The organism is Endozoicomonas atrinae (genome assembly GCF_001647025.1).
Classification (GTDB): domain Bacteria; phylum Pseudomonadota; class Gammaproteobacteria; order Pseudomonadales; family Endozoicomonadaceae; genus Endozoicomonas; species Endozoicomonas atrinae.
In genome coordinates this window covers 1-50311 of sequence record NZ_LUKQ02000008.1, presented here as the reverse complement: position 1 = coordinate 50311, position 50311 = coordinate 1, and the positions used below count along the sequence as shown (strand labels likewise).

Annotated in this window: 40 protein-coding genes, 3 tRNA genes and 1 pseudogene; 25 read left to right on the top strand and 19 right to left on the bottom strand. The window is 48.5% G+C overall.

Going from position 1 to position 50311, the window contains the following annotated elements:
• Positions 1 to 190 (top strand): annotated as a pseudogene (locus AK963_RS35040) (IS630 family transposase); the annotation flags it as partial.
• Between the two features lie 9 nt (positions 191 to 199).
• Here AK963_RS35040 and AK963_RS02430 read toward each other — a convergent pair.
• Both AK963_RS02430 and AK963_RS02425 read right to left on the bottom strand, forming a co-directional pair.
• Positions 200 to 3538, bottom strand: a complete 3339-nt coding sequence (locus AK963_RS02430; RefSeq protein ID WP_139117206.1) for a PilC/PilY family type IV pilus protein — start codon at positions 3536 to 3538, stop codon at positions 200 to 202.
• Positions 3539 to 3566: 28 nt separating this feature from the next.
• A complete protein-coding gene (locus AK963_RS02425; RefSeq protein ID WP_066013819.1) occupies positions 3567 to 3881 on the bottom strand; it encodes a hypothetical protein in 315 nt (104 codons plus the stop codon).
• Positions 3882 to 4483: 602 nt separating this feature from the next.
• On the opposite strand from AK963_RS02425, the gene AK963_RS02420 reads away from it, so the two are divergent.
• The 3 genes from AK963_RS02420 to dcuC all read left to right on the top strand — a co-directional run bounded on the left by AK963_RS02420 (position 4484) and on the right by dcuC (position 8429).
• Complete coding sequence (locus AK963_RS02420) at positions 4484 to 5698, top strand: Zn-dependent hydrolase (protein ID WP_066013817.1); 1215 nt, start codon at positions 4484 to 4486, stop codon at positions 5696 to 5698.
• Between the two features lie 62 nt (positions 5699 to 5760).
• Positions 5761 to 7071 (top strand): amidohydrolase, encoded by a 1311-nt coding sequence (locus AK963_RS02415; protein ID WP_066013815.1) that lies wholly within the window; start codon positions 5761 to 5763, stop codon positions 7069 to 7071.
• Between the two features lie 98 nt (positions 7072 to 7169).
• Positions 7170 to 8429 carry a C4-dicarboxylate transporter DcuC gene (gene dcuC / locus AK963_RS02410; RefSeq protein ID WP_066013813.1) on the top strand — a complete coding sequence of 420 codons (1260 nt, stop codon included), beginning with the start codon at positions 7170 to 7172 and terminating at the stop codon, positions 8427 to 8429.
• A gap of 80 nt (positions 8430 to 8509) precedes the next feature.
• On the opposite strand, the gene AK963_RS02405 is transcribed toward dcuC, so the two are convergent.
• The 8 genes from AK963_RS02405 to ffh form a co-directional block, all read right to left on the bottom strand.
• Positions 8510 to 9295 carry a DsbC family protein gene (locus tag AK963_RS02405; protein ID WP_083232404.1) on the bottom strand — a complete coding sequence of 262 codons (786 nt, stop codon included), beginning with the start codon at positions 9293 to 9295 and terminating at the stop codon, positions 8510 to 8512.
• A gap of 222 nt (positions 9296 to 9517) precedes the next feature.
• Positions 9518 to 10426 carry a site-specific tyrosine recombinase XerD gene (gene xerD, locus AK963_RS02400; RefSeq protein ID WP_066013836.1) on the bottom strand — a complete coding sequence of 303 codons (909 nt, stop codon included), beginning with the start codon at positions 10424 to 10426 and terminating at the stop codon, positions 9518 to 9520.
• A gap of 77 nt (positions 10427 to 10503) precedes the next feature.
• On the bottom strand, positions 10504 to 11352 hold the full coding sequence (locus tag AK963_RS02395; RefSeq protein WP_066013811.1) for a magnesium transporter: 849 nt from the start codon (positions 11350 to 11352) through the stop codon (positions 10504 to 10506).
• A 511-nt stretch (positions 11353 to 11863) separates the two neighbouring features.
• On the bottom strand, positions 11864 to 12217 hold the full coding sequence (gene rplS, locus AK963_RS02390; protein WP_066013809.1) for a 50S ribosomal protein L19: 354 nt from the start codon (positions 12215 to 12217) through the stop codon (positions 11864 to 11866).
• Between the two features lie 15 nt (positions 12218 to 12232).
• Entirely contained in the window at positions 12233 to 12994 is a 762-nt protein-coding gene (trmD, locus tag AK963_RS02385) for a tRNA (guanosine(37)-N1)-methyltransferase TrmD (protein ID WP_066013834.1), read from the bottom strand.
• Between the two features lie 66 nt (positions 12995 to 13060).
• Entirely contained in the window at positions 13061 to 13612 is a 552-nt protein-coding gene (gene rimM, locus AK963_RS02380; protein WP_238593622.1) for a ribosome maturation factor RimM, read from the bottom strand.
• Positions 13613 to 13625: 13 nt separating this feature from the next.
• Entirely contained in the window at positions 13626 to 13874 is a 249-nt protein-coding gene (rpsP, locus tag AK963_RS02375) for a 30S ribosomal protein S16 (RefSeq protein WP_066013807.1), read from the bottom strand.
• Positions 13875 to 14257: 383 nt separating this feature from the next.
• Positions 14258 to 15673: a signal recognition particle protein gene (gene ffh / locus AK963_RS02370; protein ID WP_066013805.1), complete on the bottom strand. Its 1416-nt coding sequence runs from the start codon at positions 15671 to 15673 to the stop codon at positions 14258 to 14260.
• 222 nt (positions 15674 to 15895) lie between these two features.
• Between ffh and AK963_RS02365 the strand changes: the two genes are divergently transcribed.
• From AK963_RS02365 to AK963_RS02355, 3 genes are all read left to right on the top strand, one after another.
• Positions 15896 to 16696 carry a cytochrome C assembly family protein gene (locus AK963_RS02365; protein ID WP_066013802.1) on the top strand — a complete coding sequence of 267 codons (801 nt, stop codon included), beginning with the start codon at positions 15896 to 15898 and terminating at the stop codon, positions 16694 to 16696.
• Positions 16697 to 16789: 93 nt separating this feature from the next.
• Positions 16790 to 18046 carry an HlyC/CorC family transporter gene (locus AK963_RS02360; RefSeq protein WP_066013800.1) on the top strand — a complete coding sequence of 419 codons (1257 nt, stop codon included), beginning with the start codon at positions 16790 to 16792 and terminating at the stop codon, positions 18044 to 18046.
• A gap of 273 nt (positions 18047 to 18319) precedes the next feature.
• Positions 18320 to 18895 (top strand): chalcone isomerase family protein, encoded by a 576-nt coding sequence (locus AK963_RS02355; protein ID WP_066013798.1) that lies wholly within the window; start codon positions 18320 to 18322, stop codon positions 18893 to 18895.
• Between the two features lie 27 nt (positions 18896 to 18922).
• On the opposite strand, the gene AK963_RS02350 is transcribed toward AK963_RS02355, so the two are convergent.
• Complete coding sequence (locus AK963_RS02350; protein ID WP_083232403.1) at positions 18923 to 19531, bottom strand: CoA pyrophosphatase; 609 nt, start codon at positions 19529 to 19531, stop codon at positions 18923 to 18925.
• Positions 19532 to 19814: 283 nt separating this feature from the next.
• On the opposite strand from AK963_RS02350, the gene AK963_RS02345 reads away from it, so the two are divergent.
• Positions 19815 to 20375, top strand: a complete 561-nt coding sequence (locus tag AK963_RS02345; protein WP_066013796.1) for an NUDIX hydrolase — start codon at positions 19815 to 19817, stop codon at positions 20373 to 20375.
• Here the strand turns inward: AK963_RS02345 and AK963_RS02340 are convergent.
• Positions 20350 to 20742, bottom strand: a complete 393-nt coding sequence (locus tag AK963_RS02340) for a YqfO family protein (RefSeq protein ID WP_238593621.1) — start codon at positions 20740 to 20742, stop codon at positions 20350 to 20352. The genes AK963_RS02345 and AK963_RS02340 overlap by 26 nt on opposite strands.
• Positions 20743 to 20744: 2 nt before the next feature.
• Positions 20745 to 21908, bottom strand: a complete 1164-nt coding sequence (locus AK963_RS02335; RefSeq protein WP_066013794.1) for a 1-acyl-sn-glycerol-3-phosphate acyltransferase — start codon at positions 21906 to 21908, stop codon at positions 20745 to 20747.
• A 350-nt stretch (positions 21909 to 22258) separates the two neighbouring features.
• Between AK963_RS02335 and AK963_RS02330 the strand changes: the two genes are divergently transcribed.
• From AK963_RS02330 to AK963_RS02315, 4 genes are all read left to right on the top strand, one after another.
• Positions 22259 to 22843, top strand: a complete 585-nt coding sequence (locus AK963_RS02330; protein WP_139117204.1) for a tetratricopeptide repeat protein — start codon at positions 22259 to 22261, stop codon at positions 22841 to 22843.
• Positions 22840 to 23079, top strand: a complete 240-nt coding sequence (locus tag AK963_RS02325) for a putative signal transducing protein (RefSeq protein WP_066013789.1) — start codon at positions 22840 to 22842, stop codon at positions 23077 to 23079. The genes AK963_RS02330 and AK963_RS02325 overlap by 4 nt, the downstream gene beginning before the upstream one ends.
• A gap of 3 nt (positions 23080 to 23082) precedes the next feature.
• Positions 23083 to 23688, top strand: coding sequence for an SOS response-associated peptidase (locus AK963_RS02320; RefSeq protein WP_066013787.1), 606 nt, complete (start codon positions 23083 to 23085; stop codon positions 23686 to 23688).
• An 82-nt stretch (positions 23689 to 23770) separates the two neighbouring features.
• A complete protein-coding gene (locus AK963_RS02315) occupies positions 23771 to 27070 on the top strand; it encodes an ATP-binding protein (RefSeq protein WP_139117203.1) in 3300 nt (1099 codons plus the stop codon).
• Positions 27071 to 27607: 537 nt separating this feature from the next.
• Here the strand turns inward: AK963_RS02315 and AK963_RS02310 are convergent.
• The 3 genes from AK963_RS02310 to AK963_RS02300 form a co-directional block, all read right to left on the bottom strand.
• Entirely contained in the window at positions 27608 to 30193 is a 2586-nt protein-coding gene (locus tag AK963_RS02310) for a TRAP transporter permease (protein WP_139117202.1), read from the bottom strand.
• A 417-nt stretch (positions 30194 to 30610) separates the two neighbouring features.
• Positions 30611 to 31591, bottom strand: coding sequence for a TAXI family TRAP transporter solute-binding subunit (locus AK963_RS02305; protein WP_066013784.1), 981 nt, complete (start codon positions 31589 to 31591; stop codon positions 30611 to 30613).
• A gap of 348 nt (positions 31592 to 31939) precedes the next feature.
• Positions 31940 to 32434 carry a YchJ family protein gene (locus AK963_RS02300; protein WP_083232402.1) on the bottom strand — a complete coding sequence of 165 codons (495 nt, stop codon included), beginning with the start codon at positions 32432 to 32434 and terminating at the stop codon, positions 31940 to 31942.
• Positions 32435 to 32639: 205 nt separating this feature from the next.
• On the opposite strand from AK963_RS02300, the gene AK963_RS02295 reads away from it, so the two are divergent.
• The 6 genes from AK963_RS02295 to AK963_RS02270 all read left to right on the top strand — a co-directional run bounded on the left by AK963_RS02295 (position 32640) and on the right by AK963_RS02270 (position 40965).
• Positions 32640 to 33278: a hypothetical protein gene (locus AK963_RS02295; RefSeq protein WP_066013780.1), complete on the top strand. Its 639-nt coding sequence runs from the start codon at positions 32640 to 32642 to the stop codon at positions 33276 to 33278.
• A 78-nt stretch (positions 33279 to 33356) separates the two neighbouring features.
• Complete coding sequence (gene dinG / locus AK963_RS02290; protein ID WP_238593620.1) at positions 33357 to 35588, top strand: ATP-dependent DNA helicase DinG; 2232 nt, start codon at positions 33357 to 33359, stop codon at positions 35586 to 35588.
• Between the two features lie 30 nt (positions 35589 to 35618).
• On the top strand, positions 35619 to 36068 hold the full coding sequence (locus AK963_RS02285) for a GNAT family N-acetyltransferase (protein ID WP_066013778.1): 450 nt from the start codon (positions 35619 to 35621) through the stop codon (positions 36066 to 36068).
• A gap of 99 nt (positions 36069 to 36167) precedes the next feature.
• Positions 36168 to 36551 carry a hypothetical protein gene (locus AK963_RS02280; RefSeq protein WP_066013777.1) on the top strand — a complete coding sequence of 128 codons (384 nt, stop codon included), beginning with the start codon at positions 36168 to 36170 and terminating at the stop codon, positions 36549 to 36551.
• A gap of 291 nt (positions 36552 to 36842) precedes the next feature.
• Entirely contained in the window at positions 36843 to 38717 is a 1875-nt protein-coding gene (locus AK963_RS02275; protein ID WP_066013774.1) for a class I SAM-dependent methyltransferase, read from the top strand.
• 25 nt (positions 38718 to 38742) lie between these two features.
• A complete protein-coding gene (locus tag AK963_RS02270) occupies positions 38743 to 40965 on the top strand; it encodes a GMC family oxidoreductase N-terminal domain-containing protein (protein WP_066013773.1) in 2223 nt (740 codons plus the stop codon).
• Between the two features lie 20 nt (positions 40966 to 40985).
• Here AK963_RS02270 and AK963_RS02265 read toward each other — a convergent pair whose 3' ends face one another.
• Complete coding sequence (locus AK963_RS02265; protein WP_066013771.1) at positions 40986 to 41582, bottom strand: hypothetical protein; 597 nt, start codon at positions 41580 to 41582, stop codon at positions 40986 to 40988.
• A 103-nt stretch (positions 41583 to 41685) separates the two neighbouring features.
• Complete coding sequence (gene glk / locus AK963_RS02260; RefSeq protein WP_066013769.1) at positions 41686 to 42660, bottom strand: glucokinase; 975 nt, start codon at positions 42658 to 42660, stop codon at positions 41686 to 41688.
• Between the two features lie 510 nt (positions 42661 to 43170).
• Between glk and prfB the strand changes: the two genes are divergently transcribed.
• From prfB to AK963_RS02245, 3 genes are all read left to right on the top strand, one after another.
• A protein-coding gene (gene prfB, locus AK963_RS02255; RefSeq protein WP_139117200.1) for a peptide chain release factor 2 occupies positions 43171 to 44269 on the top strand; the annotation gives its coding sequence in 2 pieces (ribosomal slippage) (positions 43171 to 43245 and positions 43247 to 44269; 1098 coding nt in all).
• Positions 44270 to 44354: 85 nt separating this feature from the next.
• The gene (lysS, locus tag AK963_RS02250) at positions 44355 to 45875 is read left to right on the top strand and encodes a lysine--tRNA ligase (protein WP_066013765.1); all 1521 of its coding nucleotides are present in this window, start codon (positions 44355 to 44357) and stop codon (positions 45873 to 45875) included.
• A 465-nt stretch (positions 45876 to 46340) separates the two neighbouring features.
• Positions 46341 to 47063, top strand: a complete 723-nt coding sequence (locus AK963_RS02245; RefSeq protein ID WP_066013823.1) for a TetR/AcrR family transcriptional regulator — start codon at positions 46341 to 46343, stop codon at positions 47061 to 47063.
• Positions 47064 to 47458: 395 nt separating this feature from the next.
• Here the strand turns inward: AK963_RS02245 and AK963_RS02240 are convergent, their stop codons facing one another.
• Complete coding sequence (locus tag AK963_RS02240) at positions 47459 to 48367, bottom strand: Ppx/GppA phosphatase family protein (protein WP_175404416.1); 909 nt, start codon at positions 48365 to 48367, stop codon at positions 47459 to 47461.
• Between the two features lie 258 nt (positions 48368 to 48625).
• Between AK963_RS02240 and ung the strand changes: the two genes are divergently transcribed.
• From ung to AK963_RS02220, 4 genes are all read left to right on the top strand, one after another.
• Positions 48626 to 49312 (top strand): uracil-DNA glycosylase, encoded by a 687-nt coding sequence (gene ung, locus AK963_RS02235; RefSeq protein WP_066013760.1) that lies wholly within the window; start codon positions 48626 to 48628, stop codon positions 49310 to 49312.
• A 115-nt stretch (positions 49313 to 49427) separates the two neighbouring features.
• Positions 49428 to 49504: transfer RNA gene (locus AK963_RS02230), tRNA-Arg, on the top strand.
• Between the two features lie 595 nt (positions 49505 to 50099).
• Positions 50100 to 50176 (top strand) — tRNA-Arg (locus AK963_RS02225).
• Between the two features lie 9 nt (positions 50177 to 50185).
• Positions 50186 to 50278, top strand: a tRNA-Ser gene (locus AK963_RS02220).
• The last annotated feature ends 33 nt before the right edge of the window (positions 50279 to 50311 follow it).

Here is a 50311-nt window from a genome sequence, read left to right as displayed (position 1 = left end):
ACCATTCGCACCGGAGTTAAACAGCTCAGAAAGGCTATGGGAGTGGATGCGGGAGCATGACTTATCAAACAAAGCATTTTCAGGTTATGAAAATATTGTAGATTGTTGCTGTGAAGCTTGGAATAACCTTTGCAGCGAAGCTGGTCGACTGTTCAGTCTGTGCTCCCGTGATTGGGCAGTTATACAGTAGTTAGAAAATTCAATTGGTATAATTGACTCCAGGGTTTGGTAAACATTCATTGACGTTGGTTGTATTGAGTGCGAATGAATTAAAGAGAAGTATTCCGCTGAATATCTTGGGACGACTCAGTATTTTTTCTCCGGACTCTTCCAGTCTGATATACCAGCCATTGCTATTATTTAGATTATTAAGGGCAGCCTCTTTTTGTGTAGTGCTGCCCTGTTGAATTAAATTTGCGGTGGCATCGTATAAAGATGACTCAGTGATCACCGAGTTTCCTACATAAGTGTAATCAGCCGGAGGCTCGAAGATATGTGGGTCTCGTATAACATACATTCGATCATTGACCGAGGTATTCAATGGGCTGTGCCTTAATCCTGTCCCAATTGCAATGTTCAGGTAATCGAAAGTGCTGGAAATACTGACATCTGGTGTTTCAAAAAAGCGCCGGGCATCACCGGATGAGGTTCCGGAAATTCTTGCAATCACACCTCCTCTGGCAAAATTTCTGGAACCAGAGTTAGTCTGGTTGACGTCAAACCGGATGATCTGCCCTCCCATATCTACAGCATAGAAATAATCCGTAAATCCATCCTGATCAACATCGATTACCGCCAGGCCGGCAGGAATGCTGTATCGCATGTCCGACATATTCAGATTGGAATCATTATTGGAAGCACGCCACAGCAGGGCGCCCGTTTCAGCATCCACCATGAAAACAGCATTACCAATATTATTGTTTTGAATGGTACTCTGGTTATCTACCGCAACATCATAGCCACCACCAAAGAGCAGAACCTGGCGCTCCCCACCATTCCATTTGACCCTGGCCAGTTTGGGTTCTGACCAGGTTTGCCCCAGCCGTCCAAAATCACCATAGGGGTCAGATATATGGTTGTTATCCACATCGCCTCGGATGACCCACTTTAAAACCGGGCTGTTTCTTCGAGTGACATCCATAGCGTAAATATTATTGCCTCCACGACGCATGGAGAGGTAAAGATAAACATGTTCGCCAGACTCGGGGGAGCCATTATTGGACTGCAGGACGCGTCCATTACCATTGGCGTCGTTTGTCCAGACAGCGATAGGACCGTCCAGACCATAAAACTTTTTTGGGCGGGTGTCGTAATCCGGATCCAGTGAAATGCTGGCTGAAAAGGTTCCAGAATCATCATGCCTGATGACATCGTTAGTCGTAAACTCTAATGTACCGCTTGACTCGACGACGCCATCAAAGTAACTGCCAACAAAAAACGGTTCTCCTCCACCAATACGTGCCAGCACCGCTGCATTGGCGAACCGGGGATCCAGCCTGTTTCCGAAAGCTTCTACTTCAGGGTTTCCGTTGGGATACCCGATGCAGGGGCAGCCAAATTGAACCTGTCCGGTAACCGTTATCACCAGCCTGACAGGCCCCTGGATATTGATGCCTGTATTATTCCAGTTGAGGCGGGGGTTAATTGATCGGCTGTATGTTGGGGCTGAAGCTGGTACATCGTCATAATCAGGAAGTACATAGGTCACCTGAAGCCCTGAAAGGCCAAAATAACCCCTTTCTACGGTCATTCGATAATCATCCCATGACCCACCCCCATCGGTAATTTCGACGGTACGACCACCATTAACGACGCGAATCTGTGGCTGGGTTAGAGAGCCAATGGTTCCTCCCCCGTTATAAATCAGCTGATATTGGCCTGGCCGCACGGTTTTATTGACGGTGCCGATATTTTCTGGAAAGTTTCCTATTCCATCAATAATCATACTGTGAAATATGCCGGACTCTTCCGTTACACGAAAGGTTTCAGTCACTCTTTTACCATTATCAATTTTATCGATACCCCGGTAATGAGCGAGGTTGGTCAATAAATCTTTAGGGATAAAAGAGAGTTCCGTAGAACCATTATCCGCGTTAACACCGTATAGAAAACCACTGTTAGTGGTAAAAAAAATGGTTTTATCATTGCTAAAGTAGGAAATAACTTTGGGCTGAGCATGGATTGGGTCAGCAATGCTATGGCGATCATCGGTAGTGGAGCCATTGGTATTCTCATCATCCACATCCACCCCTCGAGCCCAGCGAAGCATATTTTGACGATCAGTACTATTGAGAACACCCAGCATGGACTGGGTAATGCCAGAATTACTCTCATGTAATTTATTGGTGAATGTCGTCAGATTCACATTGTTATCACCACTGATATTGGTGTAGGCAGGGGCTGACTGGCTGCGGTTCGCGGCCATTCCTCCCTGTTCAACGGACTTCCCATCCGCAGTGCTGCTCCAGAAGCTTCTCGCAGTGTCCTTGAAGAAACCGGTATCCGGATCAATGGCAAGCTGATTATTTGCATCGTAAATCTGGTTATCTTCCCCAAGGCGATAGCGCTTCAGGTTTCCTTTCCAGTTACTTCCTTCACCCGGCTTAAACATTACGTAATAGAGGTCTTCCGCCGTTTCCAGTGAGTTAAACGCACTGGTACTGGTGGCTGGTGCGGTAAATGATGATTCTTCAGCTCTTACTCTGGCCATAATATCCGCCAGAGCGTTATCAAGGTCTTCCGAGCCAGCGGCATCATAGTATTGACCACCGCCAAAACTGGCGGTCGTTCTTAGAATGCCTGGGGGAGCACTGCCAAAACCGGCAATGGTATAGGTTGTGGTATGCTGGTTACCAGTAATCCCCGGGCGAACATCCCGGTTACGCATGTACCAGGACATTTCATCCAGGCAGTCGCCACTCCAGCAATTTCGATCCAAACCCGCAGGCAGGGTGTGTCCGCTGACTAAATTTCTGACTGCCTGCTGAACATTACTGGTAGCCCAGCCTGCTCCATCGGTAAAAAGAATGACGTTACTTTTCTGGCACTGGTTCACAATCGGAGAACGATAATTGGAGCCTGAAAAAGCACCAGCTGTACTCTGGCCATTATCGAACTGTCGACTGAATCCCCCCAGGTATCGGTAAATTTCATAAAGCGAACCAACCAGGGGAGTACCTCCACTGGCTACGTAATTATTATTGACATTCAGTGCTGTCTGACGGCCTGTTTCCACATTTTGTGAGGGGAAGTCTATTTTTCCGCCTTCCCAGCTAAAACTGGCAAGAGCAATATTGATATTTTTCGCACTTAAAATAAAACGGCTTAAAGCAGCCTTTGCCACATCCATCCTGGTAACACTGAGGCCTCCTCCGGAATCAACCAGTACGCCCATACTGCCGGAAGTATCCATAATAAAAACAACGACTCCGCGCTGATTACTTGGCACTTCTTTAACAAATAAGTCGATGTCTGCCGAAAACACCTTACCAGCAAAGCCCAAGAATAGAGACAGACCCAGAATAGTGTGTAATCGCACTGGAGAAAAACTTTTTGAGTTAGACTATTTAAAAATTCGGCCAGATACGGAATGCCTGAACCGTTCCGGGTTTCCAGGTAATAACCACAGCCTTCCCTTCAAGGTTGCTCAGCTTCTCGGCCAGAGTAGAACCATCTGAATTCAGAACTCTGAGCTTATTATTAAAAATCAAGTTTTTAGGAGGGCATGTGCTGCATTCGTAAGCTATTAAAATACCGGAACTGTCGGTAGCAAACTGGACCTCCACTCTGGAAAATTCTGCGCCTTCTTCAAAAGGGGCAGACCATACAGCAGGGGCAAACCCAAACAGGACAAGATAAATCACAGGAACAAAGCGAAGCATATTTTTCCTCCATCTGGAGTGATTCAAATCCCCACACAGCCTGATAAGGCTCCCTCTGTACCTTGGAATAGTCTTCAGGCTATCCACTTCAAATGCCTCTTCGTTTAATTATCCAATACTTAGGGCCGTTATGGTTGAGCGCTATCAATAAGGAGAAGGGCAGTTATTATCTCGACATTTTGAAAGAAAACATGATTGAAAGAGGGAGAGCTAGGGGGCGCTCTCAATTAGACATGTGATCAACTGGTCTCATGGCTAATTGAAAACGCCCCTAGAGAGTGGTTCAGAACCTTAAACATCGGTGAATATATCTGCTTTAGCACTACGTTTATTCAGCGGGGTTAGCTGTTTCCTCTGATAGGTCTGGTCGAAGTGAAACCCTGTTTCTGCATGACCTCGCATTTCCTCGACCCATTGGTATTATGAATGAATGATCAGTAATTCATCTTACTAAAGGTCTTCCGCACAAGAGTTGTTCAAGCTTTCTCGCTTAATATCTATTTTGATCAGCAGTTGTCGTTAATTAACGTGGGTGCTTGATTGAAATCAAAACTTATCTCCAGACTCATGTCTAGTATGCGGATTTTGAGGGGTAAGTTAAGATGTCTACTACAAAAGCCGCCCTCCAGCATTTGTTCGATGAGCTTGCTGCCATTGGTCATACCAGCCATGGCATGAATCGCATCGCCTTCACACCACCTGAAAACCAGGCCTTCGAATTTATCAGCAAGATTCTTGATCAGCATGGCATAGCCCATCGCAGTGATGGCTTTGGCAACCTGATTGCCCGTATTCACGGAGAAAAAAACAGGCCGGCGGTTGCCACTGGCTCGCACCTTGACAGTGTACCTGACGGTGGTTGTTATGACGGTGCAGTGGGGGTGATTGCCGGGCTGTATGCGCTTATTGAACTGCAAAAGGAAGCACTGAACCATCCTCTTGAATTAATTATTTTCAGAGCAGAAGAGTCCAGTCGTTTTGGCCACAGTTGCATGGCCAGCAAGCTGATGACCGGGCAAGCTGACCTGAATAAATGGCGGGAGACGCGGGGGAGTGATGGCAAAAATATCTTTGATGCCCTGAGAGACAACGGATTTGACCCCGATCAGCTGGATCAGGTTCGAATAAACCCAGCAGATTATAAATCCTTCATAGAGTGTCATATTGAACAGGGCCGGGTGTTATTGGATAACCATCTGAGTTTGGGCGTGGTCTCTGCCATTGCGGCGCCAACTCGGTTTCTGATTGAAATCAACGGTATTGCTGATCACTCCGGCGCTACACCAATGGGGCTGCGCCACGATGCACTGGTGGCTGCCTCTCAGGTAGTGACCCGGGTGAATACCATTGCTCAGCGTGAGGCTCTGCACGGCACTGTGGGTACCGTTGGCCGGATGGAAGTTTCGCCCAACGCCATGAATGTCATTCCCGGAAAAGTGGTGATGAGTATCGATATCCGGGGGATTGACACGGGGAGTATTCAACGAACCACCCATGACTTACTGACCTTTGTTTCTGAATTGGAGGGCGTTTCGGTCTTCATTACCCGTCTATCAGAAGAAAAACCGGTCCATCTGAATAATGACATCGCAGAGCTACTGAATCAGTCCTGCCTGGAAGAGTCTATCCCAGCCATGCCCATGCAGAGTGGAGCAGGCCATGATGCCATGTATATGGCCAGAGAAATTCCTACTGCCATGCTGTTTGTGCCATCGGTAAACGGGGTCAGTCATAACCCGGAAGAGTTTACCCCGTTTGATGATATCTGGAATGCCGCCAGAGTGCTGAAACGCACCATGCGAAAACTGGCTGCCTGAATTTGTAACGTCAACAGGCCCTAAGAACCTTATAGAAATCCAGTTGATTGGAGATTGTTGTGATGACCCTCATGCCGTCGGATTTTGTAAGCGCCAATAAAGAGAAATACACGGCGATCAGACGATTCTTTCACCAGATTCCAGAGCCGGGCTGGGAGGAGTATCTGACCACCTGGCATATTTATCAGCATCTGAAAAAGCTGGATGCTCCCTTCACCTTTACCATTGGTAAAGACCTGCTCAACAGTGACAGTCGTTTTGGGCTTCCCAGTGAGCAAGTATTACTGGCTGCTCACCGTCGTCTTGAACAGGCTGAAGCGGATGCCGGGTTTATTAAAAAAATTGCTGGTGGCCACACAGGTCTGATGGTCACTCTGGAAAGTGGGCGACCCGGGCCAAACTCTCTGTTTCGTTTTGATATTGATGGTTTGCCTGTCAGAGAGTCTGATTCTGAGAGCCATATTCCGGTCAAAGCAGGTTTTCAGTCCACCCATCCGGGGTATATGCATGCCTGTGGTCATGATGGTCATATTACTACTGGTCTGGCTCTGGCCGAGTTTATTGCCCTGAACCAGGATTCGCTCAATGGCCGAATTCAATTGCTGTTCCAGCCTGCGGAAGAGGGGTGCAGGGGAGCAAAAGCGGTGGCGGATCGTGGCTGGTTGAAGGATGTCGACCACTTTATTTCCGGTCATATTGGCATCAGTCAATACCCGGTGGGTACGGTGTCCGCCAGAACCTGCGATATGCTGGCAACCTGCAAGCTGGATATCCGTTTCAGTGGTCGTTCATCTCATGCCGCCAATAATCCCCAGGAAGGTCGTAACGCACTGCTGGCTGCTGCTAACTGTGCATTGGGGTTACACGGTATCAGCCGTCATTCGGACGGAGGCTCACGGGTTAATGTCGGAACATTGAATGCTGGCAGCGGCCGCAACATTATTGCAGATAAAGCGGAAATGATGGTGGAGCTTCGCGGTGAGAACGATGAGATCAATGCGTTCATGCTGGATCAGGCCAAAAAGGTGACTGAGGGCAGTGCACTGATGCACGGGGTTGAACACGAACTGCTACTGGTGGGGCATGCACTGGCTGCCTCCTGTGACGAGCCGTTAGCAGAACGCATTGAAAACGTACTCAAGAGTAGCCCCCTGGTCACCGAAGTGGTTCATCAGTTGCCACTGAAGGCTTCTGAGGATGCTTCGGTGTTGATGGATGCCGTTCAGAAGAGCGGCGGACAGGCTACTTACCTGATGTTCTGCTCACCCACCTGCGGTGGGCACCATAACCCGGAATTTGATTTTGATGAGTCAGTACTGAGTATCACTATGGATGTGATGGTCCGATCGCTTCTGGCTCTGAATGGCTCATAGGAGGCTGACAGCCTGATTGGATTCAGGCTGTTATCAACGCGCCTTGGCAGAACAGTATTCAATCCAATATCAATGATAATGAATGGGGGGAAGGCCGTATGTTACCGTTCATCGGCTTGTTGATTCTGTGTGGTACCGTTTATTGCTTAATCAAACGTCTGGAAACCCGAATGGTCCTGTTTGCATCGGGACTGCTGATGTCGATAGTGGCGCTGCAGCCGATGCTGGCACTGGACAGTTTTGCCGGGCGCATGACTTCAGGGGGGTTGATTCAGGCCATTTGTTCCGTAATGGGTTTTGCCTTTGTGATGAAATATACCGGCTGTGATATGCATCTGGTAAAAGCGTTGACAGGAGTACTGAAGAAGGGCGGGGGCCTTCTGATACCGGGCACCACCATGATCACATTTGCCATCAATATTGCTCTCCCGAGCGCAGCGGGTTGTTCTGCTGCGGTAGGAGCAACGATGATTCCTCTGCTGATGGCTGCGGGGATTCACCCGGCCATGGCAGGTGCGGCTGTACTGGCTGGAACCTATGGCAGTATGCTGAGCCCGGGATCGGCCCATAATGCCTTTATCTCCGAGCTCAGTGGCAAGACGGTTATGGAAGTGATTGCTGTTCATGCACCAGCAACGATAGCTGCCGGTATTGCTGGTGCAATCATTCTCACCGCAATCGCCTATTTTAGAAAGGAACACGCGGGTCATTTGGTGCAGGCTACCGAAGGCACCATGGAAAACCAGATTGATAAGGTTAATCCGCTGTATGCCCTGATGCCGGTACTGCCAGTATCCATTTTGATTCTGGGTTCTTCCGTGATGCCTGCAATCAAAATGGGGGTTCCACAGGCCATGCTGATTGGTGTGGTGCTGTCGTTGCTGCTTACCCGGATGAACCCACAGGAAGCGACCAAGAAGTTCTTCAATGGTATGGGCACGGCTTACGCAGATGTCATTGGTATCATTATTGCCGCCAGCGTATTTGTCACTGGTATGAAGACGCTGGGTATGGTGGATGTTTTCCTGAACTGGCTGATTAATACACCAAGCCTTGCCAAGTTTGGTTCAACCCTCGGCCCATTCATTCTGGCCATCCTGACCGGTACTGGTGACGCTGCTGCTTTCGCATTTAACGAAGCCGTTACGCCTTTTGCAGAGCAGTTTGGGATGACCATTGCCAATATGGGTACAGCTTCAGCAGTGGCTGGCGCTATTGGCCGAACTGCCTCACCCCTGGCGGGTGCGGCTATTGTCTGTGCGGGTATTGCGGGTGTGAATCCACTGGAGCTTGCGAAGCGAACCATGCCTGCAATGATTGTATCCTTGGTTGTGTTGATGCTGGTGTTGTTTTTGTAGCCGCTGATGGTGAGGATGAGGTTGCAGAATCAGTAAGGAGAAGGGAGTCTGCCAGTAAGGCAGGCTCCTGGTTCAAAAATTTAAGACTGACTTTCGATGATTCTGGCAACATCAGCCGCAGGGCGATAGCCCGGAATGACCTGGCCATTTTCCAGAACCATGGCCGGTGTGCCGTTAATACCCATCTGAACACCCAAATTGTAGTGGTCATTGATGACAGCACTGCAGACAGCTTTATCACCTTTAATTTCCACACTGATGGGTTTGCCAGTTTTCAGGTCGGTTAATGCCTGCTTACGGTCTACTGAGCACCAGGCATCGGTCATCTTTCCATGCACTGGTGACTGTTGACCACCGCGAGGGAAGGCAAGGTAGCGTAGTTCAATACCCAGCTTATTTAACTGGTCAACTTCCTGATGCAGTTTGCGGCAGTAACCGCAGTCCACATCCGTAAATGCATAAACAACGCCTTTTGTTTCACCTTTCGGTGAAAAAATCACCATATCTTCTTGTTTCAGGGATTTGAGTAACTTGGCGTTCTGCTGGCTTTTAATTTCTTCCGTCAGGTTAACCAACCGTTGACCACGAACTTCCAGCATATCGCCTTTAATAAAATACTGTCCGTTTTCACTGCTGTAGAGAACAAAGCCACCTTTGAGCATGACTTTGTAGACGCCAGGCATCGGGCTTTTGGTGACTGACTCAATGGGAATGGTGGCGTCCAGCTTTTTTAGCTGACTTTCAATAAGGGTCTCAGGGCTCTGGACTGAGCTGTCCTTGCCGGTAGCTTCTGCATTGGCAGCCACAGACCAGCCAGCGCTTGTGGTCATAATGGCGGTTAAAAGAAGAGCAGAGCGTTTAGACATACTGATTCCTTAAGTGATCCAGAAAGTTAAGCCTGACTGACGGCCGATACAATCCGTCTAATGGGTAGCCCAGACATCTCAGGGGCTATCGGCAAGCCGTTCTAGCATTGGAGAGAAGCGCTGGATAAAAACAGGGAAGTTTAGCCTTATTTCTCCCTGTTGTATCGCTTGGACACTGTTATCAGGTAAAGAGTTCTAAAAAATAATGTATAGATGGTCAGGTTATCCCCTGGGATGATGCTCCCGGTGAAGTTCTGATAATCGGTGATTGGCAATATGGGTATATATCTGGGTGGTGGACAGATCGCTATGGCCAAGCAGCAGTTGGACGACTCGAAGATCTGCTCCATTGTTCAGAAGGTGAGTGGCAAAAGCGTGTCGAAGGACGTGGGGAGATACTTCCGTATTGATACCGGCAACCGTATTATAGTGTTTGATCCGATGCCAGAATGTCTGCCGGGTCATTGGGCGGCCCTGGCGACCTGGAAACAGGGTTCGGCTTTCATGCTCGTTCAACAGATCACCTCTTGCCTGTTTTATATATTGCTCCAGCCACTCAATGGCGCTCTGACCCATGGGTACCAGGCGTTCTTTTCTGCCTTTACCGATAATGCGGATCACCCCCTGCCTTAAATTTATGTTGTCCATATTCAGGTTTACCAGCTCTGAGATTCTGAGACCACAGGCATACAGGATCTCAAGCATGGCACGATCACGAAGACCAATGGCGGTATTGGTATCCGGACTACTCAACAGAGAATCGACATCGTCTTCGGACAACGTTTTTGGCAACGCCTTACCCTGCCTGGGCATTTCAATATTGGCCGTAATATCAGCAGGGATCTGTTCAGATTGTAGAAGGTAACGGTAAAAGGCTCTCAGGCTGGAGATCTGCCGGGCGGTTGACCTTGGGTGGTAACCCTGCTCATACCGCCAGCCAAGAAACAGGCGAAGATCATCCTCACTGGCTGTGAGTAATCGATTGCCTGTGTGCTGAGTGTGCTCCTGCAGCCACTCAGAGAAGAGCAGCAGATCTCGCTGGTAAGCTTCACGGGTATTTTTACTGAGGCCTCGCTCAAGCCAGAGGTGTTGTAAAAATTCCTGTGTTTCCGGAGATGCGGGGGTTGGCATGGCAATCAATAAATCCAATATTGCACGATAGTGTAGATTATATCAGTTACCTGAAGAGAGGCTAACCTCTTCATAGATTACAGGTTTAACATCCATGTCGTGATGTAAAAGTAAATCAGCATACCCGATATATCGACCAGTGAGGTCAGGACCGGGGTAACGATAACCGCCGGATCCAGTTTTAATGAGCGAATGAAAACCGGCAATATGGCCCCCAAAAAACTGGAGCTGATTACCTGAATGGCCATGGCGGTGGAGACTGCAATACCTACCTGGAAAAGCGTGATTTCACCGGGAAGATTGGCGTCTGTGCCAAACCCGATGACCCGGATCATAATAATACTGATCAGGGCTGAAGCCATGATCAAAGAGACTCTGAATTCCTTCCAGAGCACTCTTGCCCAGTCCCGGGTAGTTATTTCGCCCGTCGCCAGTGAGCGAATCAACAGTGTTGACGCCTGTGCTCCAACATTGCCACCGGTATCCGCCATAACCGGCATGTAGATGGCCAGAATGACCAGCGCACTCAATGTATCCTCATAGCTCGCAATGATCATTCCGGAAAGAATACCCAGCAGGGAGAGACTGACAATCCAGCCCAGCCGGGATTTTACATGTTCCAAAACACCGGTTTGCAGGTAATTGCTATTCGACGCTCTACTGGCTGTCGTCAAGCCAAGATCAGAGCAGAGACTGTTGTATTGAGAGGTCAGGCCGGACGCTTTTAATTCATCAAGGAGCTCGTGAATCAGCAAGAGAGGCATCTGGTGACATACTTCCAATGCCTGATCATAACTGAGTGATAGAAGAATAGCTGAGCGGGAAGATTTATCAGTATGGGTTAACTGATAAACCGTTGTGCTGACATTAAACGCGTTATTTTCATTTTTCTGCTGCTCAAAAAATGTGATATCCAGGCTGGTCATGTTTATCCCTCTGCCCGGGTTTTCTGGTCATAAACGATTTGTGCGATCCGGTTTGTTTGAGAAGTCAAACAGTATCGAACAGCAGAATGATCTCAGAAAGCCCTTTCTGGTTGATTGTTGTTTGCAAAAATGGGGTGGGTAAGGAGGGAAGTGGATAGAGATAATCCGAGCCAGAAGACAGCCCGAAAGCGATGGAACTTATGGGTCAGTCAGTGGGCAAATCACTCCTTACATTGATACTCGGAGGTTGGTCGTTACTCATGCTTTGCTCCTGACAGAATCTAATGGCGCCAAAGTCTATTGAGTTATGTTTCTCCGGGCAAGGGGCTTTACATAAAAGATGAAGCTTGTAGACACAGCCTTACGCTTCACTCAGGAGGGAACGGTTTTTTCATGTGAACTGAAGCTGATTTTCAGACAAAAAAAAGCGGCTTTCGCCGCTTTTTCTGGATCGGGTGTTTCGCCAATCCGCTCTTCTGAGAAAACAGTTGCCGGAAAATTAAACTGAATCTTAGTTGAGCTTTTCCTTGATACGAGCAGCTTTACCGCTCAGCTCACGGAGGTAGTACAGCTTAGCCTGACGAACGTCACCACGACGCTTCACAGTAACAGAAGCGATCAGCGGAGAGTAAGTCTGGAAAGTACGCTCAACGCCTACACCGCTGGAAATTTTACGAACGGTGAAAGCAGAGTTCAGGCCACGGTTACGCTTACCGATGACAACACCTTCGAACGCCTGCAGACGCTCACGGTTGCCTTCTTTTACCTTAACCTGTACGACTACAGTGTCACCCTGGCCAAAGGCAGGGATCTCTTTGTTCATTTGTTCAGCTTCAAGCTGCGCAATGATTTTGTTTTTGCTCATTGATAATGCTCCCAGTTAGTCAGCATTCCGCGATTCAATAAAAGCCCGCTCGGCTTGGAACTCTGACAGTAACTTCTCTTCCTCGCTGGTCAGGGTCCTGTTTTCTAACAAATCAGGCCGTCTCAACCAGGTTCTGCCCAGGGATTGCTTCAGTCGCCAGCGGTCAATCTCAGCGTGGTTACCGGATAGCAATACCGGCGGTACTTCCTGTCCTTCAAACAACTCGGGACGGGTGTAGTGCGGGCAGTCAAGAAGACCATCTGCAAACGAGTCTTCTGCTGCGGAATCCTTATGACCAAGGGTGCCCGGTACAAAGCGTGAAACTGCATCAATCAGAGTCATGGCGGCGAGTTCACCACCACTTAACACGAAATCACCAATCGACCATTCTTCATCAATCTCGGTCTGGATTACGCGCTCGTCAATACCTTCATATCGCCCCGCGACCAGAATCAGTTTCTTGCCTCTGGCAAGTTCCTCTACACCCTGCTGGTCGAGCACACGACCCTGGGGAGAGAGGTAGATTACTTTGGCCTCGTTACCAGCAGCTTTGCGGGCTGCATGGATGGCGTCACGCAGAGGTTGAATTTTCATCAACATGCCGGGACCACCGCCATAAGGTCGGTCATCCACAGTTCGTTGCCGGTCATGGGTAAAATCCCTGGGATTCCAGGTCTCTACCTCAATCAACCTTTCCTTTACCGCGCGGCCGGTAATACCGTGCTCGGTAATGGCCCGGAACATTTCCGGGAACAGGCTGACGACACCGAACCACATTTCGGTGTCCATGGCGCTCGTTTCAGAGTTTTCTTCAGAAAAGCTGTCGTGAGTCGTCATGGCCACTTAAAACTCCGGGTCCCAATCTACCCGGATAAATCCTTTCTCAGGATTTACGTCTAACACCACCGATCCGGTCAACCAGGGGACTAAACGTTCTCTGCGGTCAATGCTGCCTTTTGAAGGGCGAATGACCAGAACATCGTTGGCTCCGGTTTCCATCAGGTGGCTGACTTTGCCCAGCAGAATATTGTCTCCCTCAGCGTTGCGGGAGAAAACATCCAGCGATTCCAGTTGATGCCAGTAAATCTCATCATCTTCCGGTTCGGGCATCTCATCGGCGTTGATGGTGATCTGGTAACCACAGTAGCTGCGGGCCAGTTCACGATCGTCACAGCCGACGATATGGGCAATCAGACCTTTACCGTGTGGACGGGCCTGATCGATTTCAACGGTTTTTACATCACCGTTGTGGTCAAGAATCCAGCGTGGGTAGTTGAGGATGTTTTCCATCGGGCTGGTATTGGAGTGAATCTTCAGCCAGCCTTTGACCCCGAATACGGAGGAAATATGGCCTAACGTAATGCGCTTCACAGCGCCCTCTACTGCCTTTGTCACTGGGTCGTTAACCTCACGCAGCCTTGTTAGCTTCTTTCAGAAGCTGGGCAACGCGGTCAGATGCAGTAGCACCCTGGCCCAGCCAGAATTCTACACGCTCGTTATCAACACGCAGACGCTCTTCCTGGCCACGAGCAGTAGGGTTGAAGAAACCTACACGCTCAATGAAACGACCGCCGTTAGCGTTACGGCTGTCAGCCACGGTCAGGTGGTAAAATGGACGCTTTTTAGAGCCGCCACGAGCAAGACGAATGGTTACCATGGAATAGGGTTTCCTATAGTTGTTTCCGGCAACTGGTTTTCTGTGTTCACGTTGCCAAACGCGCAAGGCGTGTGACTAAAACCCAGAAGAGTTCTGACAGATTTGAGTGAGGAAAAGTTCCTTTTTCATCATCCGTCAGCTAATCCATGATCGGATTAAGGCCAATCATAAAGGGCGCATATTGTAGGGAAATCAGAAGGGAGTGGCAATATAAAGCAGTAAGTATATACCCGCTATCATCATTTCTTTTCGCAGGCTTTATGCCGTTTTATAGGTATTCCGGAGGAAAATTACCCTCCATGAAGGCTTGATCTGATGAAAACGGTCACAGGGGGAGTGGAGTCTGCGCCCATGCAACGCAGACTATCATTGGCTTTCAGATATTAGAAAGGAAACTTCTTGCCACCGCCGGGAGGCATCATGCCGCCCATTCCACCCATGCCGCCGGGAAGCTGGCCTTTCATGGCTGACATGCCGCGCATCAGCTTGTTCATGCCGCCTTTTTTGGTGACTTTCTTCATCATTTTACTCATCTGCTTGTGTTGCTTGATGAGTCGGTTGATGTCCTGAATCTGGGTGCCGGAACCGGCAGCTATACGCTTTTTACGGGATCCGTTCATGATGTCCGGATTTGCACGCTCAGCCGGAGTCATGGAGTTGATGATGGCTTCCATCTGGATGAAAATCTTGTTGTCCATTTGCCCCTGCATCTGTGGTGCCATACCACCCATGCCTGGCAGCTTGTCCATCATGCCACTGAGTCCGCCCATCTTCTTCATTTGCTGAAGCTGGTCGCGGAAATCTTCCAGATCGAAGCCTTTGCCTTTTTTCAGCTTGCTGGCCAGCTTGTCCGCCTTGCTGCGGTCCAGCTTGCGTTCAGCTTCCTCGATCAGGGAGAGAATATCACCCATACCTAGAATGCGGGAGGCGATACGGTCTGGATAGAACGGCTCCAGGGCATCGGTCTTCTCGCCCATACCGATAAACTTGATGGGCTTGCCAGTGATCTGGCGAACCGACAGCGCAGCACCGCCACGGGCATCGCCATCTGCCTTGGTCAGGATCACACCGGTCAATGGCAGGGCATCACCAAATGCCTTGGCAGTATTGGCTGCATCCTGACCCGTCATGGCATCAACCACAAAGAGGGTTTCGATAGGGTTGATGGCGCTGTGAAGCTGCTGGATTTCAGCCATCATATCGTTATCGATATGAAGGCGGCCGGCAGTGTCGACAATCAGTACATCTGCATGCTTGATCCGGGCCTCATGGATGGCACCGTTAACAATATCTACAGGCTTCTGGTCAGCAGAGGATGGGAAAAAGTTAAGCCCGGTTTCCTGTGCCAGGGTTTCCAGCTGTTTGATTGCTGCCGGACGGTATACGTCGGCACTGACCACCATGACGGATTTTTTCTGGCGCTCTTTCAGCCACTTGCCCAGTTTGGCAACGGAGGTGGTTTTACCGGCACCCTGAAGACCGGCCATCAGAATGACGGCAGGCGGCTGGGTGGCCAGGTTCAGTTCGTCATTGGACGAACCCATCACCTCAATCAGTTCATTCTGGACAATTTTGACAAACGCCTGGCCCGGGCTGAGGCTGGACTGAACCTCCTGTCCGATGGCGCGTTCCTTGATCCGGTTGATAAACTCTCGAACCACCGGCAGGGCAACGTCTGCTTCCAGCAGGGCCATGCGCACTTCGCGCAGGGTGTCCTTGATATTGTCTTCGGTTAGCTTTGCCTTCCCGGTTACGGTTTTCAGTGTGCGGGAGAGGCGTTCGGTTAAATTTTCGAACATTCTGGGAATTACCCTGATCTAAGGTGTTTATGCTCTGATGGGGGCATTATATAGGAATCGAGACTAAAGCGGCATCCATTTCAGTGGATCGGATTAAAGGTTGTTTGTCTAGCGCAATGTAATATGACAAACTGCCGGAGCTGTTGTTCGTTGAAGCCCATGGGCAAAGAGGGCTTCCTGCTTTTTATTTTTTGCTGCTTTTGGGGATAATAGGCTTCGCTAATGGGTGTCATTTTCGTCAGCATGGGTGCGCTTGGTTGCTATCTGGCAGGCACCGTCGGGCAGGGGTTGCGAAACAGTGGGCGTGAAGTGCCCAGATCGCTGGTTCTGCTGATTACCGCTCTTGGTCTGGTGTTCCACGTTATTGCCTTATACATCTCCATCCATACTGATCGAGGCATTAATCTTGGCGTGTTCACCATGGGGTCGCTGACGGCCATGATGGTGACCATGATGGTGTTATTGAGCAGTTTGAAGAAACCATCGGAAAGCCTGCTGATCATGATTCTGCCGGTCAGTATGTTGGCTATTGTGCTTGCTTTGGTGGCACCGGTTGAACATATTGTCTGGAACCCCGTATCCTCTATGGTTTCCCATGTGCTTCTCTCGGTAATGGCTTATGGCATTCTAATGGTCGCTGCATTTCAGGCCATTCTGCTTTCCTATCAGGAGCATCAGCTGCGCACTCACCGGCATACCATTAAAACATTGCCGCCGTTGCAAACCATGGAACGCCTGCTATTTGAGTTTCTTGGCCTGGGGGTTATTCTGCTGACACTCTCGCTGGGCAGTGGCTTTCTTTTCCTGGAAGATATGTTTGCCCAGAAACTGGTGCATAAAACCGTATTGTCCATCACCGCCTGGTGCCTTTTTGCTGCACTGTTGGTTGGCCACTGGCGATTTGGCTGGCGGGGCCAGACGGCGGTTCGCTGGACTCTGGCGGGTTTCCTGTTCCTGATCCTTGCTTACTTTGGCTCCAGGCTGGTACTTGATTGTGTGGTTTCCGGTCAGTCCTGCTTTTGACCGGTTCTGTACGATTGGGCTTGGGACTTCGCCCTGAAGCGAGTAAAATAGGTAATTTTACCTGCATTTGTTCTGACAAAAGGCGACAACTCGTTGAGTGAAGCACCCTTAAGCGCATTGATTGGCGCACTCGTTTTTCTCCTGCTGTTCTCTGCATTTTTCTCCAGCTCTGAAACCGGGATGATGGCCATTAACCGCTATCGTCTCCGTCATCTTGCCCGTAAAGGCAACCGGGCGGCAAAAAGAACCAGCAGCCTGCTGGACCGGCCTGATCGACTGATTGGGGTAATTCTGATCGGCAACAATTTTGTCAACATTCTGGCCTCTGCCCTGGCAACCATTATTGCTGTGCGTCTCTGGGGAGACAGCGGTATTGCCATTGCCACCCTGGGGTTGACCTTTGTGGTGTTGATTTTTGGTGAGGTAACACCAAAAACGATCGCTGCTATGTACCCGGAGAAGGTGGCCTTTCCCGCATCCATGGTTCTGGTTCCTCTGCTGAAGATTCTTTATCCGATGGTGGTGCTGGTTAACTGGATCTGTTCACTGTTGATGAGGCCTTTTGGTATTCGACCAGGTCAGGAGGGTGAGGATCAGTTGAGCAGTGAAGAGTTGCGGACGCTGGTAAATGAGTCCGGGCTGCGTCTCCCGAAGAAGCGTCGTGGTATGTTGCTGGGCATTCTTGACCTGGAGAAAGTGCGGGTTGATGACATTATGGTGCCCAGAAATGAGGTCTATGGCATCGATATTGAGGATGATATTAAAGAGATCATTCATCAGCTGAGAGATTGTCAGCATACCCGCATGCCGGTTTATCGCGGTGACATTAATAATATTGTCGGGATGCTTCACATGCGCAAGATTGCCCGCCTGCTGACCCTGGAAGAGGTCAACAAGGCGACGCTGTTGCAGGAAACCGCTGAACCTTATTACGTCCCCGAATCCACACCACTGCATACCCAGCTCTTTAATTTCCAGAAAGCCAAGGAGAGAACAGCACTGGTTGTGGACGAATACGGCGATATTATGGGCCTGGTGACTCTGGAAGATATTCTTGAAGAAATTGTGGGTGACTTTACCACCGATGTCTCCGACAGCAGCCAGGATATAACTCCCCAGGGAGATGGCAGTTATATCATCGATGGCTCAGCCTCAATCAGGGATGTTAACAAGGCATTGGGCTGGGATCTGCCAACGGACGATGCACGAACCATTAATGGCCTGATTACTGAGGAGATGGAGGTAATTCCCGAGGCCAGTGTGTGCTGGAAAATCAATAACTGTCGCTTTGAGATACTCCAGGTAAAAGATAACCGGATCAAGAGTGTCCGGATGTTTATGGCCAAGTAATTCCTTACGGGTTTGTTTTGAATTCGTCTGGGTATTGATTGTCCGGTTTATTTTCTCGTTAGCCCGCAATGGTATGTCACCTGCTCTCCTGAAAACCACGTAGCCTATGATTTTCTGGTTTCGGGCGGGCAGGAGAGAGTTAATACTTACAATAAGTACCTGATCATATGAAATCGAATATTTCTGGCTTAGTGGTTAGGTACTTATGAACCCTTTTGGCGGATTTATCCGTACAAGTAGTGTTGGCTATGATAATAAGGCAAAGGGTTCGCCATGAAGAAAAATCGAGTCAGGTTCTTCGACTTCAGTCTTTTCGAGTTTTTCATACTGCTGGGGCTTCTAATGCCTCTGTTTTCTACGCAGTGTCTCGCCCAGAATACTATTGCTGATAAACAGGATTATCCCGTCTGGGAGCAATGGAAGACGGTTGGATATTCAACCTTGAAATGGGGATTCTGGGATATTTATGAAGCCCAGTTAAAAACGCCCTCTGGCCTTTATGATGTAGATAAACCCATTGACACTGATTTGGCGTTGCTAATTGACTATCGACGAAAGATCAGTAAAAAACGGTTACTTTCGGCGACAGAGGAACAGTGGGCTCACCTTGGGGTTTCCCGGGAGGATAGAAAGCGCTGGATTCAACAACTCAGCAAAATATGGAAAGGCGTTCGTGAGGGTGACCGTCTGGTATTTGTGCTGTCGGCATCTGGTGGGCGTTTCTATTTTGGCAAGCAATTTTTGGGTAATATTGATGATTTAACGTTGGCAAGAGCCTTTATGGATATCTGGCTTTCAGAAAACACCGCCTATCCAGGGTTGAGAAGGCAGCTGATTGGTCAGCGATAAACAACGACTCTGTTCCCGCACTGCCTCTTACGCCTGCCGTTTCATATGATGACTGCTGAAATGGGGGGCATTTAAGGGAATTTCTGTGTCCAGAGTGATATTCAGAAACTCAACCAGCATCACTGCTGTCAGCCCCCAGATCAGATACTCTCCATAATAAAAGGACGGCATCATGTAGTCCTGGTTGCGCATTTTCCAGTGGTTGAATGTCAGGTTTTCCTTATCCAGAAAGTAGCTTAACGGGACTTTAAATATCCTGTCCAGTTCCGCAATATTGGCTCTCAGTGGTGTATCAGCTTCGATAATTCCGACGATAGGCGTTACTTCCAGACCAAATCGGGAGATGACCGAGCCGGTCTGGCCAATGATTCTGACGGTTTCCGGGGGGAGGGCAATTTCTTCAAAAGATTCCCTCAGTGCCGTATGGACAAGATCCTTATCTGATGGGTCCCGCTTGCCTCCAGGAAACGCAACCTCTCCACTGTGAGTGCTCATATGAGTGGCACGCCGGGTAAAGACCAGCTCTGGTTCAGATGCATTGGTAATGGGTATTAATACTGCCGCTTCTGGCAGTTGAGCATCTATTATTCTTGGCTGGTAGTTTTGCAGCCGTTCTTCTACCTGGTTCAACATCATGGTGACTTCAAAGGCATCCTTGCAAGGGACTTGAATTTATCATAAGTAGCTCAGCAGGATTTATCCAGTGTTCATCTTGACTCCTGCTATTTTGGTAATCTGCCGGGGGAGGCCAGAAATAATGCGTTTTATGGCAGTCTTTGCCACGCAATAGAGGTAATACTAACTGATTTTATTATTTCTTTGTCGTGTATTTGGTAAAACAGTTTGTTCATCGCTATGGGTTTGTTACTCTGGTATTGTTTCTCTTTACCTGGCTGCCAGAAACAAGGAGTGAAGGTTGATGACAGGATCCTCTACCCATTACTGCAGTAATTGCGGTCATGAGACCCGGAAAAAAGTGCCTGAAGGGGATCATCGTCTGCGGGATGTATGCGATCACTGTCAAACCATTCATTATCAGAATCCAAGGGTTGTGACGGGGTGCCTGCCTGTTTACCAGGATAAGGTGCTGCTGTGTAAGCGGGCGATTGAGCCCAGAAAAGGGTTCTGGACACTGCCCGGCGGCTTTATGGAGCTGGGAGAAACCATCGAGGAGGGAGCTGCCCGGGAAACCCGCGAAGAAGCTTGTGCGGATGTCACCATTGAATCTCTCTATATGTTGTTTAATGTGGTACATGTCGGTCAGTTGTCGGCTTTCTTTCTGGCGAGACTGGAAAGTCCGGAATATGCGCCGGGCGAGGAGAGTCTTGAAGTTGCCCTCTTTTCAGAAGATGAAATCCCCTGGGACGAGCTTGCTTTTTCTACCATCGGCCGAACGCTCCGTCATTATTTCGCAGATCGTCACGAAGGTGTTTTTCCCATGAGGCTTGAGTATGTCACTCCTCCGGAGCGGCGAGACTGACCGGGTGGTAATCAAATGCAGGCATCTCATAAGGGTGTGCCTGTTGGAGAGCCTTAATGGCTGCCTTTAAAAACTGCTCCTTACAAATCATTTCTACCTTCCATGTTTCTTCTGCATGGATGTCGTTGGACTGTCCGGAGAAGGGCCGGCTTCCCTGTAAGGGGCGAAACTGGCCTGTCCCCAGGGTTTGCCAGCAACAGTAATCATAGGTTCCGTAACGGCCAGCACCTGCAGAGAACATGGCCTCTTTGACCGTTTCAAGCCAGGCGGAAGGAATCATTACACAGATTTTGTAGACCAGCTTTTCCGGCGTTTCATTCGTGCTGCCTGAAGGCAGTGTTTCCGGCTGTGCAAATGACTCCTTCATACTCAGGAACCGTAACGGAAACGATTAATTACCGGCTGGGCATACATCTTTAAGAACTGCGGACGGTATAGTTCAGGGCAGCGCTCCAGATGCCGGGTAAATTCATCACGTTTTTTCTCCAGATCGATATCCGGGAATAACTGACTGATAACCGGTACCTTGATGAACTGATCCTGGTTTATCTCACTGCTGATCGCTTCCCAGGCAAAGATATTGGATGGCTGCAGCTCATAGTTATGGTGAATCTGGTGGTTGACCTCTTTAACGACTGAAGTCGCATCTTCGAAATCCTGTGTCAGAGGCTTACCAAAGGCAACATGCACATGACCTTTGTAGCCCTCTATTCCGGTAACAATGCTTTTAAGGTCTTCATCGTCGGCTTTCTGGTACTGGCCAGTCTGCTGTTTTTCGTACAGTTCACGGGCCTTGTCACAGTCGCAGGGGTCAAACTCATAGGAGATGGAAACGGGGACAATACTCAGCGAACGAATATTGTCAGCAAAAGCGCTTTGCTTGCCACGACGGCTCAGGTTAAACATCTTGATAATGGCCGGATCGGTCTGGTCATTTCCATCTTTTGCACGGCCTTCACTCTGTGCAATCCAGACAGGCTGGCCAGAGTCAATGCAGTGATGAATGTAAGCTGATAGATTCTGGAAGGCTAGCAGCTTTTCCCGTCGCCCTGACAGTGAGCGTTTGACGATAAAGCTTTTGTTCAGGCGCATCAGATCACTGACAAAAGGGCGCTTGACCAGGTTGTCGCCAATGGCGATCTGACAGGTTTCCATGTCGTTAAGATAGAGCGCGTAGTTGACCAGGGCTGGATCCAGGACAATGTCCCGGTGGTTTGATAGAAACAGATAAGCCTTGTCCTTCTTCAGGTGCTCAATGCCTGAAAAAGAAACCTTGCTGGTGGTGGTTTTGATCACACGGGTCAGATAGGGCTCAATGATGGCCTGAAAATCCCGGACATTGTGAATATTCCGTGTTTTGTACTTTAACGCTAAAGACGTTATCCAGGTCATGGCCCCGGAAAACTGCCGGGCTAAACCAGGGTAACGGTGCTTTGCCATCACATTGAGCAGGTCTTTATCATTTAACAGGCGTGCCAGTGTAGGCCGGACCTCATGGTCATAGTAAGGGCGGATATCGTCAAAAGCTTCCATTTGTGCCAATGCTTTGAGGTCAGTAGATAAGGAAAAAATCGTTATTGATCGACGGTTTATTATATTTCATTGATTGACTGCTGGTCTGTATAGACACTGTCGCGTAATGTAACTGAGCCGTATTGGGGATGCAAACCAGAGGTGTTTTTCAACGCCCCCTGGTTGAGTATTTGAGGTGATAATCAGGTTGATGGCTAATTTACCGCGCCTAAGGTTGTATCACTTTTATCTCTTGCGTGAGAATCGCAGTGAGGAATACCTGCAAAACCACTCCTGAACATCATATAATTCTGGTTTCAGGCTTTTGGAGCCTGGCCATTTATAAAAATGCCAGAAAGGCAGGGGTGTTCATGTTGAAGCAGTTTAAGAGTACTGTCAGTTTGGTTGTATTGCTGGCCGCGGTGACAGTGCCGGCCTGGGCTACCACCCCTGTTAGTGGTGTTGCAGCCCAGAAAGAGCAGTCTGTTTCTGGTAAGGCTCAGGGGCAGTTAAGCGAGGCAATTCAAATTCTCCAGTCAGGCCAGGGAGCAAACTCAGCGAAAGCCATCAAATATTTGCAGCGTGTTGCGAGTCAGGGGGATCAGAAAGCCCAGGCTGAAGCCATGCTCTGGCTGGGGAGAGCTTATCGTGACGGGCTTGCCGGTACAGGCAAGGATATTGGAATGGCCTTTGATTATTTCGAGCAGGCTGCCGGCCGTGAAGGACTGAATTCTGAAGCCCAGTATGAGCTTGGGCGGGCCTATCTGAATGGTGAAGGCACGGACCGTAATCTGATTGCTGCCTATATGTGGACAGAGCTCAGCCTGCATACCCCATCGAAAACATCAGCTTCTGCAGAAGCACAGAAAGCCAGACTGGCAAATATGCTGAATGAAGTACAGCTGGGCAAAGCCCGGGAACTTGTAAACCAACTGGAAACCCTTTACCTGAAATGATTAAAGTCTACAGCCCGGCAAATCTGGTTGAAGCCCAGTGCTTGAAGGATTTGTTAACCAGTCGTCATATTTTCTGTCATCTGGCTGGTGTTGACCTGATCGGAGCCATGGGAGAGTTGCCTGCCATTGGTTTGCTGGCGCTGTACGTTGATGACGCAGACGCCGGTCTGGCAAAAGAGTTGATTGAAGATTATCTGAATGCAGAGCCTGAGCAGAACCTGGGAGAGATGGACTAATTCATGTGCAGCCGCTACTCATTTAACCTGCCCAGGGTTGACCTTGGCTTCCTCGGTATAAAAGATATTTTATCTCAGAAACCCGTTCAACAGGTGGTTCCGGGGCAACAGGTGTGGCTGGTTCGATATGATGAACAGGGAGCCCCTGAGCTGGCTCAGGCCAAATGGGGGCTTGCTCCTTCATGGCTGCAGGATTTATCCCGTGCTCAGATAAATGCCCGTGTGGAGACGGCATCTGAGTCAAGAATGTTCAGAAAAGCCTGGAAGGACAGGCGTTGCCTGATTCTGGCGGATAGCTATTACCAATGGCATATGGCTCCGGGAAACCGGCGGCAGCTATGGCGTATTGGTGCAAAGGATGGCTCACTGCTTCTGATGGCCGGATTGTGGGAGCGGTTCACGGTCGACAGCACCCTTTCTTTTGATTCCTGCGCTGTCTTAACCATGCCGGCAATGCAGCCGTTAATGCTGATAGCTGGCAGAATGCCTGCGTTGCTTACTGCTGCTCATGCAGAGAGTTGGCTTTCAGGTGCCCCTTTTGATACTGACCGCTTTTCTGCCTCTCTTACTAGCTTTCCTTTTCACAGCCAGAATATCCTGAAGGGCTGACTTTGAGTTCATAAGAATCTCCATTCACTGCTTAAATGCTGGTCTATCATTAGCGTTCGTTGTGGCCTTTGCAGTGAACCCAGTGCAATTTTCCATTAGAAAAAAAATCATTTTTTTTACTGTCGTGCCTGTCACGCTTCTATACAACCTGATCTTTGGTATCCACCTCTACTTCTCTCTCAAGCAGGCTACCGATGCAGTAGCCAAAGGGTTGATTGAGCAGGTCTGGCATAATGCCGGCAAGATTGACAGTCATACGCAGCAGTTGATGACCATGACCTCCTTTATGGCGGATATGTTGAGTCGGATGCCAGTAACTGATCATGCCATGATAAAACACTTTCTCAGTGATCTGGTGGAAAGGAACTCTCTGGTTCGGGGCTTCACTTATGTGAAACTCGGCAACAGCTTTCAGCACTGGGATGTGTTTCATGCCTATATGGATGAGGGCTCGGTCAAGCTGGATGAAACCGTCGATACCGGCCTGTTTCCTGCTCAGTTCTGGTGGGCTAATCAGGGGCAGCAGAAAGAAGGGTTCTGGACATCGCCAAGAGGATCTGCTGATAAAGGGTGGATCGTCAGCTATATCGTACCGGTCTTTTCAGCGAATACGCTTTATGGCTATTTCTGGATGGATATCAGTCTTGCTGACCTGCGTCACCAGCTGGTGGAAAACACGACGGGAAATGCCAGCTTTTCTATTGTCAATGGTGCAGGAGAATATCTGCAGACGGATAGTGAAACGCCGAAGCGATATCAGTTAAACAGTATACATCAAAGCCAGTTTTATTATGGTTCTCCGGGCCTGTGGAATGATCTGGAAGAGCTGATTGAAAGAGGTGAACCCGCTTTCCGTCATAAGTGGGTACCGGTTCGACAGAATGAGTATTGGTTGATGGGGGCACCCATCAAATCGGCTTCGTGGTGGATGATCAGTTATGCCCCGAGGGAAACCGTACTGGCTCCCGTTATTGATCAGGCACAGATTAACGCACTGCTGATGATACTCTCCCTGACATTGATTTTTACCTGTGCCAGTCTGGTGTCTGTCAGGATTACCCGTCCGATTATCCGGTTAAAGCGAGCTATGGATGATTTTACCTATCGTCGGGTAAAGCCGGTTATCACCCATATCAGCCGGGATGAAATTGGTAGTTTAACGGAAAGCTTTCAGCAACTGGTTACCAAGCTGGCTGACCGAGAGAAAGCGCTTCATAAGGCTAGAACGAGTAATATAGGCCATTTACTTGAGCGGTTGAGGGGGAACTATTTCTATTTCAACCTCAATAAGGATGGTTGTGTTACCCATGTCAGCCCTTCCATAGAAGCCATTCTGGGTTACACGCAAAGCGAGTTTCTTCGTCCGCTCATTGGTTATCTTGCTACCCAGGACAGTAAATTTCGCTTTCGGGATCAGTTCCGTGAGGCCAAGCAGGGGCGATGGGGGGATACATTTGAACTGGATATCAGGCACCTGAATGGCAGTATCCGCAGGCTGGAAATCTTCTGGAGCGATATGGGGGATTTAGAAGGCAGGCAATACCTTGTTGAAGGGTTGGCGAATGATATTACCGACCGGGTAAGTGATACCAAGAAGTTCAAGCTACTACTCGACAGTGCCCCTGACGCCACAATCATTGCCACACCTGAAGGTATTATTGGCATGGCAAACAGCAGGACAGAAGACCTGTTTGGCTTTCACCGGGAAGACCTTGTCAATATGCCTTTAAGCCTGCTGACCCCACTGGAAAATCGTGTGGGGCACCCTCTGCTGGGTGATCTGGAGAAGGCCAGTTGGGAGCAGTTGTGTCTGGTGGGCTATGAATCCAGAGGTATTGATCGTAAAGGCCGGGTTTTCCCGGTAGAAATCACCAGCAACCCCCTGAAAACGGATGATGGACTGTTGATATCCATGGTGGTTCGAGACATCACCGAGCGTAAACGCATTGAGCATGAGCTGATGCGGGCCAAAGAGGAAGCAGAGCGGGCAAATCTGGCCAAGGGGCTGTTCCTTTCTAATATGAGTCACGAGTTGAGAACACCACTGAATGGCGTGCTGGGTAATGCTCAACTCCTATTAAGAAATCTTTCGTTAACGTCTGCTCAACGAAAAAGCCTGAATACTATCGAGGCCAGTGGACAGCATTTGCTTTCACTGATTAACGATATTCTTGATTTAACCAAAATTGAGTCCAGCAAGATTGAATTGCATCCTTCTGCGGTCAGATTGATGGAGCTGCTGCGTGGAGTGCGCAACATTCTGATGGAGAGAGCTGCCAGTAAAGGGCTGGAGTTACGTCTGCTGCCCATTGGAACGCTACCGGAAATCGTAATGCTTGATGAAATCAAGGTGCGTCAGGTGCTGCTGAACCTGCTCAGCAATGGTGTTAAATACACGGTTAAGGGGTGGGTCGAGTGCAGGGTTTCAGTAGAGGGAAATGACATTGTCTTTGAAGTTCGTGACACTGGCGTAGGTATTGCCCATGAGGATCTGGAGAGGGTCTTTGAACCTTTCCGTCAGGTCCATCTGGGTTTACAGATTGGTGGCTCTGGCCTGGGGCTTGCGATCAGCCGGCGGTTGGTTTCAGCGATGGGAGGTGGGCTTGACGTGATCAGCGAGCCAGGTAAGGGGAGTCGTTTTATTTTTGTCCTGCCGCTGGTTCTGGGAAGTTTTGAAGCTCTGAAAGAGCATCAGCGCCTTTTGCCAGGTTCCATTTATGTTCATTTGGATGAGGGCTTCCAGGGGATTCGGGTTCTGATTGTGGATGATGTTGAAAGTAATCGGGATATGATTGCCGGGTTGCTGGACTCAGCAGGTTTCAGAGTTGATACCGCCTGCAATGGTCTCCAGGCTGTTGAGGCGGTGAAGCAGGTGGGCTTTGACTTGATTTTGATGGATATATCCATGCCTGTGATGGATGGGGTGACAGCGATCAGAAAAATCCGTGAACTGCCCGGAAAAGCGTCAGTCAAGGCAGTGGCTGTGACAGCGAGTGTCAGTCATGAGGCCAGGGAGCGGTTGTTGACTCAGGGATTTGATGAATACATTGGCAAGCCCCTCGATGCTGGGCTGATGTTTGATAAAATTCGGTATTTACTGGGCGTTGATTATGTTACGGAGTCGCCGAAGTCAGAGTTGAATGAGGACGTGTTGCTGCAGAGACTTAAGGATATGCATATGGATAGCTTTGTACACGCTATTATTTCAGCTTTTGAACAGGGGGATCTGGAATACCTTGAGCAGGCGCTTCATTCATTTGAAGGGAATGCTGAACTGGCAGATGTTGTTGGCTTTTTGCTGACGCTGACGGCTGATATGGATATTGCACGGCTGGAAAACTTTATCAGGCAATTGATTGATCATTTCGGGAAGTTAGAATAAAAGGGGCTCCGAAAAACTCCTACGGTTCTGTATTTTCAGAACAACTGCAGTGATTGGTGTATTTATTAATGCTGTTGGATTGCCTGTCCGAGTACATGGTTTCAATGAGTTTGACGCTTTGGCTGAACGCGTCAAACTCATTGAAACCATGTACTTGCTTAGGAAGTGATAAGTTATCTGTTACCGGAGTGATTCCTGTTAGAAACACCGTTGCTTTTTTCAGGGCATATAAAGCAGGTTTGATTTTCTGGGTGTTTATTACTGTTTGTATGAATGCTGCTGCTTTATTAATGAATGCCTGATTTCTTATCGATGGAACTGTTTTGTGCAGATATTATTCAGTCAGCTTTAATTCACTGTGCTTTATGTTGTATGAATTTCTTTGGCTTAAATCTGGTTGATAATCTCAGAATAAAGCAAGGCCATTGGATGAGGGACCTGGGATTTGATGAGTAATCTTAAGGAGTTGTGAAGTGAGTGCCTGTCAGTTATTCACCAGCAGTCTACGCTGCTGGTGAATAACGGGTTTTAACAGGTTTAACTGTGTTGTCTGCGTCGCTGTCCAAGGAAAATAAACAGCAGCAGAATAAAGGCTGGTATCCATGTTAGTTGTTTTGGCAGTCGATCTGCCGGAACTTCCATACGATGAATCTGCCAGTCAAAATCAATGCCGACCTTCTGAGCCTCGCTGTTGAAGTCCACCATATCAATGACCAGATCATCCCCATCAATCAGAACTTCTAGCCCCATGTTGCGGAAACGGTCATCAGCGGTGGCCTGATCGCCAGCCGGGAGGATAACCATCTGGTTAACCTGCTTACCTTCCAGCGTTTCACCGGCTACCCAAAGACGCGCATCAGCCTGATCTGGCAGTGCTTCAACCTGAGCTACAATGCTACTGCCTTCATAGGTTTCATAGGGAGGGTAAACCTTATCCCACCAGAAGTCTGGTCTGAACAGGGTGAAGGCAATCAGCAGCATGCCCAGCGTTTCATACCAGCGGTTTTTGACTAACCAGTGGCCCTGAGTTGCGGTCGCAAACACCAGCATGGCAGCAATGGCACCAAAGACGACAATCGCCAGTTGTGGAATGCTGCCAACGCCGATCAGCAGTAACTCCGTATTAAAAATAAACATAAATGGCAGAACGGCGGTTCGGATATCGTAAGTGAAACCCTGAATACCGGTCTTGATAGGGTCAGACTGTGCGATTGCCGAAGCGGCAAAAGCAGCCAGACCAACCGGGGGAGTATCATCAGCCAGAATACCGAAGTAGAACACAAACAGATGGACAGCAATAAGAGGAACGATCAGTCCATGCTGTGCGCCCAGAGTAACGATAACCGGAGCCATCAGGGTGGACACAACAATGTAGTTTGCCGTGGTTGGCAGGCCCATGCCCAGCACCAGACAGATGATTGCTGTAAACAACAGCATAAGAATGATGCTGCCGGCAGAAATCCACTCTACGAACTCTGTCATTACCAGACCAACGCCGGTCAGAGTAACCGCACCCACAACGATACCGGCGGTTGCGGTTGCAACACCGATGCCGATCATGTTTCGGGCCCCGGTCGTCATCCCGTCAATCAGATCGAGAAAGCCTTCTTTCAGGTGAGTGGTCGTTTGTTCCTTCCGGAAAAGATCAATGAGTGTTTTATGGGTCAGGGTGATGAAAACCATGACCAGGGTTGCCCAGAAGGCCGAGAGGCCAGGAGAGTAGCGTTCAACCGTGAGGCACCATAGTAAAACCACCAGAGGCAGCAGATAATAGAGCCCCCGCTTGATGGTTGGTCCAGGTACCGGAGTGCTACGTATCTCATCTTCAATATTATTGATGAGATCAGGCTGTTTAGCGGCCACTTTCAGAAGCACCAGGTAACTGGCCAGTAATGCGAGCGTAATGATCCAGAGGGCATGCTCTCCCATGTACTGTCTTGTCCAGCCAACACCATAATAGACACCGGCACCCAGCAGGCAGAGCCCGGCAAACGAGCCCGTGAATGACATCAATGCCTGAGTCTTTGTGCGGGTAATGCTTCTTGGCAGTCCCTGCATGCCCGCTTTCAGGGCTTCCAGGTGGACAATATAAAACAGGGCTATATAGGAAATGGCGGCGGGTAAGAGCGCGTGGCGAATGACATCAATGTAGGAAATGCCGACATACTCAACCATCAGGAACGCCGCAGCTCCCATAATAGGCGGCGTCAGTTGCCCGTTGGTTGAGGCGGCAACCTCAATGGCACCTGCCTTGTGAGCGGGAAAGCCGACACGCTTCATCAGAGGGATGGTGAATGTTCCGGTAGTTACCACATTAGCGATGGATGAGCCGGAAACCACACCGCTCAGGCCTGATGAAACCACCGCAGCCTTGGCTGGCCCACCTTTGAGGTGGCCCAGAAGAGAGAATGCCACCTGAATGAAGTAATTGCCCGCACCGGCCTTTTCCAGTAGTGAACCAAACAAAACAAACAGGAAAACAAAGCTGGTGGATACACCCAGGGCAACACCAAAGACACCTTCAGTCGTAATCCAGAAGTGTGACAACGCCTTGTTGAGACTGGCGCCTTTGTGGGCGATTACATCCGGCATGTAAGGGCCGGCAAAGGCATAGGTAATAAAAACGGCTGCAACCACCATTAGTGGTGGCCCCAGTGCCCGGCGGGTGGCTTCCAGCAGAAGCAGCATGCCTGCGCCTGCCGTGACCAGGTCCATGGTAACGGGGGCACCGGCACGGGTAGCCAGTTCCTGATGGAAAATATAAAGATAGGCGGCGCAGAAGCTGCCAGTCAATGCAAATAACCAGTCGGTAACGGGAACCTGATTGGAAAATGATTTTTTTCTGGCAGGGAAGGCTATAAATGCCAGGAAAATGGCAAAAGCGAGATGAATTGCACGAGCCTGGCCATCATTAAAAATACCGAAATTGAAAATATACGGCAGTGGTGATGCATTCCACAGTTGGAATAACGACCAGCTCAGGGCTGTACCCAGTAATACCAGTCTGGATTTGCCTATTGGTTGGCGGCCACCCTGTTCGGACTGGTTAACCATTTGTTCAGCAGAGCTAGTGGAGTCTGCTGTCGGTGAATTGTTCAGCTTATCGCTGTTGACTGCTTCCATAATGTACCTGTTGTCATTGAAGTTATGCGCATTCCTTTTGGAAGTGATGCATCCTTCATTCGATGGCTCATGGCCTTATGTCAATGGGGGAGGCGGTATATGAAGCCTATGATCCCAACTTCTAGACATGAACTGCTCAGCCATTTTGTACAGCTGGATCTTCGTTGGAATTCCTCGCAATAGCCCCGCTATTACTCGTCATTCTGCCTTGCCAAGTAGTCCAAAATGGCATGCTCGATATCATATTTAGAAGGCGGAATTGGTATACAGAAGACGACAGTGCTTCCCCGTGCAGCCCTTTGACCCGTGTTGGGAGAGGCTGTAAATGTCACCATGCAGAATTCAGGCAGCACTCTGAATGATGACAACCTGCATTTGGGAAGGTGCTGAGACACCTTCCCGGGTATGGGAAAGGATTTAGAGAAGTCCTGCTTCCTGATAGTAACGCTTGGCACCTTCATGAAGTGGGATGCTGAGGCCGTCAGACACCATCTCTTCTTTCTTCAGGGTGCCAAAGGCCTGATGCAGTTTCTTGAAAGTGGACAGATCTTCAAATACGGCCTTGGTCACCTGGTAGACGGCTTCTTCGCTGGCTGCAGTGGAGGATACAAAGGTTGCCGCAACACCGAAGGTCTGAACGTCCTGCTCGTTGCCATTGTACATGCCGCCAGGGATGGTTGCGGTGCGGTAGTAGGGGTTATCTTCGATCAGCTTGTTCACTTTGTCACCGGCAACGGTCACCAGTACGGTTTCACAGGAAGTGGTTGCTTCTTTGAAAGATCCGGATGGATGGCCAACGGTGTAGACAAAGGCGTCAATCTTGTTGTCACAGAGTGCTTTGGCGTGCTCTGCTGCTTTCAACTCAGAAACCAGAGAGAAGCTGTCGTGTGTCCAGCCATACACTTTCATCAGCTGTTCCATGGTGCCACGCTGGCCGGAGCCTGGGTTGCCAATGTTGACGCGTTTCCCTTTCAGATCTTCAAATTTGCTGATGTCAGCATCTTTTCGAGCCAGAATGGTGAATGCTTCCGGGTGTACAGAGAAAATCGCCCGCAGATCTTTGTTAGCACCTTGCTGTTCGAAGGCGCTGGTTCCGCGGTAAGCATGGAATTGCCAGTCAGACTGGACGATGCCCATATCGAGCTCACCGGCACGGATGGTGTTCAGGTTGTAGATAGAACCACCTGTGCTTTCTACAGAGCAGCGGATACCATGCTCTTTGCGCCCCTTATTCACCAGACGGCAGATAGCACCGCCGGTTGGGTAGTAAACGCCGGTTACACCACCGGTACCGATGGTGACAAACTGCTGGCTGGATGCGGCGGCACTGGCGGTGGAGGTAATAGCAGCAAAGCCTGCCCCCAGAATGGCAAGTCCCAGTTTCTTAAAAATGGTCATTGTCAGTCCTCTTGATTTGAGCTTTTTTTACCATGGATATGAGCAGGTGTTGAACATCAGATCTGGTGTCCTGGGTCAGTCACCCAAACCATTCTGATCGCTTCTGAACCGTACTTCTCGTTCATGGCTGTTATGTTCAGTCCGGACAGCATTTCCATGTTGCCCGTTCCCCTGACTGAGTTGATTCGCTTACCGTTGATGGAAAGCGCAGGGATTTGCCTGTCAGGTTGTTATCTTTGCACGTAACAACCTGCTGAAGGTGAGCGATAGTACCATGTTTGAGGGTTGATTTCTTTGATTTTTGTCTATTGATTCTCGGTAACTACCTATGATATTGCGGGGAGTTTGTCAGTTTGATTGTGCGCAGCATTTTTTATACTTCTTGCCACTGCCGCAAGGGCAGGGATCATTTCTACCCACATTTTCTGTTTTGATCAGTGCCATTCCGGGATAGACAAAATACCAGCGTCCTTCCTTTTTGAGGAAAGATGAGCGTTCGTGGTGGACTTTTTCAGGGCCTGAGAGTGACTCTTTAAACCAGGCTTTGAATTCAACAATACCTGTCAGGTCAGATGCTATACCCGCTTCAGTGTCAACAATCTCCAGCTTTTGCCATAGCGTTCCGGTCGATTGCTGGTAAATTTTCTGCTGTATGATTCTTTCCTGCTGTCCGGGGTGTGTTGTTTCAATCAGGTATTGAATGTTTCTTAAGGTGTACGCTGTATAACGGGAGCGCATTAATGCCTCTGCCGTTGGGGCAGGCTTTCCTTGAATATAAGGCTGACAGCATTCAGTGAATGATCTTCCAGAACCACAGGGGCAATTTGAGAGGGGGGTGGACATGGTAACTACCCAAAAATGGCATATTTAAAGAGTGTGAACAAAATTTTTAAGTTGAATCGTCAATACTAACCTAATGCCGCAAGGGGTATGAAAATAAATTCGATTTCTTGATTTGTGTCAATTTACCAGAGCAATAAATGTCATTATTCTCGCTAGGTAGAAATACCTATCTATAAAGAGATTAACAGAAGTTGCATAAATATTAATGGAAATCAGCGCGGACGAAATTGATGACCTGCTTTTTTGGACACTTCAGCAGAGCTGGCCTGTAGAGCAACATCTGGTTGCTTTTGCCTCACAGCAGATTGGTTATGTAAATAATGAAGGAAACTGTGGTGTGCGTTACCCCGGGTCAGACATTCATTCCTGTCTGTTACCTGGACAGGTGGCTGTACATCATTGGCGCCATGGTGATTATCTGGCGATCAGTGAGGTCGCTTATTTAGATGCGATGAAGCAATTCCTGAGTGACCGCGGTGAAGAAGCACTGGCGAATTTAGTGCCGTTTCCCGAGTCACGCCGTCGAGAGCATCTGTTGCTGGATTTATCGGGTGCTTCAACCGTTTCTATGCTGGTATCTTCCTTGAAAAATCAGTTGGGTCTTTTACATAGTGGCATGGGTATGTCTGGTATTGAACAGACGATGTTGGATGATCGGCTGTCCAACATGCCCAAAAACTTGATTATAGAAGGGATGGGTTTTGTTGAGGGATTTTTGCCCGCAACCTGCAATGAGTTAATGGACATTATTGCCAGTTATCGCAGTGCTTTTCCTGACCGCATGGTGATTATTCGGGAAGACAGTCCTTCCGGAGAAGGCCAAAGTATTGTGCAGCTCTTTTAACGCCTCTCGTATTGGCTTGTGGCATCTACCGCTGTGAAGCTTGTCTAAATTCGATACAATCCAGTCAGAATATCTAATTTGGAGTTACTGGATATACTGGAACTCCCTCCCAGAGCGATTGGCATTGTGCTTGACGAACCCCAGAAGAGAGCCATCCAGAAAGCGTACAGTGCTTTTTTGGAAAGTAAAAAGCTAAAGGCCCGACCGGGGCAGAAACAGATGATTGCCGAGATTGCCCGTGCGCTTGGTGATATTAAAACCGATAGTGAAGGTCGCAGAATTTCTGATCCCTCCGTTACGGTTCTTGAAGCCGGTACGGGTACCGGAAAAACGGTAGGCTATGTGTTACCTGCGGTGGTCATGGCTCAGGCAGCGAAAAAGCGTCTGGTCATTGCCACGGCTACAGTGACCCTTCAGGAGCAGGTCATCAATAAAGATCTGCCAGACATCATTTTAAAAACCGGGCTCAAATTTTCTTATACGCTTGCCAAGGGACGTGGGCGTTATGCCTGTCTGAGTAAGCTGGACAGGTTGCTTCAGGAAGAGGAAGCGACCGCCTCGTTAATGGATATGTTCGCCTACGATGGTTATACCCTGGAAAATGATCAATCCTCACTGGCGCTATACCAGAGTATGCTGGAAGCATTTGCCGCTTCCAAGTGGGAAGGCGACCGGGACAGCTGGCCAGATGCCCTTGAAGACCAACAGTGGCGAACCATTACTACCGATCACGCACAATGCAGCGGGCGTCGCTGTGGTTATTTTCGACAGTGCCCGTTTTATAAAGCCCGTGGTGATCTGGAGCATGCCGATGTGGTTGTTGCCAACCACGATCTGGTGCTGGCCGATCTGGCGTTGGGAGGTGGTGCGATCCTTCCCGAACCCAAGGATGCTATCTACGTGTTTGACGAAGGTCATCACCTGCCAGACAAAGCTATTGATCACTTTACCTGTCAGTCCAGAGTCAAGGGAACGGCAAGCTGGCTTGAGAAAGCCGGACGACATCTGCAGAAAATTCTGACCCAGCAGACACTGCCCGGAGAGCTGGGGGAATTGCTGGAGCGGATTCAACCGGAGTTTGATGCCTTGGTGAATGCCCTGGGTCATACCCGGGAGATGCTGCACAGCATTGCCCAGTTTGAACCTAAGACGCAATTTACCACTCACGGGGAAAGTCAGGTTGCTTATTATCGCTTTCCGGAAGGTGTTGTGCCTGAGCCGCTGCGGCAGCAGGCTGAACGGCTGAAAGCCGGTTTCAGTAAGTGCAGCGGCATGCTGGAAAAGGTTGCCAAAGCCCTGGACGATGCAATGGATGGTGATGTTCCGGGTATTGACCGCTGGCAGGCGGAACAGCTCTACCCTGAAATCGGTGGTATGCAGTCACGGATGGAGAGCCATTTTCAACTCTGGCTGACTTACACCATGAAAGATCCTGAGGGTGAGCCGCCGTGTGCACGCTGGTTGAAATGGACCGAAGGTTCTTTTGGAGAAGAGCTGGAGGTATTCAGCAGTCCGATCATGTCGTCCATGACGTTATGGCAGACTCTGTGGAATCCTGCTCATGCGGCTATTGTTACCTCGGCAACACTGGCCGCACTGGGCAGCTTTGGCCGGTTCCGGATGCGTTCCGGAGTACCTGCAGAGTCACGCTGTGTCGTGGTGCCCAGTCCATTTCTTCATGGTGAGGCGGCTTCTCTGGTAATACCAGCCATGGCATCCGACCCGCGGAATGCGGAAGAGCATACCGGTGAGATTATTGAGCTTTTGCCAGAGCTGCTTTCTGGCGATGATCGTCCAAAAGGGATGTTGGTACTGTTTTCTTCCCGCAGGCAGATGAAGGATGTGCATTTTGGTCTGAATGCTGAATGGCAGGAGAAAATTCTGCTTCAGGATGACTATTCACGGCAGGAGTTGTTGAAAAAGCATCGTCAGCAGATTGATGATGGCAAGGTCAGCATCCTGTTTGGTCTTGCCAGCCTGGCAGAAGGGATTGATTTACCCGGTCATTATTGCGAACACGTTATTATTGCCAAGATTCCTTTTGCAGTACCTGATGACCCTGTGGAAGCAGCACTTTCTGAATGGCTGGAAGCCCAGGGACGGAATCCGTTTATGGAAATTACCGTACCGGATGCGGCGATCCGCCTGATACAGGCTTGTGGTCGTTTATTACGAACGGAGCAGGATCGTGGCCGTATCACGATTATGGATCGACGGCTGGTTACTGCCCGATACGGTCAGATGATTATGAACTCTCTGCCGCCGTTTAACCGGATTATCGAGCCGGCCTCGGCAGTTATGATGAGATAAACAGGCTGAATTAACACAGGTAAGGTCACCATGTCTGTACTGAACCATGCATTCGATGAGCTGGATGTCCATACGCTGTATCAGTTGCTTAAATTGCGTGTGGATGTTTTTGTTGTTGAACAGACATGTCCTTACCCGGAACTGGATAATAAGGATGTACTGTCGTCTACACGTCATATTTATTTGAAGGAACAGGATAGTATCGGTGCTTACGCCCGCTGCCTGGCTCCGGGTGTTTCTTTCGATCAGGGGTCAGCAATTGGTCGGGTGGCTGTCGGTCTGGACAGTCGAGGGCATGGCTATGCCAGGCTGATTATGAAGGAGGCCATTACTACCTGTCGTCAGCTGTGGCCGGGTAAACCGGTAATGGTGTCCGCGCAGGTATATCTGGTTGGGTTTTACCAGAGTCTGGGCTTTCAAATGCTTGGGGAGTCTTATGAAGAAGATGGCATCCCTCATCAGGATATGATGTTACGGTAAGTTGTGTTTTGGGAAGTTTCAGCTTTTCCTGCTGACTTTTATTGTTCCAAACTATACTGGTCTGGCATTACTTGACGTCAAAAACAGAGGAGTTTTGACATGAAGTTATGCCAGTCGCTGAGCGTGTGTGCTCTCACCATTGGTTTGTCGTCTTTTGCCCTGGCTTTTGAGAATGCCAACTGCGGCAGTGCAGATGACTGGCCTTCGCACCATTTATGCTGTTCCCAACCCGGGGCTTCAGAAAACTCCATCTGGGCCGCTGCGCCAGGTAGTGGCTGGCATTGTACCTATCAGCAGCGTTCAAACTGCGGTGCAAGCACCCACCTGTGGGATAATGATGGCAAGTATGTAACCAGCGATACTATGTATACCTATTGCTGGGCCAGGGGGCAGTCCTACCCAGTGTTTGATGGAAAGCCTGTTCCCCCCCCTGAAAAACTGGATGATGAAACCGGACTGGCAACTCATCAGTTTGAGCATTAAGCCTTACATTGACTTCTTTTTATGAACACAGTTATTTCATTGCTTTTGAAATGACTGTGTTTATGGACATTTTTTGGATTTGCACCCAGGGGGGGCGTATCTCAGGATACTGTTTGATCTTTCGTCTGGGTAAGCAGGTCTGGTAAATACCCATATCAAATAATCCAATAACTCCTGGTTCCCTGACTGAGGTGTAAGGAACTCTTGGAACTTTTGCTTGTCAAAAGGGCTGGAAATTTAAACAAACGTTAGTTTAATTATTGATTACCCTTTGGATGAGTCATTGTTAATATGAAAAACAGGGTGTTGCCAGGCTTTTTATTGTTGTTTTCTGTTGTCGCCCTGGGGAATGTGGGTTCCTTCCACTTTTCATCTGTTTATCTCGATGATGATAAAAGATCGCACTTTCAAGGGTTTTATAACGAAGTGCTGCGCTTTATTTCAGCGGATCAAATGGACCATTTGATTCATCAGGAAATAATGCAAAAGCCGGAATCAACCGACCTGCAGGTTTATCGAAATGTTGCAGGAAGGATGTCTGAGGTGAACCCCGGTGTTTTTGAATCACTCAAGCTGGCAAAAAAGGCACTGAATCATCAAAGGGAAGTACTGGGATATCAGACAAAAGTGTTGATTCCTGAAAAGTATGAGATTGATGGTTATCTTGAAATCGGTACGGATGGAACTTACATCAATACTCTGCAGGACAGCTTCCCTGGTGGGTTTACGGGGCGGGTCTTTATGCTTAATGACAGGAATCCCGGTGCTTTTGATATTGCTTCCTATGTTAAAAGAGGTGCTCTTTTCCCAAATTATCAATTTATCCCCTCTGATAATTTCTCACCGATCTCTGAGGCAGATATTCCAACGGAAAGTCTCGACCTGGTAACGATGTATGTGGGGCTGCATCATACCCCGGTAGAAAAACTGGATGGTTTTCTGGAGTCGCTGAACCGAATACTCAGAGTCGGAGGTGTATTTATCCTGAGGGATCACGACCTGGATGACATCAACGAGAGTTATGTTCATCTTGCCCATATGACGTTTAACCTGGCAACTGGTGTGGCGGTGAACGATGAGGTCAATGAATATAGAAACTTTCAGCCCTTGCAGTACTGGATTGATCTGGTGGAACGACACGGTTTTACGGTTCATGCCGGGCGTATGAAACAGGAAGGAGACCCCTCGGATAACACTCTGCTTCGTTTCACCAAAACTACCGCTACAGACCTTGTTAAATTGCAGCAGAACATCCGTGAAAACCAGCTTTACCTGAGGGCAGAAGATCAATCGATCCTTACCGTTCCTGAATGGTGGATTGTCTGGAATTCTCAGGATTATGCCCAGTTTGTTCAGAATAGTGGCTCCTGGCACTTCCCTTATTTTAAAAGTATTGGGCTCTACTGGTGGGTTTATCTGAAATCTCTGGTTAATACTCAGGGAGTGAATGTTGGGTATAATTTTATGAATGCATTTTTAGGTGTTATTCAGGGAACGGAATATGCCGTCAAAGGTGCTGTTGATAAAACATGGGTTCGTAAAAAACAGACAAATCCATATATTGCCAGCATTCAAAATGAATATGCGCACTATATAAACCATACCCCTTTTTATGAATTTCCTTATCAGCAGAAATACCGGGAATTTAATCAGAAAAATCATGAGAATGATTCAGAAGCAACTTTATTCAGGACAGAGTATTGGCTGAAGTCGTATATGGCTCCACTGCTTAAGGCTGGATCTGGTTCTACCTATGGTGAAGAGTCCGGGACGATAGGAATGATTGTTTATGACCCTGCTGGTGGGCTGGTACAGAGTGATGACAGGATTGACGTTGTTTACTCTTCTGGTGATTATCACGCCCTAAAGGTACCCAGATATCAGCCATTTACTGAAATTATTCTGAATCTTGTCCAGAACTCTGTTCATATTGAAGAGGTGGCAGGTAATCAATGGATTGTTTTGGCTATCGAAACGCAAGGTAATGAGACAAAGTCAATATGTTCTGAATTAATAGGGTGTAAAGAGCTGTTCTCTTTCAATTCGGTGATCGACAGCTGTATCAAGCGGGCAATTATCAAGGTAGAGCTGGGTACGATGGGTGACATGGTCAGACAGGTTAGTCAGCTTGATGGTTTTTCTATTAAGCACATTTTTGACTACTAATTATAAGCTGCAGGTGTTGGCTGTCATGTCTACCAGAAAACCATTCGAAACAGGCTTCAAGCCGTTTTTACTGCTTACTCTGCTATTACTGGTAAAAAACAGTGTTGCTATGGAGCTGGCCTCTGCCGGTTCAGCCTGCGCTCAATATATTTATTCTGATAGTGCTGGTTACCATGACGATAGACTCAAAGGCGTTCATTACGCCTTGTTCAATTTCATTCTGCCCGAATCTGATGCCTTTTCCAGTACCATTCGGCAGGCTCGGTGCCTGGTCAGGGAGAGATCGTGGGAATATGTCCGACAGAACCGTAATATTCTACAGCAGCTTGAGTTCCTGAGTGTTTCTGAAACCAGTCTGGTGCCGGAAGATCTGCAAAAATCCTATCCGGAGCTGATGACGTTTGGTTTTCAGGAGATGAGTTATGATCGGCAGGCCAGCTTTCTGATGGATTTACGGCGTCATGCGGATAATGATATTCGACGACTGGCTTTTGAACTGCGTAAAACGTATATCAGTCTTGCGTATTCCAGTAAGTTGCCTGATGGGAAGTCACTGTCTGAGTTGATATCAGGGATTGATACAGCAACTGCCGTCAGTAAAGAGGTGGACTATCTGCTTCCTGATTCAAAGCTGACTTTTGATAATGGGGTTATCCGACACCAGAGTGGAGAGATTGACTACCTGGTTATTGGCAGTGGTCCTGCAGGGTCACTCATCGCCTCCGAACTGGCAAGGTCAGGAACCGAACTTAATATTGTCGTTGTCGAGGCTGGCCCCTTTGTGAAACCCGGTAGTCGTGATACGACATTTACCCCGGAACTGATTGAATCTGCCAATCTGAGAACCAGTAGTGATGGGAGTATTGTGATTCGCAATGGTCAGGCCGTGGGAGGTGGAACCGCCGTTAATGTGGACCTGGCTTTTTCGCCAAGGTTGCCGGCTATTGAGAGAAGGTTTCACCAATGGATGGATAATGACTGGGTGAGGGAAGACCTGTTTAATGACTCCCGGGTGGACGCGGCATATCAGTGGGTCATGGAAAAACTTGGTACCAGAAAGCCTGCTATGGATGAAGTTAACCAGAATAACCGGATTCTGCACAATGGCGCCCTGGAAGAAGGCTTGGTTCCAGAACGTTATCACCTTAACGCTCGAACTTCTGAGGGTGGGCAGAATAAAATCTTGAAAGTATCTGCTGTCGATGCTTTTTTAAACCCATCACTGCGAGGTGATTATCACAACAGAGTTTCGATTATTCCTTCTGCCCGCGTTACCAGAGTGCTAATGGATGGCTCAGGTCAGAAGGCTGAAGGCGTTCAGATAACCTTTCAGCTGACGTGGGATGACTGTGGTGTCCTCAAAGACCCCAATGAATTTGCTGCAGAAACGGGTACAGTGGCAACCATTCAAGCCAGAAACGTGATTTTATCTGCAGGCAGCCTGGGTTCCGCAGAGATTATGCTGCGAAGTTTTCCTGATCACCCTCGGGCAGGGAAAGGCATTGTGCTGCATCCTTCCATGGGAATACCCGCGAATTTCCACTTTCCGGTAAATAATCATGAGGGGATTTCTGCTTCTGTTTATGTGCCATCGAGAACGGTTGAAGATGGGTATTTTTTTGAAGCCATGTCTGCTGATGCTGCCTTTGGTGCATTGCTGCATCCGGGTAGCGGTCGGCAGATCCTCAGTATGGTGGAGAATTTTTCCCATTACGGTGGGTTTGGAGTGATGCTGGTTGATGAGCCAGAAGATAATAATCGTATTTTTATTAACCCGGAAACGAATGAAGTGGATATTTTCTATGAACTCAGTGATGACTCGATTAAACGATTCAAGGAAGGGCTGAAAATCGGTATCAAGATTGCTTTCAAGGCATCCGCAGAAAAAGTGGAACTGCTTTCCAGTGAGTCACTATTGTCGGACGAGGCGACTTATTTTCCCTTGTTGGATATCAGTCAGGTTGAAACAGCGGTTAATCGCATGACATTGATGCCGAATCAGAATTTTCTTTCTTCTGCTCATCTGCAGGGCAGTAATAAAATGGGCAATAATGCACAAACATCGGTGGTCTCAAAAAATTTCAGGGTCTGGAACCAGAAATCAGGTCAGGAAATTTCTAATCTCTATATCGTGGATGGCAGTGTTTTTCCGACATCCTGTGGAGCTAATCCGATGCAGACTATTTATACCATCGGAAAATTGTTTGTGGACGGGGTTATCAAAAATTCGCCTGTTTTACTGCCCTGAGTGCCGATCTCATTTATCCTTTATCTGCTGTTGCTTTGCTGCTGCAGCATAGGATGGTTTTTAAGACTTTGAAGCTTCTCTATTGTGGTAATTTGGGTTTTTAATGCATCGATACTGTTTTTAAGCCTGTCACGGTTCTCTATTGCTGATTTGCATAGAGTCGATGCTTTCTGATATTTTTCTTTGTGTCTGGCGAAATCGGAGGATCTTAATGCTTCTTGAGTACTGAGGCCTGCCTGTTTGGCTGCAATTAATAACTCCTTTCCAGCAGCTTTCCTTTTTTCTTCCGTTGCTTCTACTCTGGAGTCTCTCTCCTTTAATTGTGCTTCGAGTGTTTTCAGGCTGCTGTTTAATGTTATCAGAGCTTCACTCTGAGAAGCGGTTGTTGGCAATCGAGTATCAGCAGGGACTTGCCTTGCAGTGCGCTTTAATAAACTAGTATCTTTTACACTGAACGTTGAATCTTTCGAGGAGTAAACACGGGCTTTGGCTTCAGTTTTGGAAATATTGCCAAGGTTGGGTGTGTTTGCTGGTTTTTTGAACAGCTGAGGCCGTTTTGCTGTTTTCTTTTGCACCCAGTTAAGTGCAGATCCGGATCCACCAACTCCATTGGCCATAATACTTCCCTAGTATCGATCATCAATCCTGATAATTATAGTGTAGGCTGCACCTCGTCTGGGTGGTATTAAAAGCTGGCCCAGGCAGAGCCAGCCCGGAAAATCAATGAATTAACGGGTTGCCTAAGGCTTCACATGCACCGGTCAGCCCTGGATTGTCGTGAATAATCAGGTGGGTTGGGATAGCTGCCAGATAGTTGACCATTTTGTCGTTAATTTCGAATGATGCTCTGAAATCCGATTGAGCAAAAAAATCAGGGAAGCGTGGGATAATACCGCCAGCAATATAAACGCCCCCCTGGGCACCAGCAGTCAGTGCCGCATTACTGGCAGCCCTGCCCAGCAGTTCGCAGAAATGCAGTAATGTCTGTTTGCAGAGAGCCTCTCCACTCATGGCCTGTGCAGTGATTTCATGATTTTTGAGTATCTGTGTTTGACCTGACAATGTACTGTGGGCTTCATACAGCAGCTCAATACCAGAACCACAGAGTACCGATTCCCAGGAAACATAGCCCAGCTTCTTTTGAAGAATACTTAAAATTTCATTGTCCATGGATGAAATGGGAGAAAATGCGGCATGTCCGCCTTCCCCAGGCAACGGCAGCCAGTGGTCACCTACCTTTTTCAGTGCAGCAACACCAAGACCCGTGCCTGGTCCGATAATCAGTTTGGTAGCACCTTCAATAGCCTCTCCATTGCCAACCTTGATCAGAGCGTTTTCAGGCAGGGCCGGCAGGGCAAGCGCCTGGGCAGTAAAATCATTGATGACTTTGAATGACCGCAATTTCAGTGTGTCTTTCATTTCAGACTTATTGAATGCCCAATGGTTATTGGTCATTTTTATCGTCTGGCTACTCACAGGACAGGCAAAAGCCATGCAGGCATGATCCACGGCTACCTGTTGAAGCGTCAGGTAGTGGCTGACTGCATGGTCGAGGTTTTCATAATCATTACAGGCCAGCACCTGTACAGAGTCTGATTGCAGCTGGCCGCCCAGTGAGAGTGCAAATCTTGCGTTTGTGCCACCGATATCAGCTACCAGTGCCATTGAGTCATCCAATAAGGTGTCATGAGACATAATGAAGCGTGCTCAATCTGTTATGTAACCAGAGCAGAAACCCCTTTGTATCAGTGTCCAGGTCGGTACGTGGGGCTTTATGGTTCCGGTTACGGGTGAGGGTGAAGTAATGGGCAGGATTTTACCTTACTGGCGGGTAAAGGCGTAGTTTGATGTCATGACATGAGTCAATGCGCGGGGATGCATTCTTTGCGATCTCGTGGCGGTAATTCCACTTGTCAGTCACAGGGCCTGTTGAACTTGTAATACCACCGTCACAGGTTCCGGAGTCTGAGCATCGGAGCAATTCCAACCAACAGGCTATTGTTGTAGAATCGCTCAGTTGTATTACAGGTTCTGGTAATGGCCTTGCAGAGGTCGGCCAGCTGTTTTTCATGGGCAGCCAAGTGCTGTCATCTCCATTCCCATTGTATTTCCAGAGCCGTCAGTATTGGTCAGCTCTTGATGGGACTATGCAGTATTCGAGTGTTGGTGCCATGTGCACCTGACAACAGTGAGTGATATAGGGCAATGTTTGAAGTCAATCCCATTAAGGAGCGTATCAAGGACCTGACAGCGCGTACTGACGTGCTTAGGGGGTATCTTTGACTACGCTCACAAAAGTGAGCGGCTGCAGGAAGTAGAAAGGGAGCTGGAAGACCCGAACGTCTGGAATGATCCGGAGTACGCCCAGAAACTGGGTAAAGAGCGCTCCACCCTGGAAGCGATTGTTTCTACCATTGATGAGCTGACCAGCGGTCTGGGAGATTCAGAAGAACTGCTGGAAATGTCGGTAGAAGAAGAAGACGAAGATGGTATCCAGGGCGTTGTGGATGAGCTTGATGAGCTGGCCCAGAAACTGGAAGTGCTTGAGTTTCGTCGTATGTTTTCCGGTGAGATGGACCCTAACAGCGCCTTTCTTGATATTCAGGCCGGTTCCGGGGGAACTGAGGCTCAGGACTGGGCCAATATGCTGTTGAGAATGTACCTGCGCTGGGGTGAGGCCAACGGTTTCAAAACGGAAATCATTGAAGTCTCTGCCGGTGAAGTGGCAGGTATCAAATCAGCAACGGTTCAGTTTATCGGCGACTATGCTTTTGGCTGGCTGAGAACTGAAATTGGCGTTCATCGTCTGGTTCGCAAGTCACCGTTTGATTCCGGTAACCGTCGTCATACCTCCTTTGCTTCTGTCTTTGTTTCTCCTGAGATTGATGACAATATTGATATAGAAATCAATCCGTCTGATCTTCGTGTCGATACCTATCGCTCCAGTGGTGCAGGCGGACAGCACGTTAACACCACCGACTCGGCGGTTCGAATTACCCACGTGCCAACTGGTATTGTTGTACAGTGTCAGAATCAGCGTTCCCAGCATCAGAATAAAGACAAGGCTATGCAGCAGCTGAAGGCCAAGCTTTATGAAATGGAGATGCAGAAGAGAACGGCGGAGTCTCAGGCGATGGAAGATTCCAAGTCGGACATCGGTTGGGGTAGCCAGATTCGCTCTTATGTGTTGGACGACTCCCGTATTAAGGACCTTCGTACCGGGATTGAAACCCGTAATACTCAGTCCGTGCTGGATGGTGACCTGAACAAGTTCATTGAAGCGAGCCTGAAAAAAGGTCTGTAACATGGGAGCCTGCGGGACAGCTTAAGTTCGGCAGGCTCCAAATGACTCCGGATGCATACTGTCTCCGGTATTGGAAGAATATCTTATGTCTGAAGAACATCTATTGTCAGAACAGGTGCAGGAAGAAAAGGCTGCTGAAGCCCAGGAAGAAAACCGCCTGGTTGCCCTGCGTCGGGAAAAGCTGGCGGCTATTCGTGAAAAAGGGGTGGCATTCCCGAATAAATTCCGCCGGGATTCGCTGGCTGGCGATCTTCAGGAGCAGTTCAAAGATCATGATAAGGCTGCTCTGGAAGGCCTGAACCACCGCGTTAAAGTGGCTGGCCGTATTATGCTGAACCGTGGCGCGTTCATGGAACTGCAGGATATGTCTGGCCGTATCCAGCTCTATGTGAATCGCAAGCAGTTGCCGAAAGAGACTCTGGATGCGATCAAAACCTGGGATCTGGGTGATATTATCGGTGTAGAAGGTGCTGTTCAGCGCTCAGGTAAAGGTGACCTTTATGTTGATATGAGTGCTGTTCAGCTACTGACCAAGTCGCTGCGCCCATTGCCTGAAAAGCATAAAGGCCTGACTGATACCGAGCAGCGTTACCGTCAGCGCTACGTTGACCTGATTACCAGTGAACAGTCCCGTGAAACCTTCCAGATCCGTTCCAAAATTATTCAGGGTATTCGTAACTACTTCCTGGGTCAGGACTTTATGGAAGTTGAGACGCCGATGCTGCAGGTGATTCCGGGTGGGGCCACGGCCAGACCGTTTGTGACTCATCACAATGCGCTGGACATCGATATGTATCTGCGTATCGCTCCGGAACTGTATCTGAAGCGCGTTGTCGTTGGTGGTTTTGAACGGGTATTTGAGATTAACCGGAACTTCCGCAATGAAGGGCTGTCTACTAGACATAACCCGGAATTCACAATGATTGAATTCTATCAGGCTTATGCGGATTACACCGACATGATGGATCACACTGAAGCCATGCTGAAACAGCTGGCTCAGGATGTTCTGGGTAAAACTGAGTTCGAGTACCAGGGGCAGATGATTGATTTTGGCAAGCCGTTTGCGCGGATGTCGGTTTTTGAGTCTATCTTGCATTTCAACCCGGATCTTGATGCTTCTGATATAGACAACCTGGAGTCAGCGACACAGGTTGCAGGGAAACTGGGCATTGATGTGAAGCCGATCTGGGGGCTTGGCAAGGTTCAGATGGAAATCTTTGATGAAACGGTCGAGCATCACTTGCTTAACCCTACCTTTATCACAGATTACCCAACTGAAGTTTCGCCTCTGTCCCGTAAAAATGACGACAACCCCTTTGTTACCGAACGTTTTGAGTTCTTTGTAGGGGGTCGGGAAATCGCTAATGGCTTCTCTGAGTTGAATGACTCAGAAGACCAGGCAGAGCGTTTCAGACAGCAGGTAGCTGAAAAGGATGCCGGGGATGATGAGGCAATGCATTACGATGCAGATTATATCAATGCACTTGAATACGGTCTGCCTCCAACAGCCGGAGAAGGTATTGGTATAGATCGGCTGGTGATGCTGTTTACGGATGCGCCGTCAATCAGGGATGTATTGTTGTTCCCGCATATGCGTCCTCAGTAGATATTGATGCCGGGAGTTATTGTGTATAAGTTTGTACTGGCCAAATATTTGAATCGACGATGTAGATTATCGTTTACATAAGGTATGTGATTATCTACCGTTTGGTTGCAGTATTAGCAATTGCATACTTATCTCAGTTACTTCCTGGGATGCTGATATTTCAGGATCTATGACATGAGCAGGCCTAGCCTGCTCATGTAGTATCTGAGGTGTGGAACCTGAATTTGAGTTGATGCGCTTTGCTGGTGAAGTCAGGAAGTTGCCAGTCGCTCTGCCTAATCGGCCTGTATAAGTATATGGGGAATACTGCCAGGTATGGCGGTCTGATAATCCTGAATAGTTGCAGGGCCGGTTTTCAGACGTATGGTTGGTTTCTGTACTAAGATGCATGTTCAAGCGATGGTACTGGACGAACGCTATAAAACAATCAGGCAACTGTAAGGCAGTCTTAATATGGTTTCAACAATGGATTCCTCATCAGAAGGCATGAAAAGCTCTGGTAAGCACGTCAGCGGTATGGAATTGAAATATCAGGGGCGAAAAACCAGTCGTGCCAATAGTGAACAGCGTCGTCGTACAATCCTTGAGGCGGCATTAAGAATCGTTGTCAGAGACGGAGTCAGGGGAGTCCGTCATCGTGCTGTTGCTAAGGAAGCCAATGTTCCTCTTTCTGCAACCACCTATTATTTTAAAGATATTACTGATCTGATTACCGATACCTTCACTCTGTTTGTTGAGATGGGGGCACAGAAGTTCAAGGCATACTGGGAAGAGTCTGACAGTATGCTGAAAATAGCCATGAAAGAGCTCGTTCCATCAGACAAGGCAAGTCGTCAGATATTTGCTGATCGGATCAGTGACCTCGCAATTGAGTATGTTCTGATTCAGCTTAAAGAGCATCGTGACTACCTCATCGCAGAGCGTGCTTTCCAGCAGGAATGTCTGCGTAACGAAAATCTGAGACCCATCGCTTTCAGCCACCAGAAATTCTTCCTTGATAGCCTCGAAACATTCTTTTCAAAAATCGGCTCTAACCATCCGGATATTGATGCTGAACTGTTTGGTAGTATTATTCTTCATGTTGAGTACCAGGGGTTAATTGCAGGTTTTGAAGACGAAAGAACAGCTGACAGGCTCAGGGTAATGCTTAAGCGTCAAATAGAGTTAATGCTGGGTATATATAATTAGGCGTTTTTCGGGCTTAAGATTCTGCACGGCACTTTCAGCTCGTGCAGTCATGTGGCAATAAGTTCCAAAAATCTCTGCCTCTCGCGATAGCCCGCTATTCTCCTTGGAGGCAGGAGTTTTCATATTCAATTTCTCGTGAGCCTCGCTGGATACTAAAGCCCGATAATCTACCTGAAGTGTTGAACCAATAGTACAAACAGGCCGCCTGTCTTCCACAGGCGCCCCCGGTGGATCTGAGTGCTCACGTCTTTCAAGTCATTGCAACAACGGCAGAAACAGCCTGGCTCGTATAGTTATCGCCTAACATCGTTGAACCAATACATCAGCAATTGTTCGCCTGATGGAAGATGACTTTTCGAGCCAGATTTGTGAGCCCCGCTGGGTTAGGAATAGAGTTAATGCCAGAGGATTGGGAATTCGAGCATGCCCACAGTGCTGTTGTGGTCGGAGATAAACATCTGGGAAATGTCCAGCTCTTCCATGAACCCAAATACTAAAATTGCACTTGAAAGACTGGTCTCGTTGGTATCACTGGATGAGGCCTGATCAAGGATGTATTTCTCCAGCTTCCCTCTATCCAATGACATTCTCTGTCTGGTGATATCTTCTGCGAAACTTTCCTGAAATACCGAGCCAATACCGGTTATTTTTACCTTATCTTTCTTTAGTTCTTTGCGAATAATGACGGGTGTTCTGCGGGCAAGATATCGTGCAAAGGTGATACCTGCTTCGAGTTCTTTGGTTGATATGGGGGGCAATGAACCCAGAAAATGCGTTGGTTTGTTCTGGACAACTTCCTTCAGGTATTCCATGAAGGAAACAGAACCAAAATCACCTTTGTGGGCAAATGGGCCAGTTTTGGGATCCGAGATAATCAGCTGAAAGCTCTCTTTACCTATATCCCAGACAACGGGGGTTTCAGAGTGATCTGTTACCATGAAAGCAGAGAAAAAATCCATTCTGTCCTCCTCTTCAGGGGATAGAATTCGAATATCAATGCCTGTTGTACGCCGTATTTTCTGTACCAGCTCTTCGGCGTTGTGTGCCTCCCTGAAGATGTCAGTGGCAATGGCTCTTACTTTAACTGCCTTGAAATGTTCCTGCCGGGTTCGCAGTTTTTGAAAGAGCTTCTGAGCTTTTTTCAGCATAGAGCTGCTGAAGAAGCGGTTGTCGCTGGATGACAAGTCATCGTAGAAACCCGCTTCCAGTGAACCGTAATCAAGGTGGCGGTATATTTTGTCGGTCTTTTTATTTACGTCTGCGATGGCGAAGTGAATAGTATTTGCATCAATCTCAATGGCCATCCTGCGTTCGAGTTTTGCTATGGCTGATTGACAGATAAAAAGAAGGGCTACTACAGCGGAGACTCTGATAAATACTTGATTAAAAAATTGCATTGTATTGAAGGCGATCCATGACGAGGGCTGAATACTTTGGTTGTTATTAGTAAAGGTGTTGCTGTGCTAAAGTGCATTGGCTGGCAGAGAGTGTAGTTGGCTCTTATGCGGTTGGAGGTAAGTTATTTGTCAATATCATTTGAGCAATAGGTCAGAGGTAGGGTGATGCCAGACATCAAATTGGAGTCTTCCTGGAAAGCCATGCTCCAGGATGAATTTACCAAAGAGTACATGCAGACCCTTCGCAGCTTTCTGCAACATGAAAAGGCCCAGGGAAAAATGATTTACCCCAGGGGGGCGGAATACTTCAGGGCTATGGATCTGACACCTTTTGAACAGGTTAAAGTGGTAATTCTTGGACAGGATCCGTATCACGGGCCAGGTCAGGCTCACGGGTTGAGTTTTTCAGTACGCCCGGAAATCGCCATTCCTCCATCGCTGGTTAACATGTATAAAGAGCTGGAGTCAGATTTGGGAATTCCGCCAGCCAGTCATGGTTTTCTTGAACACTGGGCCCAACAGGGGGTGTTACTTCTCAACAGCGTGCTGACTGTCGAGCATAAGCAGGCGGCCTCTCATCAGGGTAGGGGGTGGGAAGTATTCACTGACCAGGTTGTCACGGCTTTGAATGAACAGCGAGAGCATATTGTTTTTATTTTGTGGGGCAGCTATGCACAGAAAAAAGGGCGGTTTATCGATACCAGTAAACACCTGGTTCTGAAATCGGTACACCCCTCACCGCTTTCTGCTTATCGAGGCTTCTTTGGCAGCAGGCCTTTCTCAAAGAGTAATGATTATCTGCGCAGTCATGGAATACAGTCCATAGACTGGCAACTGCCACCCGTAAATTAACTGGTGATATTTTGTTCTATTAATGCTGTACATAGAACATTGGTTTATGTAAGATCCACGCCACTGAATGAAGGCGGAGTTTTAACGTTAAACCCAATGGTTCTTCAGTACATACGCGCTCGTAGCTCAGCTGGATAGAGTACCTGGCTACGAACCAGGCGGTCGGAGGTTCGAATCCTCCCGAGCGCGCCATATCAACGGCAGTTTATCTGCCGTTTTTTTATACCTGAAATTTGCTGTTCCCTCCCTGCGCATACTGTATCAATTGAACTTTCGAACGACGTCGCCTGAGCCCTGTGGGCATGGTGTTGGTGATGTAGGGCCAGTTCTGCGTTGTAATGACTCGCGATAACCGAGGCAACAAACAGGTCTGGTATTGCTCATCAATCCGCGCAGCTCTGACATCGACTTCACCCGGTTGTTCGAAGATACGATGAGTACACAGCCGTATTCTTGAGATCAGCACTGCTTGATGCTCTGATTAACTCAAATAGTCAGGATTCCCTGTTTCGTTTTCTTGGATCATGGTTACTGCTCACGCTTTTGATGACGTTAAGAATTGGCCCAGCCAGTCTATGTTTCGCACAGTCTGTTGGCTTATAAAGGCATCGGAATGCCTGAGCATTTGGTTGGCAGTCTGGGAGAAGTCGGCATGTTGGCCTGAGTATATAGAGTAGCGTTTAAGGAAATGAAACCTGGTACTTGGGTATTTGTTTTACTGGATCCGTAAAAACCGTATTTGACTCAACCCAATGAAATCTCTATAGTTTGCCTCCGTTGACGCAGGGCGCTCGTAGCTCAGCTGGATAGAGTACCTGGCTACGAACCAGGCGGTCGGAGGTTCGAATCCTCCCGAGCGCGCCATTTTGAAACGGTGAGGTGGCCGAGAGGCTGAAGGCGCTCCCCTGCTAAGGGAGTATACGGTTTGTAGCCGTATCGAGGGTTCGAATCCCTCCCTCACCGCCATTTATCTTTTCTAACTCCTTGATTTCCCTTCCT

Coding starts and splice junctions, on each gene's coding strand:
- AK963_RS02425 (WP_066013819.1), bottom strand. CDS start 3,881: ATGCTTCGCTTTGTTCCTGTGATTTATCTTGTCCTGTTTGGGTTTGCC.
- AK963_RS02420 (WP_066013817.1), top strand. CDS start 4,484: ATGTCTACTACAAAAGCCGCCCTCCAGCATTTGTTCGATGAGCTTGCT.
- AK963_RS02415 (WP_066013815.1), top strand. CDS start 5,761: ATGACCCTCATGCCGTCGGATTTTGTAAGCGCCAATAAAGAGAAATAC.
- dcuC (WP_066013813.1), top strand. CDS start 7,170: ATGTTACCGTTCATCGGCTTGTTGATTCTGTGTGGTACCGTTTATTGC.
- AK963_RS02405 (WP_083232404.1), bottom strand. CDS start 9,295: ATGTCTAAACGCTCTGCTCTTCTTTTAACCGCCATTATGACCACAAGC.
- xerD (WP_066013836.1), bottom strand. CDS start 10,426: ATGCCAACCCCCGCATCTCCGGAAACACAGGAATTTTTACAACACCTC.
- AK963_RS02395 (WP_066013811.1), bottom strand. CDS start 11,352: ATGACCAGCCTGGATATCACATTTTTTGAGCAGCAGAAAAATGAAAAT.
- rplS (WP_066013809.1), bottom strand. CDS start 12,217: ATGAGCAAAAACAAAATCATTGCGCAGCTTGAAGCTGAACAAATGAAC.
- trmD (WP_066013834.1), bottom strand. CDS start 12,994: ATGTGGTTCGGTGTCGTCAGCCTGTTCCCGGAAATGTTCCGGGCCATT.
- rpsP (WP_066013807.1), bottom strand. CDS start 13,874: ATGGTAACCATTCGTCTTGCTCGTGGCGGCTCTAAAAAGCGTCCATTT.
- ffh (WP_066013805.1), bottom strand. CDS start 15,673: ATGTTCGAAAATTTAACCGAACGCCTCTCCCGCACACTGAAAACCGTA.
- AK963_RS02365 (WP_066013802.1), top strand. CDS start 15,896: ATGGGTGTCATTTTCGTCAGCATGGGTGCGCTTGGTTGCTATCTGGCA.
- AK963_RS02355 (WP_066013798.1), top strand. CDS start 18,320: ATGAAGAAAAATCGAGTCAGGTTCTTCGACTTCAGTCTTTTCGAGTTT.
- AK963_RS02350 (WP_083232403.1), bottom strand. CDS start 19,531: ATGATGTTGAACCAGGTAGAAGAACGGCTGCAAAACTACCAGCCAAGA.
- AK963_RS02345 (WP_066013796.1), top strand. CDS start 19,815: ATGACAGGATCCTCTACCCATTACTGCAGTAATTGCGGTCATGAGACC.
- AK963_RS02340 (WP_238593621.1), bottom strand. CDS start 20,742: ATGAAGGAGTCATTTGCACAGCCGGAAACACTGCCTTCAGGCAGCACG.
- AK963_RS02335 (WP_066013794.1), bottom strand. CDS start 21,908: ATGGAAGCTTTTGACGATATCCGCCCTTACTATGACCATGAGGTCCGG.
- AK963_RS02330 (WP_139117204.1), top strand. CDS start 22,259: ATGTTGAAGCAGTTTAAGAGTACTGTCAGTTTGGTTGTATTGCTGGCC.
- AK963_RS02325 (WP_066013789.1), top strand. CDS start 22,840: ATGATTAAAGTCTACAGCCCGGCAAATCTGGTTGAAGCCCAGTGCTTG.
- AK963_RS02320 (WP_066013787.1), top strand. CDS start 23,083: ATGTGCAGCCGCTACTCATTTAACCTGCCCAGGGTTGACCTTGGCTTC.
- AK963_RS02310 (WP_139117202.1), bottom strand. CDS start 30,193: ATGGAAGCAGTCAACAGCGATAAGCTGAACAATTCACCGACAGCAGAC.
- AK963_RS02305 (WP_066013784.1), bottom strand. CDS start 31,591: ATGACCATTTTTAAGAAACTGGGACTTGCCATTCTGGGGGCAGGCTTT.
- AK963_RS02300 (WP_083232402.1), bottom strand. CDS start 32,434: ATGTCCACCCCCCTCTCAAATTGCCCCTGTGGTTCTGGAAGATCATTC.
- AK963_RS02295 (WP_066013780.1), top strand. CDS start 32,640: ATGGAAATCAGCGCGGACGAAATTGATGACCTGCTTTTTTGGACACTT.
- AK963_RS02285 (WP_066013778.1), top strand. CDS start 35,619: ATGTCTGTACTGAACCATGCATTCGATGAGCTGGATGTCCATACGCTG.
- AK963_RS02280 (WP_066013777.1), top strand. CDS start 36,168: ATGAAGTTATGCCAGTCGCTGAGCGTGTGTGCTCTCACCATTGGTTTG.
- AK963_RS02275 (WP_066013774.1), top strand. CDS start 36,843: ATGAAAAACAGGGTGTTGCCAGGCTTTTTATTGTTGTTTTCTGTTGTC.
- AK963_RS02270 (WP_066013773.1), top strand. CDS start 38,743: ATGTCTACCAGAAAACCATTCGAAACAGGCTTCAAGCCGTTTTTACTG.
- AK963_RS02265 (WP_066013771.1), bottom strand. CDS start 41,582: ATGGCCAATGGAGTTGGTGGATCCGGATCTGCACTTAACTGGGTGCAA.
- glk (WP_066013769.1), bottom strand. CDS start 42,660: ATGTCTCATGACACCTTATTGGATGACTCAATGGCACTGGTAGCTGAT.
- lysS (WP_066013765.1), top strand. CDS start 44,355: ATGTCTGAAGAACATCTATTGTCAGAACAGGTGCAGGAAGAAAAGGCT.
- AK963_RS02245 (WP_066013823.1), top strand. CDS start 46,341: ATGGATTCCTCATCAGAAGGCATGAAAAGCTCTGGTAAGCACGTCAGC.
- AK963_RS02240 (WP_175404416.1), bottom strand. CDS start 48,367: ATGGCCATTGAGATTGATGCAAATACTATTCACTTCGCCATCGCAGAC.
- ung (WP_066013760.1), top strand. CDS start 48,626: ATGCCAGACATCAAATTGGAGTCTTCCTGGAAAGCCATGCTCCAGGAT.